This is a genomic window from Leifsonia sp. 2MCAF36, assembly GCF_052115525.1.
Lineage (GTDB): Bacteria > Actinomycetota > Actinomycetes > Actinomycetales > Microbacteriaceae > Leifsonia.
The window spans coordinates 112,875-170,545 of the sequence record NZ_JBFRGV010000008.1; the positions used below are offsets into that span (position 1 = coordinate 112,875).

At 67.2% G+C, this 57,671-nt stretch carries 49 protein-coding genes and 1 tRNA gene (1 of these 50 only partly in view); 28 read left to right on the forward strand and 22 right to left on the reverse strand.

All coding sequences use genetic code 11. The features are described 5' to 3' along the window. Window positions 1-56 precede the first annotated feature (56 nt). Window positions 57-1,322 carry a peptidoglycan DD-metalloendopeptidase family protein gene (locus tag AB4079_RS13525; protein ID WP_441787825.1) on the forward strand — a complete coding sequence of 422 codons (1,266 nt, stop codon included), beginning with the start codon at window positions 57-59 and terminating at the stop codon, window positions 1,320-1,322. Further along, window positions 1,315-2,625 carry an NlpC/P60 family protein gene (locus AB4079_RS13530; RefSeq protein WP_441787826.1) on the forward strand — a complete coding sequence of 437 codons (1,311 nt, stop codon included), beginning with the start codon at window positions 1,315-1,317 and terminating at the stop codon, window positions 2,623-2,625. The genes AB4079_RS13525 and AB4079_RS13530 overlap by 8 nt, the downstream gene beginning before the upstream one ends. Window positions 2,626-2,717: 92 nt before the next feature. On the opposite strand, the gene AB4079_RS13535 is transcribed toward AB4079_RS13530, so the two are convergent. After that, complete coding sequence (locus AB4079_RS13535; protein WP_441787827.1) at window positions 2,718-3,209, reverse strand: inorganic diphosphatase; 492 nt, start codon at window positions 3,207-3,209, stop codon at window positions 2,718-2,720. 44 nt (window positions 3,210-3,253) lie between these two features. On the opposite strand from AB4079_RS13535, the gene tilS reads away from it, so the two are divergent. The 15 genes from tilS (at window position 3,254) to cls (ending at window position 16,944) form a co-directional block, all read left to right on the forward strand. After that, complete coding sequence (gene tilS, locus AB4079_RS13540) at window positions 3,254-4,327, forward strand: tRNA lysidine(34) synthetase TilS (protein ID WP_441787828.1); 1,074 nt, start codon at window positions 3,254-3,256, stop codon at window positions 4,325-4,327. Window positions 4,328-4,347: 20 nt separating this feature from the next. Continuing rightward, on the forward strand, window positions 4,348-4,899 hold the full coding sequence (gene hpt, locus AB4079_RS13545; protein WP_441787829.1) for a hypoxanthine phosphoribosyltransferase: 552 nt from the start codon (window positions 4,348-4,350) through the stop codon (window positions 4,897-4,899). Between the two features lie 76 nt (window positions 4,900-4,975). Continuing rightward, entirely contained in the window at window positions 4,976-6,979 is a 2,004-nt protein-coding gene (gene ftsH / locus AB4079_RS13550; RefSeq protein WP_441787830.1) for an ATP-dependent zinc metalloprotease FtsH, read from the forward strand. A 13-nt stretch (window positions 6,980-6,992) separates the two neighbouring features. Next, window positions 6,993-7,571 carry a GTP cyclohydrolase I FolE gene (gene folE / locus AB4079_RS13555; protein WP_441787831.1) on the forward strand — a complete coding sequence of 193 codons (579 nt, stop codon included), beginning with the start codon at window positions 6,993-6,995 and terminating at the stop codon, window positions 7,569-7,571. Beyond that, complete coding sequence (gene folP / locus AB4079_RS13560; RefSeq protein WP_441787832.1) at window positions 7,568-8,371, forward strand: dihydropteroate synthase; 804 nt, start codon at window positions 7,568-7,570, stop codon at window positions 8,369-8,371. Before folE ends, folP begins: the two co-directional genes overlap by 4 nt. Next, the gene (gene folB, locus AB4079_RS13565; protein ID WP_441787833.1) at window positions 8,364-8,747 is read left to right on the forward strand and encodes a dihydroneopterin aldolase; all 384 of its coding nucleotides are present in this window, start codon (window positions 8,364-8,366) and stop codon (window positions 8,745-8,747) included. The genes folP and folB overlap by 8 nt, the downstream gene beginning before the upstream one ends. Then, entirely contained in the window at window positions 8,744-9,286 is a 543-nt protein-coding gene (folK, locus tag AB4079_RS13570; protein ID WP_441787834.1) for a 2-amino-4-hydroxy-6-hydroxymethyldihydropteridine diphosphokinase, read from the forward strand. Before folB ends, folK begins: the two co-directional genes overlap by 4 nt. Further along, window positions 9,283-9,762, forward strand: a complete 480-nt coding sequence (locus AB4079_RS13575) for a DUF3180 domain-containing protein (RefSeq protein ID WP_441787835.1) — start codon at window positions 9,283-9,285, stop codon at window positions 9,760-9,762. Before folK ends, AB4079_RS13575 begins: the two co-directional genes overlap by 4 nt. After that, window positions 9,746-10,231 (forward strand): PH domain-containing protein, encoded by a 486-nt coding sequence (locus AB4079_RS13580; protein ID WP_441787836.1) that lies wholly within the window; start codon window positions 9,746-9,748, stop codon window positions 10,229-10,231. Before AB4079_RS13575 ends, AB4079_RS13580 begins: the two co-directional genes overlap by 17 nt. Continuing rightward, window positions 10,228-11,874, forward strand: coding sequence for a PH domain-containing protein (locus AB4079_RS13585; RefSeq protein WP_441787837.1), 1,647 nt, complete (start codon window positions 10,228-10,230; stop codon window positions 11,872-11,874). The genes AB4079_RS13580 and AB4079_RS13585 overlap by 4 nt, the downstream gene beginning before the upstream one ends. After that, entirely contained in the window at window positions 11,874-12,698 is an 825-nt protein-coding gene (locus AB4079_RS13590) for a Rossmann-like and DUF2520 domain-containing protein (protein ID WP_441787838.1), read from the forward strand. Before AB4079_RS13585 ends, AB4079_RS13590 begins: the two co-directional genes overlap by 1 nt. 38 nt (window positions 12,699-12,736) lie before the next feature. Further along, entirely contained in the window at window positions 12,737-13,609 is an 873-nt protein-coding gene (panC, locus tag AB4079_RS13595) for a pantoate--beta-alanine ligase (protein ID WP_441787839.1), read from the forward strand. Window positions 13,610-13,650: 41 nt separating this feature from the next. Next, the gene (lysS, locus tag AB4079_RS13600) at window positions 13,651-15,180 is read left to right on the forward strand and encodes a lysine--tRNA ligase (protein ID WP_441787944.1); all 1,530 of its coding nucleotides are present in this window, start codon (window positions 13,651-13,653) and stop codon (window positions 15,178-15,180) included. Between the two features lie 42 nt (window positions 15,181-15,222). Then, the gene (locus tag AB4079_RS13605; protein WP_441787840.1) at window positions 15,223-15,396 is read left to right on the forward strand and encodes a hypothetical protein; all 174 of its coding nucleotides are present in this window, start codon (window positions 15,223-15,225) and stop codon (window positions 15,394-15,396) included. 84 nt (window positions 15,397-15,480) lie between these two features. Further along, window positions 15,481-16,944 (forward strand): cardiolipin synthase, encoded by a 1,464-nt coding sequence (gene cls / locus AB4079_RS13610; RefSeq protein WP_441787841.1) that lies wholly within the window; start codon window positions 15,481-15,483, stop codon window positions 16,942-16,944. A gap of 16 nt (window positions 16,945-16,960) precedes the next feature. On the opposite strand, the gene AB4079_RS13615 is transcribed toward cls, so the two are convergent. The 3 genes from AB4079_RS13615 to AB4079_RS13625 form a co-directional block, all read right to left on the reverse strand. Beyond that, window positions 16,961-17,374, reverse strand: coding sequence for a type II toxin-antitoxin system VapC family toxin (locus AB4079_RS13615; RefSeq protein ID WP_441787842.1), 414 nt, complete (start codon window positions 17,372-17,374; stop codon window positions 16,961-16,963). Further along, complete coding sequence (locus AB4079_RS13620) at window positions 17,371-17,652, reverse strand: FitA-like ribbon-helix-helix domain-containing protein (protein ID WP_441787843.1); 282 nt, start codon at window positions 17,650-17,652, stop codon at window positions 17,371-17,373. The genes AB4079_RS13615 and AB4079_RS13620 overlap by 4 nt, the downstream gene beginning before the upstream one ends. 144 nt (window positions 17,653-17,796) lie before the next feature. Next, a complete protein-coding gene (locus AB4079_RS13625; protein ID WP_441787844.1) occupies window positions 17,797-18,771 on the reverse strand; it encodes a pirin family protein in 975 nt (324 codons plus the stop codon). Between the two features lie 57 nt (window positions 18,772-18,828). On the opposite strand from AB4079_RS13625, the gene AB4079_RS13630 reads away from it, so the two are divergent. The 4 genes from AB4079_RS13630 to AB4079_RS13645 all read left to right on the forward strand — a co-directional run bounded on the left by AB4079_RS13630 (window position 18,829) and on the right by AB4079_RS13645 (window position 23,341). Further along, window positions 18,829-19,251, forward strand: coding sequence for a hypothetical protein (locus tag AB4079_RS13630; RefSeq protein ID WP_441787845.1), 423 nt, complete (start codon window positions 18,829-18,831; stop codon window positions 19,249-19,251). Window positions 19,252-19,382: 131 nt separating this feature from the next. Then, a complete protein-coding gene (locus tag AB4079_RS13635; protein ID WP_441787846.1) occupies window positions 19,383-21,905 on the forward strand; it encodes an ATP-dependent Clp protease ATP-binding subunit in 2,523 nt (840 codons plus the stop codon). A 221-nt stretch (window positions 21,906-22,126) separates the two neighbouring features. Then, the gene (locus tag AB4079_RS13640) at window positions 22,127-22,645 is read left to right on the forward strand and encodes an amino-acid N-acetyltransferase (protein ID WP_441787847.1); all 519 of its coding nucleotides are present in this window, start codon (window positions 22,127-22,129) and stop codon (window positions 22,643-22,645) included. 63 nt (window positions 22,646-22,708) lie between these two features. Then, a complete protein-coding gene (locus AB4079_RS13645) occupies window positions 22,709-23,341 on the forward strand; it encodes a hypothetical protein (RefSeq protein ID WP_441787848.1) in 633 nt (210 codons plus the stop codon). Here the strand turns inward: AB4079_RS13645 and AB4079_RS13650 are convergent. Together AB4079_RS13650 and radA are read right to left on the reverse strand one after the other, a co-directional pair. After that, window positions 23,328-23,681, reverse strand: coding sequence for a YciI family protein (locus AB4079_RS13650; protein WP_441787849.1), 354 nt, complete (start codon window positions 23,679-23,681; stop codon window positions 23,328-23,330). The genes AB4079_RS13645 and AB4079_RS13650 overlap by 14 nt on opposite strands. Window positions 23,682-23,783: 102 nt before the next feature. Next, window positions 23,784-25,145, reverse strand: coding sequence for a DNA repair protein RadA (radA, locus tag AB4079_RS13655; RefSeq protein WP_441787850.1), 1,362 nt, complete (start codon window positions 25,143-25,145; stop codon window positions 23,784-23,786). A 139-nt stretch (window positions 25,146-25,284) separates the two neighbouring features. Between radA and AB4079_RS13660 the strand changes: the two genes are divergently transcribed. Beyond that, the gene (locus AB4079_RS13660) at window positions 25,285-26,211 is read left to right on the forward strand and encodes an alpha/beta fold hydrolase (protein ID WP_441787851.1); all 927 of its coding nucleotides are present in this window, start codon (window positions 25,285-25,287) and stop codon (window positions 26,209-26,211) included. On the opposite strand, the gene AB4079_RS13665 is transcribed toward AB4079_RS13660, so the two are convergent. Next, a complete protein-coding gene (locus AB4079_RS13665; RefSeq protein WP_441787852.1) occupies window positions 26,201-26,992 on the reverse strand; it encodes an SGNH/GDSL hydrolase family protein in 792 nt (263 codons plus the stop codon). The genes AB4079_RS13660 and AB4079_RS13665 overlap by 11 nt on opposite strands. An 87-nt stretch (window positions 26,993-27,079) precedes the next feature. On the opposite strand from AB4079_RS13665, the gene AB4079_RS13670 reads away from it, so the two are divergent. Beyond that, window positions 27,080-27,169 (forward strand) — tRNA-Ser (locus AB4079_RS13670). A gap of 150 nt (window positions 27,170-27,319) precedes the next feature. Here AB4079_RS13670 and AB4079_RS13675 read toward each other — a convergent pair. The 6 genes from AB4079_RS13675 to AB4079_RS13700 form a co-directional block, all read right to left on the reverse strand. Then, on the reverse strand, window positions 27,320-28,069 hold the full coding sequence (locus AB4079_RS13675) for an NYN domain-containing protein (protein WP_441787853.1): 750 nt from the start codon (window positions 28,067-28,069) through the stop codon (window positions 27,320-27,322). A 388-nt stretch (window positions 28,070-28,457) separates the two neighbouring features. Next, a complete protein-coding gene (locus AB4079_RS13680) occupies window positions 28,458-31,265 on the reverse strand; it encodes a hypothetical protein (protein ID WP_441787854.1) in 2,808 nt (935 codons plus the stop codon). Between the two features lie 128 nt (window positions 31,266-31,393). Further along, window positions 31,394-32,437, reverse strand: coding sequence for a hypothetical protein (locus tag AB4079_RS13685; RefSeq protein ID WP_441787855.1), 1,044 nt, complete (start codon window positions 32,435-32,437; stop codon window positions 31,394-31,396). Between the two features lie 3 nt (window positions 32,438-32,440). Further along, window positions 32,441-33,334, reverse strand: a complete 894-nt coding sequence (locus tag AB4079_RS13690) for a carbohydrate ABC transporter permease (protein WP_441787856.1) — start codon at window positions 33,332-33,334, stop codon at window positions 32,441-32,443. A gap of 2 nt (window positions 33,335-33,336) precedes the next feature. Further along, on the reverse strand, window positions 33,337-34,272 hold the full coding sequence (locus AB4079_RS13695; RefSeq protein WP_441787857.1) for a carbohydrate ABC transporter permease: 936 nt from the start codon (window positions 34,270-34,272) through the stop codon (window positions 33,337-33,339). A 17-nt stretch (window positions 34,273-34,289) separates the two neighbouring features. After that, window positions 34,290-35,579: an ABC transporter substrate-binding protein gene (locus AB4079_RS13700; RefSeq protein WP_441787858.1), complete on the reverse strand. Its 1,290-nt coding sequence runs from the start codon at window positions 35,577-35,579 to the stop codon at window positions 34,290-34,292. Between the two features lie 135 nt (window positions 35,580-35,714). On the opposite strand from AB4079_RS13700, the gene AB4079_RS13705 reads away from it, so the two are divergent. Continuing rightward, window positions 35,715-36,746 carry a LacI family DNA-binding transcriptional regulator gene (locus AB4079_RS13705; RefSeq protein ID WP_441787859.1) on the forward strand — a complete coding sequence of 344 codons (1,032 nt, stop codon included), beginning with the start codon at window positions 35,715-35,717 and terminating at the stop codon, window positions 36,744-36,746. Between the two features lie 72 nt (window positions 36,747-36,818). On the opposite strand, the gene AB4079_RS13710 is transcribed toward AB4079_RS13705, so the two are convergent. Beyond that, complete coding sequence (locus AB4079_RS13710) at window positions 36,819-39,635, reverse strand: discoidin domain-containing protein (protein WP_441787860.1); 2,817 nt, start codon at window positions 39,633-39,635, stop codon at window positions 36,819-36,821. Window positions 39,636-40,115: 480 nt separating this feature from the next. On the opposite strand from AB4079_RS13710, the gene AB4079_RS13715 reads away from it, so the two are divergent. Beyond that, on the forward strand, window positions 40,116-43,790 hold the full coding sequence (locus tag AB4079_RS13715; protein WP_441787861.1) for a family 78 glycoside hydrolase catalytic domain: 3,675 nt from the start codon (window positions 40,116-40,118) through the stop codon (window positions 43,788-43,790). 410 nt (window positions 43,791-44,200) lie between these two features. Here the strand turns inward: AB4079_RS13715 and AB4079_RS13720 are convergent, their stop codons facing one another. Then, window positions 44,201-45,067, reverse strand: a complete 867-nt coding sequence (locus AB4079_RS13720; RefSeq protein WP_441787862.1) for an SDR family oxidoreductase — start codon at window positions 45,065-45,067, stop codon at window positions 44,201-44,203. Window positions 45,068-45,159: 92 nt separating this feature from the next. On the opposite strand from AB4079_RS13720, the gene AB4079_RS13725 reads away from it, so the two are divergent. Continuing rightward, window positions 45,160-45,552: a winged helix-turn-helix transcriptional regulator gene (locus AB4079_RS13725; RefSeq protein WP_441787863.1), complete on the forward strand. Its 393-nt coding sequence runs from the start codon at window positions 45,160-45,162 to the stop codon at window positions 45,550-45,552. Between the two features lie 177 nt (window positions 45,553-45,729). On the opposite strand, the gene AB4079_RS13730 is transcribed toward AB4079_RS13725, so the two are convergent. The 3 genes from AB4079_RS13730 to AB4079_RS13740 form a co-directional block, all read right to left on the reverse strand. Then, a complete protein-coding gene (locus AB4079_RS13730) occupies window positions 45,730-45,885 on the reverse strand; it encodes a hypothetical protein (protein WP_441787864.1) in 156 nt (51 codons plus the stop codon). A gap of 348 nt (window positions 45,886-46,233) precedes the next feature. Next, window positions 46,234-47,547 (reverse strand): MFS transporter, encoded by a 1,314-nt coding sequence (locus tag AB4079_RS13735; RefSeq protein ID WP_441787865.1) that lies wholly within the window; start codon window positions 47,545-47,547, stop codon window positions 46,234-46,236. Between the two features lie 130 nt (window positions 47,548-47,677). Beyond that, window positions 47,678-48,049: a hypothetical protein gene (locus AB4079_RS13740; RefSeq protein ID WP_441787866.1), complete on the reverse strand. Its 372-nt coding sequence runs from the start codon at window positions 48,047-48,049 to the stop codon at window positions 47,678-47,680. Window positions 48,050-48,182: 133 nt separating this feature from the next. Here AB4079_RS13740 and AB4079_RS13745 point away from each other — a divergent pair, with 133 nt between their 5' ends. Beyond that, the gene (locus AB4079_RS13745) at window positions 48,183-49,853 is read left to right on the forward strand and encodes an alpha-amylase family protein (protein WP_441787867.1); all 1,671 of its coding nucleotides are present in this window, start codon (window positions 48,183-48,185) and stop codon (window positions 49,851-49,853) included. A gap of 150 nt (window positions 49,854-50,003) precedes the next feature. Next, window positions 50,004-53,564 (forward strand): GH32 C-terminal domain-containing protein, encoded by a 3,561-nt coding sequence (locus AB4079_RS13750; RefSeq protein ID WP_441787868.1) that lies wholly within the window; start codon window positions 50,004-50,006, stop codon window positions 53,562-53,564. A 45-nt stretch (window positions 53,565-53,609) separates the two neighbouring features. Here the strand turns inward: AB4079_RS13750 and AB4079_RS13755 are convergent, their stop codons facing one another. From AB4079_RS13755 to AB4079_RS13770, 4 genes are all read right to left on the reverse strand, one after another. Next, the gene (locus tag AB4079_RS13755) at window positions 53,610-54,500 is read right to left on the reverse strand and encodes a hypothetical protein (RefSeq protein WP_441787869.1); all 891 of its coding nucleotides are present in this window, start codon (window positions 54,498-54,500) and stop codon (window positions 53,610-53,612) included. 108 nt (window positions 54,501-54,608) lie between these two features. Continuing rightward, on the reverse strand, window positions 54,609-54,986 hold the full coding sequence (locus AB4079_RS13760) for a TetR/AcrR family transcriptional regulator (RefSeq protein ID WP_441787870.1): 378 nt from the start codon (window positions 54,984-54,986) through the stop codon (window positions 54,609-54,611). Next, window positions 54,970-56,688 (reverse strand): endo-1,4-beta-xylanase, encoded by a 1,719-nt coding sequence (locus AB4079_RS13765; RefSeq protein WP_441787871.1) that lies wholly within the window; start codon window positions 56,686-56,688, stop codon window positions 54,970-54,972. Before AB4079_RS13765 ends, AB4079_RS13760 begins: the two co-directional genes overlap by 17 nt. A gap of 160 nt (window positions 56,689-56,848) precedes the next feature. Next, window positions 56,849-57,671, reverse strand: partial view of a LacI family DNA-binding transcriptional regulator gene (locus AB4079_RS13770; protein ID WP_441787872.1) — the 3' portion only. 206 nt of this gene lie beyond the right edge of the window; the window shows 823 of its 1,029 coding nt (coding positions 207-1,029); its start codon lies beyond the right edge, outside the window; the stop codon is at window positions 56,849-56,851.

Consider the following 57,671-nt stretch of genomic DNA (forward strand, 5'->3'; position numbering starts at 1 on the left):
TGTGTGACCACAGTGGATGCGGAAGCGAGCGGGTCGATAACACTATGAGACGCCAGATGAGCAGCCGAACGGCACCCCCGACCACCTCCCCGAGCGGTTCCCGCCGCCGGGCGGTCCGTGCAGCCCTGGCCGGTCTGATCGTCGCCGCCGTCGCGGTGGTCGGAGCCGTCTCAGCCCCGGCGTACGCCGACAACTACCCGTCCTGGCAGGACGTCCAGAACGCCAAAGCCAACGAGGCCGCCGCCAGCGCGCAGGTGAACCGCATCAACGACCTCATCTCCCAACTCCAGGGCGAGGTCGCCGACACGCAGGCCGAAGCGGTGAAGCGCGGTCAGGAACTCGAGGCCGCGCAGGCCGCCCTCGATATGGCCACGATCAAGGCCCAGGACCTGGAGTCGCAGGCGGCGCAGAGTCAGAAGAAAGCGGACGACGCGAGTGCCCAGGCGGGCAAGCTGGCCGCCCAGTTGTACCGCACAGGTGGCCGCAATCTGACCGCCAATCTGTTCCTGAGTGGGAACGGAGCTTCCTCCGCCAGCCCCGACAAGCTGCTCTCCGGGCTCGGCAGCATGTCGAAGCTGGTCGAGCAGTCCAACAAGGTCTACACCGACGCCAAGACCGCGCAGAACACGGCCAAGTCGCTGTCCGCGCAGGCGGCCGTTGCGAAGGCGGAGCGCGAGAGGCTGCGAGTCGCGGCCGAGGCCGCAATGCAGGCTGCAATCGCCGCGGCGAAGGCCGCCCAGGACAAGCTGGCCGAACAACAGCAGCAGATCGTGGTCATGCAGGCGCAGCTCGCCGCACTCCACGACAGCACCACGAAGACCGTCGCCGGCTATGAGGCCGGTGTCGCGGCAGCAGCCGCCGCAGCCGCTGCGCGAGGCTCCGGAGGCCTGCCCGGCGGGTACGTCGGCCCACAGGGGTGGGCGGTCCCCGCCACAGGTCCGATCACGGACGGTTTCGGCGCTCGGCCATCACCCGGAGGCGTCGGCAGCACCTACCACCTCGGCATCGACATCGGTGCGTCGTGCAACTCGCCCATCTACGCGGCCCACGAGGGCAATGTCATCTACGCAGGCCCGAACGGCACCTACGGCAACTTCGTCCTGCTCGACAATGGGGATTCCGTCAAGACCGGTTACGCGCACATCCGCGACGGCGGCATCCTCGTCGGCATCGGTCAGCACGTGGGCGCCGGTCAGCCGATCGCTCGCGTCGGCACCACGGGCGCCTCGACCGGCTGCCACCTCCACTTCGAGGTGCGCATCAACGACACGAAGATCGACGGCATCCCCTTCATGAGAGATCGGCAGGCACCCCTTGGCTAGCGACAACGTGAAGAGCAGCCGGGTCCGTCCCGGTCTCGCCATCGGCGCCGGTGTGATGGGCGCGGTCACCGCATCCATCGGCATCGTCAGCCCCGCCCAGGCGGTCGACTACCCATCGTGGAACGACGTTCAGCAGGCCAAGAACAACGTGGCCAGCCAGCAGGCGATGATCGACAACATCACGACGCTGATCACCGGTCTGCAGGCGAACGTGGATGCGGCGCGCGTGGCATCGGAGAAGGCGGCCGAGGCGTACTTCCAGGCGAAGAACGCGCTCGAAGCGGCGACCGCAAAGGCCGACGACCTCCAGAAGCAGGCCGCCGCAGCAGCCGACAAGGCGAAGACCTCGAAGATGCGCGCCGGCCTACTCGCCTCCCACCTGGCGAAGTCCGGCGGCGGAGACGTGACGACGAACCTCATGCTGAAGGGCGGAGGCTCCGGAGCAGAGGCGGACAAGCTCCTCTTCCAACTCGGCACCATGAGCAAGCTGACCGAGCAGTCGAAGGCGGTCTACGACCAGGCCACGAAGGACAAGAACACCGCGGACGCGCTCACCGCGCAGGCGAAAGCGGCGAAGGCGGAGCGCGTCACGCTCGCCGACCAGGCGGACAAGGCGCTGGCGGCCGCTCAGGATGCGCAGGCCGGCGCCCAGTCGGCGCTCGCCGCCCAGCAGCAGAAGTCCACCGAGCTGGTGGCGCAGCTGGCGACGCTCAAGAACACGTCGGCACAGACCGAGGCGGCATATCTGCAGGGCGAGCAGATCAGGGCAGCGCAGGAGGCGGCACGCAAGGCGGCGGAAGCGGCGGCCGCGGCTGCCGCGGCTGAGGCGCAACGCCAGGCGGCGGCGGCCGCCGCGGCATCCCGTCCCGCGGCGTCCTCGGGTTCATCGTCAGGCGGAGGCTACTCCGCCCCAGCCGCGCCGAACGGGAACGTCGTCGACACCGCGATCTCCTATGCTCGTGCCCAGCTCGGCAAGCCCTACATCTTCGGCGGCGAGGGTCCGGTCGGCTACGATTGCTCGGGGCTGACAATGAAGGCGTACGCGTACGCCGGTGTCTACATCGGCTCGCACTCCGTCAACGACCAGTACTTCCGTGCGGCGAACCACGGCCAGCTGGTCTCCTACGGCGCAAAGCAGGCCGGCGACCTGATCTTCTGGGGCGACGGACCGGGCGATTTCTACCACGTGGGCATCTACATCGGCGGCGGCAAGATGATCGCCGCTCCGACCGAGGGCGACGTCGTCAAGATCCAGTCGGTCTGGGGCTCCCCGTGGCGCCTCGTCGCCCGCCCCAGCGCCTAACCCCCCACCGTCGAGTACACAAAAAGTGCACGCCATCCAGCTGGATGGCGTGCACTTTTCGTGTACTCGACGGCGGGGCCGACGTGGCCGGGTCAGTGGCCCTCGGCGGCGAGCTTCGCGATGGCCTTCTGGATGAGGCCGTCGGCCTCGGCGGCGTCGCCCCAGCCCTCGATGTTGACGAACTTGCCCGGCTCGAGGTCCTTGTAGCGGGCGAAGAAGTGCTCGATCTCCTTGCGGGTCTGCTCCGGGATGTCGTTCACGTCCTGGATGTGCTGCCAGCGCGGGTCCTTGTACGGCACCGCGATGACCTTCGCGTCGCCGCCGGCCTCGTCGCTCATGTTGAGCACGCCCACCGGGCGCACCTTCACTCCGACGCCCGGGAAGAGCGGGTACTCGAGCAGTACCAGCGCGTCCAGCGGGTCGCCGTCGTCGCCGAGCGTGTTCTCGAAGAAGCCGTAGTCCGTCGGGTAGACGAAGCTGGTGAACAGCACCCGGTCGAGGTACACGCGACCGGTCTCGTGGTCCACCTCGTACTTGTTGCGGCTCCCCTTGGGGATCTCGATGACGACGTCGTATTCGGCCATGCCGTGCTCCTTTGTGGGTCGTGATTCGGCACTAACGTTACTAGGTGCCCCTCACCGGTTCCGAAGGCCCCCAGCGCCGCCCGCGGCTGACCCCGGCCATCGCGGACGCCCGCCGGGCGGTCCGATCGGCCCTCGCGACCGCCTCGGCCCTCCCGGCGCTGGACCCGCACGACGACCACGGCCCGGCCCGCCCCGCCCCGCTCACCGCGGGCGCCCTCGTGCTGGTCGGGCTGAGCGGGGGAGCGGACTCCCTCGCCCTGGCGGCTGCCACCGCGTTCGAGGCACCGCGTGCCGGTCTCCGCGCAGGCGCCGTGATCGTCGACCACGGCCTGCAGCCCGGTTCGGATGCGGTCGCCGACCGCGCCGCGCAGCAGGCGTCGGCGCTCGGTCTCGACCCCGTGCTGGTCGAACGTGTGGAGGTCACAGGTGTCGGCGGTCCGGAGGCTGCCGCCCGCGCCGCCCGGCACGCCGCCTTCGACCGCGCGTCGGCCGAGACGGGCGCCGAGCGCATCCTGCTCGCCCACACCCTCGACGACCAGGCGGAGACGGTGCTGCTCGGCCTCGCACGCGGCTCCGGCCCGTCGAGCCTGCAGGGGATGCTGCCCGACACCGGCCGCCTGCTGCGGCCGTTCCTGGGCATTCGTCGCGCCGAGACGCGCGCGTTCTGCGCGGACAGCGGGCTGGAGCCGTGGGACGACCCGCACAACGTCGACCCCTCCTACACCCGCGTACGGGTGCGAAACGCCGTCCTCCCGGTGCTCGAGCGGGAGCTCGGTCCCGGCGTCGCCGAGGCGCTCGCCCGTACCGCCGAGCAGCTGCGGGAGGACGACGAGGCGCTCGACGGCCTCGCCCTCGAATGGGCGCAAGAACTGGTCGGTCAAGCCGACGACGGCGCCGTCGCACTCGACGTCCGCGGCCTCGCCGCCGACCCGGCCGCCCTGCGGCAGCGGATCATCCGGCTGGTCGTCTCCGCGGAGTTCGGCGTCTCGCTGACCCGCGCCCACACCCTCGCGGTCGCCGCCCTGATCACCGACTGGCACGGCCAGGGAGCGGTCGATCTGCCAGGCGTTAGAGTGGTCAGGCAGAACGGGCTGCTCATGTTCCACCCCACCACGTAAGTAAGGACAGCGCCTCCCTCATGGAACTCACGGACGTCGAGAACGACCTGACCGAGATTCTGATCACCGAGGAGCAGATCCGCTCCCGCATCGCCGACCTGGCCCGCGAGGTGGAGCGGGACTACGCCGGCCAAGACGTCCTGCTGATCGGTGTCCTGAAGGGCGCCGTCATGGTGATGGCCGACCTCTCCCGCGAGTTGCGCATCCCGGTCACGATGGACTGGATGGCCGTCAGCTCCTACGGCAGCGGCACGCAGTCGAGCGGCGTCGTCCGCATCCTCAAAGACCTGGACACCGACCTCAGCGACAAGACGGTCCTCATCGTCGAAGACATCATCGACTCCGGCCTGACCCTCTCGTGGCTGCTCTCCAACTTGAAGAGCCGCGGACCGGCCTCCATCGAGATTTTCACCCTGCTGCGGAAACCCGATGCGGCTCGCGTCGAGATCGACGTCAAGTACGTCGGTTTCGACATCCCGAACCAGTTCGTCGTGGGCTACGGACTCGACTACGACGAGCGCTACCGCACCCTTCGCGGTGTCGGGATTCTGGCCCCCGCCGTCTACAGCTGACCACCGCGGGCATGGAGAGTGCCCAGAGCGAACACGCAGGCGGCCCACAGCGCCCAGGCGGTACTGTGGTCGCACCATGAACGTCAAGAAGATCTTCCGCGGCCCGATTCTGTACGTGGTGCTCGCGATCATCGCGGTGTGGATCGGCTCCAGCCTGATCACCATGTCCGGCTTCAAGAGTGTGTCCACCCAGAAGGGCCTGGAGTACCTGTCGCAAGACAAGGTGTCGAGCGCGAAGATCGTCGACGGTGAGAACCGCGTCGACCTGACGTTGAAGGAGGCGGACGGCACTCTGGGCGACCAGGTGCAGTTCTACTACGTCACCCCGCGCGGCCAGGATGTGGTGAAGGCCGTCGATGACGCCAACCTTCCCAAGGGCTACGACGACGAGGTGCCGCAGCCGAACTGGTTCGTCAACATCCTCGGCTTCCTCATCCCGGCGCTGCTCATCGGCGTGTTCTTCTGGATCATGATCTCGGGCATGCAGGGCGGCGGCAACAAGGTCATGCAGTTCGGCAAGTCGCGGGCGAAGCTCGTCACGAAGGAGACCCCGAAGGTCACTTTCGACGACGTCGCGGGCTCGGACGAGGCGATCGAGGAGCTCGAGGAGATCAAAGACTTCCTCAAGGAGCCGGCCAAGTTCCAGGCGGTCGGCGCGCGGATCCCGAAGGGCGTGCTGCTGTACGGCCCTCCCGGAACCGGCAAGACGCTGCTCGCCCGCGCGGTCGCGGGTGAGGCGGGCGTTCCGTTCTACGCGATCTCCGGCTCGGACTTCGTCGAGATGTTCGTCGGCGTCGGCGCGAGCCGCGTCCGCGACCTGTTCCAGCAGGCGAAGGAGAACTCGCCCGCCATCATCTTCATCGACGAGATCGACGCCGTCGGTCGTCACCGTGGAGCCGGGCTCGGCGGCGGTCACGACGAGCGCGAGCAGACGCTGAACCAGCTCCTGGTGGAGATGGATGGCTTCGACCCGAAGACCAATGTCATCCTGATCGCGGCGACCAACCGTCCCGACATCCTCGACCCCGCGCTGCTGCGTCCGGGCCGGTTCGACCGCCAGATCGGTGTGGATGCACCCGACATGCTCGGCCGCAAGAAGATCCTCCAGGTGCACGGCCGCGGCAAGCCGCTGGCGGCATCCGTCGACCTCGAGGTGCTCGCCCGCAAGACGCCGGGCTTCACCGGCGCCGACCTGGCGAACGTCCTCAACGAGGCCGCATTGCTGACCGCGCGCTCGAACGCGCAGCTGATCGACAACCGCGCCCTCGACGAGGCCGTGGACCGCGTCATCGCGGGTCCGCAGAAGCGCACCCGGGTCATGAAAGACCAGGACAAGCTGATGACGGCGTACCACGAGGGCGGCCACGCTCTCGCCGCCGCCGCGATGCGTCACACCGACCCGGTGACCAAGATCACCATCCTGCCGCGCGGCCGCGCCCTCGGTTACACGATGGTGATGCCCCTGGAAGACAAGTACTCGATCACCCGGAACGAATTGCTCGACCAGCTCGCCTACGCCATGGGCGGCCGCGTCGCTGAGGAGATCGTGTTCCATGACCCGTCCACCGGTGCATCCAACGACATCGAGAAGGCGACCTCCATCGCCCGCAAGATGGTCACCGAGTACGGCATGAGCTCCGACATCGGCTCGGTCAAGCTGGGCCAGGCGAACGGCGAGATGTTCCTCGGGCGCGACATGGGCCACCAGCGCGACTACTCCGAGCGGATCGCCGAACGCGTCGACGCCGAGGTGCGCGAGCTCATCGAGAAGGCGCACGACGAGGCGTGGGAGGTGCTGAACGAGAACCGCGCGGTCCTCGACCGGCTCGCCGCCCAGCTGCTCGAGCACGAGACCCTCGACCACAACCAGATCGCCGAGATCTTCGCCGACGTGAAAAAGCTGCCGGAGCGCCCGCAGTGGCTGTCCAGCGACAAGCGGCCGATCTCGGACGTTCCGCCCATTCCGTTCCCGAAGGCCCCGATCGACGCGGGCGCAGTGGATGGCGGGGTCGACTCCGAGCCGCCCACGGCAAAGCCGAAGCGCGCTCCCGCGATCAAGCCGCGGCCGGCCACCGCCTAGGGCCGCCGCGCGCATGACCGGCATCGATCGTCCGCGCATCGAAGCGGCCGTCGTCGAGATCCTCGCCGCCATCGGCGAGGATCCGTCGCGTCCGGGTCTTACGAGCACGCCGTCGCGGGTGGCGGACTCCTACGCCGAGTTCTTCGCGGGCCTCGGTCGGGATGCCGTCGCCGACCTCGGCGAGCCGGTGCCTCTCGAGGGGGACAGGCAGGCGGAGACCGTCCTGCTGCGCGACATCGCGTTCCGTTCCGTCTGCGAGCACCACCTGCTGCCGTTCACCGGCGTCGCGCATGTCGCGTACCTGCCCGGCGACACGGTGATCGGGCTGGGCCGCATCCCGCGCGTCATCGAGACGCTCGCGGCGCGGCCGCAGATCCAGGAGCGGCTGACCGAGCAGATCGCCGACACCATCGAGGAGGGCGCCGCCGCGCGCGGTGTGCTCGTCGTGCTCGACGCCTCCCACGCCTGCGTGACGACGCGCGGTCCGCGGCAGACCGGCAGTACGACGGTGACCGTCGCCGCCCGCGGCGCGTACGCCGACGCAACCGCCCGCGCCGAGCTCATGGCGCTGATCGGACGCGGCGCCGAGTGACGCTCATCATGGGCGTCCTCAATGTGACGCCGGACTCGTTCAGCGACGGCGGCCTCTGGCTCGAACCGGAGGCGGCGATCGAGCACGGGCTCGACCTGATCGCGCAGGGCGCCGACCTGGTGGATGTGGGCGGCGAGTCCACCCGCCCGGGCGCTGTCCGCGTCGACCCGGTCGAGGAACAGAGCCGGGTGGTCCCCGTCATCCGGGAACTCGCTGCCCAGGGCGTGACGGTGAGCGTGGACACGCTGAACGCCTCAACCGCACGCGCTGCGGTCGAAGCCGGGGCGGCGATCATCAACGACGTCTCGGGCGGCCTTGCGGACCCCGGGATGCCGGATGCGGTGCTCGACTCGGGGGCGCACTACGTCGTCATGCACTGGCGCGGCAGACTGGACGCGGCCGATTCGCGGGCCGTCTACCAGCACACCGTGGCCGAGGTCCGGGCGGAGCTGTCGGCCCGGGTCGACGACCTGGTGCGGCGCGGGGTGGACCCGGCCAAGCTCATCCTGGACCCCGGCCTCGGGTTCTCGAAGAACGCTCGGCACAACTGGCAGGTTCTCGCCGGGCTGCACGAGATCGAGACACTGGGCTACCCGGTGCTCATCGGGGCGTCCCGCAAGCGGTTCCTCGGCGCGCTGCTGCCGGAGGGCGCGCCCGCCGAGGACCGCGACGCACCCACCGCGGTGATCTCGGCGCTCGCAGCGCAGGCCGGGGTTTGGGCCGTCCGGGTTCACGACGTGCCGTCGACACGGATCGCCCTCGACGTGGTTCGGTCGTGGCAAGCTGGACGAGATGAGTAGCATCCACGCGCGGCCGGCCGACTCGATCGTCCTGACGGGGTTGCGCGTGCGCGCGAACCACGGCGTCTTCGACTTCGAGCGGGCGGAGGGTCAAGACTTCGTCGTCGACGTGACCGCATGGCTCGACCTGTCGACGGCGGCGTCGAGCGACGACCTGGGCGCGACCGTGCACTACGGCGAGCTGGCCGAGGAGGTGGTGGCCGCCGTGGAGCGCGACCCCGTCGACCTCATCGAGACGGTCGCCGAGCGTATTGCGGCGACCGTGCTGGTGCACGAGCCCGTCGACGTCGTCGAGGTGACCGTGCACAAGCCGCAGGCGCCGATCAGCGTGCCGTTCGGCGACGTCGCGGTCCGCATCACGAGGAGTCGACAGTGAACGCCGCCCCGATCGGCAAGCCGGTCCGGATGCGCGTCGGCGTGCCCGCCGTGCTCGCGTTCGGCAGCAACCTCGGCGACCGCGCCGCGACGATCCGTGCGGCGGTCGACGCGCTGCGCGACCAGCCGGGGATCGTCATCAGGTCGGTGTCCCGGCTGTACGAGACGCCCGCGCTGAAGCCCGATGGGATCGACGTCGAGGCGCCCGCCTACCTCAACGCGGTCGCCCTGGTGAGCACGCTTCTCGAGCCGCTCGCGCTGCTGGGTGCGGTCAACGCCGTGGAGGCTCAGCTGGGTCGTGTCCGCGAGGAGCATTGGGGCGACCGAACCATCGACATCGACATCGTCGACGTCGACGGGATGGTGTCGGACGACGACCCCCGGATCGTTCTCCCGCATCCGCGCGCCCACGAGCGCGCCTTCGTGCTCGTCCCCTGGCTCGACGTCGACCCGGATGCGCAGCTCGCCGGCCACGGACCCGTCGCCGAACTCGCTGCTCGCGCCACCGACCCGGTCCAGCTGTGGGAGGGTTGCTCGTGAATCGCACCCGCCCCACCTCGATCATCGGCTTGGCCGTCGCCGGCCTCGTCATCGGCTTCCTGGCCGAACTCGCGACCTCCAGCATGGGCGCGGCAATCTTCGTGCCGCCTCTCACCCTGCCGATCACCCTCGTGGCGGTGGCGATAATCGTCGTGGCGTTCGCGGTGCCGATCCGCCGGGCGGTCCGCGGGCACAGCGTGCGACGTATCGACCCGTTCCAGGCCACGCGCATCGTGGTGCTGGCGAAGGCGTGCAGCCTCAGCGGCGCGCTGCTCGTCGGCGCCGGGGTCGGTGTCGGCGCCTACCTGCTGACCAGGGATGTGCTGCCCAGCGGCAACGCCATCCTCTTGACCGCGCTGGCGACGGCCGGAGCGGTGATCCTTCTCGTGGCGGGACTGATCGCGGAGCTGTTCTGCACCCTCCCACCCGGCGACGACGATGAGCGCACGGAGAACGTCCATGTCCCGACGGATTGACCTCAGCGTCGGCGAGTGGCAGCGCGTCTCGCCCAAGTACGTGGTCGTGGTCATCGCGAGCACCGTGATCACCGGACTCGTGCTGTCCGCCGCGAGCGTCTTCCTCTGGCTGGTCGGCGGCTGGAGCTTCGGCTGGGTCGTGCTCGCGGCCGTCGTCGTTGTGACCATCACCGCACTGGTGATCGCACCGCGCCGGGCGCGGTCCATCGGGTACCGGCTCCGTGACGACGACCTGCTGTTCCGTCGCGGGATCATGTTCCAGCGGTTCGTCTCCGTCCCTTACGGCCGGATGCAGCTGATCGACATCAACCGGGGACCGGTGAGCCGGATGCTCGGGCTGGCCGACCTCAAGTTCGTCACAGCTGCCGCCTCCACCGGCGTCATGGTTCCGGGGTTGCCGGAGCCGGTGGCGGCGGAACTGCGCGACCGGCTCGTCGAGCTGGCGGAGAGCAGGCGGGCGGGGCTGTGAGCGCGCCGCAGGCCCGCGGGCCGGAGTCCGCACCGGTTCTGTCGCGGGCGGAGCGCGCGGCGGAGCGGTACACCGACGGCGAGTGGCACCGACTGCATCCGGCGACCCCGTTGCTGCGCGGCGGCATCGTCTTCATCGCGGTGTTCGGGTTCGTGCTTTCCAACCTGCGAGAGCGCCTGATCAGCTTCTTCGTCGGCGCGCCGGACTACGGTGGCGACCCGCTCGACGCGATCTACAATCACGGCTGGGAGGGCTGGGCGCTGCTCGGCGTCGCCGTGGTCCTCCTGCTCTGCCTCGGCGCTTTCTACCTCTCGTGGCGGATGCACAGCTTCCGGATCACGGGCGACGCGGTGGAGGTGCGCAGCGGCATCCTGTTCCGCACGCAGCGGAAGGCCCGGCTGGACCGCATCCAGGGCGTCAACGTCGTGCGCCCGGTGATCGCCCGGCTCGTCGGGGCGGCGAAGCTCGACATCTCGGTCGCCGGTCACGACGCGAACGTTCAGCTCGCCTACCTGGGTTCGACGCTGGCGGACGGGCTGCGCGGGGATGTGCTGCGGCTCGCGTCGGGGGTGCGCGCGGCGGAGGCGGCAGCGACCGGCTTGGCAGGTGCCGGCATCCCCGCGGCGGGTGCTGCCGCCGCGGGTTCCCGGGTGGCGGGCGTGGGCGACCTGGTCGGCCGGCGCGTCACCGAATTCCTGGCGCCCGAGCTCGACCCGAACGCCGCGCCGCCCGAATCAGTGGTGAAGATCCCGCCGCTGCGGCTGTTCGGTTCGCTCCTGCTGAGCGGGTTCACCGTGTTCGTCGTCGTGGTCGTCGCGTTCCTCATCTGGGGCGCCTCGAGCGGAGCTCTCTGGCTGCTCATCGTGGTGCTGCCGGGGCTGATCGGCTCGGCGAGCTTCTACATCAACCGGTTCACGAAGTCGCTCCGCTACTCCATCGCGGGCACAGCGGACGGAGTCCGCGTCGGCTTCGGACTGCTGACCACCAGCAACGAGACCTTGCCGCCCGGGCGCATCCACGCCGTCGAGGTGCTGCAGCCCCTGCTGTGGCGGCCGTTCGGGTGGTGGCAGATCCGGATCGACACGGCCGGGCATTCGCGCGAGAAGGGCGCGGCCGGACAGCCGAACACCACGATGCTCCCGGTCGGCGACGCCGCGGACGTGTCGCGGGTGCTGTCGCTCGTGCTCCCCGGGTTCGCGACCGAGGCGCACCGCGGGCTCATCGAGTCGGGGATGGTTTCGGCCGGACGTGACGACTTCACCGGAAGCCCCCGACGCGCCGTCTGGATCCGCCCGATCTCGTGGCAGCGCACCGGGTTTCGCCTCGTCGACGACGCCATCCTGCTGCGTCGGGGCTTCGTCTGGCGGAGCCTCGCGATCGTCCCGCTCGCCCGACTGCAGAGCCTGGAACTGCAGCAGGGGCCTCTGGATGCAGCGCTCGGGCTCGCCGAAGCACGGTTCCACACCGTGTCGGGGCCGGTCCGGCCGCGCCTCGCCGCCATCGACGCGGAGAACGGGGTGCGGCTGTTCGAGGAGGTGTCGGCGCGGGCGGTGGCGGCTGCCGCCGTCGACCGCAGCCATCGCTGGGGCCTTCCGTCGGATGCTGCTGCTGCCGAGCCGCCCGAGATCGAGGAGGAACACTGATGCTCCCGTCCGCCCGTCCCCCGTCGCAGCGTTCCGGGCGCCTGGGCCTCGGCATCGTGGGTGCTGGCCGCGTCGGACCGGTGCTCGGGCTTGCGCTCGCCGGCGCCGGTCATGCGATCGTCGGTATCTCAGCGGTCTCCGAGTCGAGTCGTGAGCGCGCGCAGGGGATGCTGCCGCACGTCCCCATCCTCGACGTGCCCACGGTGGTGGAGCGGAGCGAGCTCGTCATTCTCGCCGTTCCGGACGCCGAACTGCCGACGCTCGTCGCCGGGCTCGCGGCGACTGGAACGTGGCAGCCCGGGCAGATCGTGCTGCACACGGCGCCGGGGTTCGGGATCGACGTTCTCGGGCCTGCGGCGTCAGCCGGCGCGATCCCGCTCGCTGTGCACCCGGCGCTGGAGTTCACCGGCACGAGCCTCGATCTCACCCGGCTGGCCGAAAGCTATTTCGCGGTGACCGCTCCGGCCCCCGTGCTCCCGATCGCGCAAGCGTTGGTGGTGGAGATGGGTGGCGAGCCTGTCGTCGTGGCCGAGGAGGACCGGCCGGCCTATGCGGAGGCGATCGCGACGGCGACGTCGTTCTCGCGCTCGATCGTCGAGCAGTCCACCGGTCTGCTGCAGAGCATCGGGGTCGACAACCCTGGCTCCTTCCTCAGCTCGCTCATCCGCTCGGCCGTGGACAACGCGCTCACCCGGGCCGGTGCGCCGACCCGGTTGGGTGTCGAAGAAGTGCTGGACGCTCTGAAGGACGGGCAAGGCGAAGGGCACCCGGGGGATGGCACCCCCGGCGACGACGGGCGCGGCTGGTTCCTGCGCGGCGAGTAGCCTTGTTCCGGCCGGTGCCACCGGCCGGAGGGGTGCGCATGCCAGAGATCATCACTACCATCGCCGACGTGCGAGCCCGGGTCGCGAACGCCCGTCGCGTCGCGCGGCAGGACGGCCCGGCGGACGCCCCGGTGGGCCGAGTCGTGCTGGTGCCCACGATGGGAGCGCTGCACGACGGCCACCTGCGTCTGGTGTCGAACGCGCGTGACCTCGGTGGCTTCGTCGTGGTGTCGATCTTCGTGAACCCGCTGCAGTTCGGCCCGGGGGAGGACTTGGACCGCTACCCGCGCACCTTGGACTCCGACGTCGCGGCGCTGGACGGCCTCGCGGACGTCGTCTTCGCACCGACGGCCGCCGAGATGTACCCGAACGGCCCCTCGCAGACGCGCGTGGTGGCCGGTGAAGCCGGCAGCCACTTCGAGGGCGCCTCGCGTCCCGGCCACTTCGATGGCGTGCTGACGGTCGTCAGCAAGCTCTTCAACATCGTGCAGCCGGATGTCGCCGTTTTCGGCCAGAAGGATGCCCAGCAGGTTCACCTCATCGGCCGGATGGTCGACGACCTGAATCTCCCCGTCGCCATCGCGGTGGTCGACACGGTGCGCGAGGAGGACGGTCTCGCGCTCTCCAGCCGCAACCGCTACCTCCAGGAGGATGACAGGCTCGCCGCCGTCACCCTCTCGCATGCGCTCGCCGCGGCAGCCGACGCGGCACCGGATGGTGTCGGCGCAGCGCTGGAGGCCGCGCACGCACGCGTGGAGGCCGAGCCTGCGGTTAAGCTTGACTATCTCGCGATCGTCGAACCGGATTCCTTCCGCGAGGCGTCGCGTGATCACCACGGTCCCGCCCTGATGCTGATCGCGGCGCGGGTCGGCACGACCCGGCTGATCGACAACAAGCGCCTCACGACGTGACCTGGGCGACCACCACCGCCACCTCGAACGGAAAGACAGCGATGACCGACGCGCAGACCACCGCGGCCGACTTGGGCGACGACCAGCTCGGCGAGGACGACGTCAGCGAGCAGAAGGCCGTCCGCCTGAGCAAGCGTGACCGCTTGCTGGCCGAGGCGGAGAGTGCCGCCGGCGGCGCCTACCCGGTGCAGGTCCCGATCACCACGACCATCCCGGCGGTCCGGGCGACGTGGGGGCATCTGCAGCCGGACGAGGTCTCCGGCGAGGTCGTCGGTATCGCGGGACGCGTCGTCCATCTGCGGAACACCGGAAAGCTGTGCTTCGCGGTCCTGCAGTCGGGCGACGGTTCGCGCATCCAGGTCATGGTGTCCTTGGCTGCCGTCGGCGAGGAGTCGCTGGTCGCGTGGAAGGAGCTCGTCGACCTCGGCGACCACGTCTTCGTCTCCGGCGAGGTCATCTCCAGCCGCCGCGGCGAGCTGTCGGTGATGGCGCAGGAGTGGCGGATCGCGGCGAAGGCACTGCTTCCCCTGCCGAACCTGCACAACGAACTGAGCGAGGAGACCCGCGTCCGCGCCCGCTACCTCGACCTGATCGCGCGCGAGCAGGCCCGCAAGACCGTACTGGACCGTGCGGCGGCGGTCGCCAGCCTCCGCCGGACCTTCGGCGAGCGCGAGTTCGTCGAGGTCGAGACCCCGATGCTGCAGGTCATGCACGGCGGCGCCTCGGCTCGTCCGTTCGTCACCCACTCGAACGCCTTCGACACCGACCTGTACCTGCGCATCGCGCCGGAGCTGTACCTGAAGCGCGCCGTCGTCGGCGGCATCGACCGGGTGTTCGAGATCAACCGGAACTTCCGCAACGAGGGTGCCGACTCGACGCACTCGCCGGAGTTCGCGATGCTCGAGGCCTACGAGGCGTACGGCGACTACAACTCCATCGCCGATCTCACCCAGAAGCTGATCCAGGATGCCGCCGTCGCGATCTCCGGCTCGCACGTGGTGACGTGGGCGGACGGCACCGAGTACGACCTGAGCGGCGAGTGGGACCGCATCCGGATGTATGACAGCCTGTCGGAGGCGATCGGCGAGGAGATCACGCCGGAGACCCCGATCGAACGGCTCCGTGAGCTGGCCGCGCTGGCCGGCATCGAGATCGAGCACCCGCTCGCCGGCAAGTATGTCGAGGAGCTGTGGGAGCACTACGTCAAGACGGACCTCGTGCGACCCACGTTCGTGATGGACTTCCCGGTCGACACCAGCCCGCTGGTGCGTGCGCACCGCTCCCGTGACGGCGTCGTCGAGAAGTGGGACCTGTACACGCGCGGCTTCGAGCTGGCGACCGGGTACTCCGAGCTGGTCGACCCCGTCGTGCAGCGCGAGCGGTTCGTCGAGCAGGCGAAGCTGGCCGCCGCCGGCGACAACGAGGCCATGCGTCTCGACGAGGAATTCCTGCGGGCGCTGGAATTCGGCATGCCGCCGACGGGCGGCATGGGCATGGGCATCGACCGCCTGCTGATGGCACTCACCGGCCTGGGCATCCGCGAGACCATCCTGTTCCCGCTGGTGAAGTAGCGTGGCTCGCCTCCCAGGCGCGCGCGTTAGCATGGTCGCGTTATGAACGACGTCATCAGCGGTATCGTCTGGGCTCTCGCGCCGACCGTTCTGGTCGGTCTGCTCTTCTGGGCGATCATGCGCGCGATCGTGCGCGCCGACCGTAACGAGCGCAAGGCGTACACCCGGCTGGAGGCCGAGGAGCGAGCGCGCCGCGGACTCGCGCCGAAGCCCTGACCTGCCGACGCTCACGTCGTCCGATACGGTATCCCTGAGGACGCCGCCGCCGCGTTCCGCTGCGACCACCGGAGGGACGTGTACATGGACACGGGGTTCTGGCTCTCGCTGTCCATCGTTCTTGCTTTCCTCGTCGACTTCGTCATCCGTGTTCTGGCGGTCATCATCGTTCCGCGGAACCGCAAGCCCACGTCGGCGACCGCCTGGCTGCTCGCGATCTTCCTGATCCCGTACATCGGCATCCTGTTCTTCCTGCTGATCGGCAGCTACAAGCTCCCGAAGGGTCGGCGACAGAAGCAGGACGAGATCAACCGCTTCATCATCGAGAGCACCGAGGGCATCGAGAGGGTGCGGCGCGATCACCCGTGGCCGCCGTGGCTCGAAGGAGTGGTCGAACTCAACCGCAAGCTGGGCGCGATGCCGCTCGTCGGCGGCAACCGGGCTTCGCTGATCGGCGACTACCAGGGTTCGCTGGACGCCATGGCGGACGAGATCCGCGCGGCTCGCCGGTATGTGCACATCGAGTTCTACATCTTGACGCTCGACAGGACCACGGCGCCCCTGTTCGACGAGCTCGAGCAGGCGGTGAAGCGCGGGGTGACGGTCCGTGTCCTCCTCGACCACATCGCCTCGCTGCGGACGCCCGACTACAAGCGGACCAAGAAGCGCCTCACGGCGATGGGTGCCAAATGGCACCTGATGCTTCCGGTCCAGCCGTTCCGCGGCAAGTACCAGCGACCGGACCTTCGCAACCATCGCAAGCTGCTCATCGTCGACGGCCGCGTCGGGTTCATGGGGTCGCAGAACATCATCGACCGCAGCTACAACAAGAAGTCGAACATCCGGCGCGGGCTGAAGTGGAAAGAACTCATCGTCCGCGTCGAGGGCCCGGTCGTGGCCGGTCTGAACGCGATCTTCATCACCGACTGGTACAGCGAGACCGACGAGCTGCTGCGCCGCGAGCGAGAACCGATCACCGACGACGTCGACGAGAACGAGCTGGACGCCCAGGTCGTACCCTCGGGCCCGGGGTTCGCCGGCGAGAACAACCTCCGGCTCTTCCTCGCCTTGTTGTATTACGCGCAGGAGCGCATCGTGATCACGTCGCCGTACTTCGTGCCGGACGAGTCGATGCTCATGGCCGTCACGTCCGCTGTGCAGCGGGGTATTGCGGTGGAGCTGTTCGTCTCCGAGGTGGGGGACCAGGCGCTCGTGTACCACGCGCAACGCTCGTACTACGAGGCTCTGCTGCGCGCCGGCGTACGCATCTGGATGTACAAGGCTCCGTACATTCTTCATGCGAAGCACTTCACCATCGACGACGACGTCGCAGTCATCGGTTCCAGCAACATGGACATGCGCTCCTTCCAGTTGAACATGGAGGTTTCGTTGATGGTCCGCGGCCAGTCCTTCGTCGAAGAGATGCGCAAGGTCGAGGACGGCTACCGCAAGGACAGCCGTGAGCTCACGCTCGACGAATGGATGAAGCAGCCCCTGCGTTCCACCGTCCTCGACAACCTGGCTCGCCTCACCTCCGCGCTCCAGTGACGAAGCCGCAGGCGCTTCAGGCGGCCTGCAGCTCGCTCACTCGCCGAACCTCGCACCAGCGAGCCGCCACAGAGGCGAGCCGTTCGTCCGCCGTCAGCAAGGGAACCTCCAAGAGGTGGGCGAGCGCCACATACATGGCATCGTAGGCACTCAGGTTGTGGCGCCACCTCCACGCCTCTGCCCACAACGGTTCGTGTTCCATCCGCATGATGTCGAGCTGATAGAAGGCGAGTATCACCTGTTCACGATCCTGAGCGGGCTCCGGAATCAGGATCGCATGTCGGCGCATGGCGCTGAGGAACTCCGGATCGAGCAGATGGGGAGCCACGAGGATGCATTCGGCGAGCTCCGGATTGTCTTCGAACGCAACCAGGCCCTGTTTCGTAAGCAGTTCGACCACCGCGCTGCAATCGACGACCGCCGCCTTCATCGGCTGTCCCGGTCTTCCCGGATGCCCTGGACGACCTCTTCGGTCGTGATGTCGAGCAGAGGCCGTCGCCGGTCGGTGTTCGCAGTCAGCAGCCTCGTCGTGACGTTGTGCGACCCCTTCACTTCGCTCCAGCGCTCCTCGATGCGCAGCTTCTCGGCCAGGCGGGTGAGCTCTCTTCGCAAATACTCGGAATACGACAGCCCTTTGGCTGCTGCCGCCCCCTTGAGGCGCTCGTTGACGGCCGGGTCCAGATCTCTTACTTGCACGGTGACTCCCATAGGTCGAGGCTAATACGGGGCGCATGCAGATGCAACCGATTTGCATGCACGTGACCTCTATTCTGATCCACTGGGGGCACGCGAGAAGAGGGCTCGTCGAATCGGTGCAGAACCTGTCCAGGATCCGGCTTGTGGACGAAGGTGTCAGCCGCGGGGACGCAGCCGGACCGTCGGCAGTTCCGGTGCCGGGAGCGCGGAACCGTCGTAGCCGTCGACCGTGCCGAACCGTCCCTCCGGATCGTCCCCGGCGATGACCTCGCTCTGCCAGGCCGCCCGGAAGGCGACCACGTCTTCGTGGCTGCGCCCGATGAAGTTCCACCACATGACGATCTGCTCGCCGAGCGGCTCGCCGCCCAGGAGCACCAGGCGAGCGTCGGACTCTGCGCGCAGCGACACCGTGCTCCGCCCGGGCGCAAGGTAGCCCAGGTGCGAGACCGGCACGGCGACGTCCTCGATCACCACATCGCCCGTATCGACGAGGACGCCGTGCTCGAAAGACTCGTCCAGCGGCACCTCGACCGTCGTTCCCGCCGGCAGTGCGATTTCGGCCCCGATCAGGGGCGAGAACACCGTCGCAGCCGTCCCGCTTCCGGCCAGTGCTCCGACGAACGTTCGCACGGTCGCAGCGCCGAAGCGTGCCGGCACGGGGGCGTGGTGCTCGAAGAACGGAGCGACGTCGCGGAAGGCCGCAGGCAGCGCCACCCAGAGCTGCACGCCGTGCAGCCGGACGGTGCCGGGCGTCGAGACCTCCAAATGGCTGATCCCGTGTCCCGCCGTCATCAGATTCAGCTCGCCGGGGCGCACCGGCGCATGCGTGCCGACACTGTCCCGGTGTTCGATCTCGCCCTCGAACAGCCAGCTGACGGTTTGCAGGCCGGTGTGCGGGTGCGGCGGCACGCGCATCCCACCGGTCGTCGAAAGGTCGTCAGGTCCATAGTGGTCGATGAAGCACCAGGCGCCGATCAGAGAGCGGCGACGCTGCGGGAGCGTGCGACGCACGGTCATCGCTCGGGGACCGCCCAGCGGAACATCCCTCGGCTCGAGGATCTCCACCCGGGTATCGGTGAGCACGCTGGTCTCCGCCACCAGCTCGGCGGGGTCGCGCTCCAGGTTGCTCATAGCGGCATCCTAGGCTTCTGCGGCGACCCTGCAGCCTGGGTTTCCTAGAATGGTGCTGTGCCCCTGACCCGCCCCCGCGCCCTCTCCGCCGTCGCCGCGCTGGCGGCCGTCGCGGTGCTCACCGGATGCGGCACCCAGCCGAGCAGGCCGCTCGAGGACTACTCCGGTGAACCCAAGGGGATCGAGGCCCCGGCCAGCAGCGCGGGCGGCGCCTCCTGGGCGGCGTGGCTGGAGGACGGCTCACAGTTGGCCATCGTGCTCTACGGCAGCTCGACGTGCCCGCCGAAGGTGCAGAATGTGACGGCCACCGACGAGCGCACCATCCGGGCTACCCTCGCCCCGGCCCCCGGCGGTATCTGCACGCACGACTTCGTCGCCCACACCACGGTTTTCGGCACGCCGGACCACGTCGCCAAGACCGGACAGGTCAAGGTCGTGCTGCCCGACACCACGCTCACGCTGCCCTCCCGGCAAGGCTGACGACAGCACAATCCGCCCGCCGGCGCCGGCCGCGTCACGCCCATGGCGAACAGGCCCACGAAGGCGGGGAAGCGGTGGTTACTCTCTTTGTATCGACGCCGAACCTGCAACGGTGTCGCCGAGGAGTAGACATGTTCGAGAGATTCACCGACCGCGCCCGCCGGGTCGTCGTTTTGGCCCAGGAAGAGGCCAAGATGCTCAACCACAACTACATCGGGACGGAGCACATCCTGCTCGGCCTGATCCACGAGGGTGAGGGCGTCGCTGCCAAGGCGCTCGAGTCGCTCGGCATCTCGCTGGACGCCGTCCGCGAGCAGGTCCAGGACATCATCGGCCAGGGCCAGCAGCAGCCGACCGGGCACATCCCGTTCACCCCGCGCGCCAAGAAGGTCCTGGAGCTCAGCCTCCGCGAAGCGCTGCAGCTCGGCCACAACTACATCGGCACCGAGCACATCCTGCTCGGGCTCATCCGCGAGGGCGAGGGCGTCGCAGCTCAGGTGCTCGTGAAGCTGGGAGCCGACCTCAACCGCGTCCGCCAGCAGGTGATCCAGCTTCTCTCCGGTTACCAGGGCAAGGAGCAGGTCCAGGTCGGCGGCAACGATCAGACCACCGCGCAGGCCGGTAGCCAGATCCTCGACCAGTTCGGCCGCAACCTGACGCAGGCCGCCCGCGACAACAAGCTCGACCCGGTGATCGGGCGCGAGAAAGAGATCGAGCGCGTGATGCAGATCCTGTCGCGCCGCTCCAAGAACAACCCGGTGCTGATCGGTGAGCCCGGCGTCGGCAAGACCGCCGTCGTCGAGGGGCTCGCGCAGGCGATCGTCCGCGGCGATGTTCCGGAGACGCTGAAGGACAAGCAGCTCTACACGCTCGACCTGGGCTCGCTCATCGCCGGCTCCCGCTACCGCGGTGACTTCGAGGAGCGCCTGAAGAAGGTCACCAAGGAGATCCGCACCCGCGGCGACATCATCACCTTCATCGACGAGATCCACACCCTCGTCGGGGCGGGTGCCGCAGAGGGCGCGATCGACGCGGCCAGCATCCTGAAGCCGCTGCTCGCCCGGGGTGAGCTGCAGACCATCGGCGCGACCACGCTCGACGAGTACCGCAAGCACTTCGAGAAGGACGCCGCGCTCGAGCGCCGGTTCCAGCCGATCCAGGTGAACGAGCCGTCGCTGCCCCACACGATCAACATCCTCAAGGGGCTGCGCGACCGTTACGAGGCGCACCACAAGGTGTCCATCACCGATGGCGCGATCGTCTCGGCCGCGAACCTCGCCGACCGCTACATCCAGGACCGCTTCCTCCCGGACAAGGCCATCGACCTGATCGACGAGGCCGGCGCCCGCCTGCGCCTCTCGATCCTGTCGGCTCCGCCGGAGCTGCGCGAGTTCGACGACAAGATCGCCGGCGTGCGCTCCCAGAAGGAAGCAGCGATCGAGGACCAGGACTTCGAGAAGGCCGCGAGCCTGCGCGACGAGGAGAAGAACCTCCTCGGCGAGCGTCTCCGCCTCGAGAAGCAGTGGCGCTCGGGCGACGTGAAGACCACGGCCGAGGTGGATGAGGGACTCATCGCCGAGGTGCTGGCCCAGGCCACGGGCATCCCGGTGTTCAAGCTCACCGAGGAGGAGTCGGCCCGGCTCGTCTTCATGGAGAAGGCGCTTCACCAGCGCGTCATCGGTCAGGAGGAGGCCATCTCGGCGCTCTCCAAGACCATCCGTCGCACCCGTGCGGGGCTGAAGGACCCGAAGCGTCCGTCCGGCTCGTTCATCTTCGCCGGCCCCACCGGTGTCGGTAAGACCGAGTTGGCGAAGGCGCTCGCCGAGTTCCTGTTCGACGACGAGTCGGCGATGATCGCGCTCGACATGTCGGAGTACGGCGAGAAGCACACGGTCTCCCGCCTGTTCGGTGCCCCTCCCGGGTTCGTCGGCTTCGAGGAGGGCGGCCAGCTCACCGAGAAGGTCCGCCGCAAGCCGTTCAGCGTGGTCCTGTTCGACGAGATCGAGAAGGCGCACCCGGACATCTTCAACTCACTGCTCCAGATCCTGGAGGAGGGACGTCTGACGGATGGTCAGGGTCGCGTGGTCGACTTCAAGAACACCGTGATCATCATGACCACCAACCTCGGAACGAAGGACATCTCCGGCGGCCCCGTCGGGTTCGTGATCGAGGGTGACTCGCAGACCGGTTACGACCGGATGCGCGGCAAGGTCTACGAGGAGCTGAAGAAGAACTTCAAGCCCGAGTTCCTGAACCGTGTCGACGAGATCATCGTCTTCCCGCAGCTGGACAAGAGCGAGCTGCTGCAGATCGTCGACCTGTTCATCAAGCGGCTGTCGACGCGTCTGCTCGACCGCGACATGACCATCGAGCTGGCCGTACCGGCGAAGGAGCGGCTGATCGAGGTTGGGTTCGACCCGACGCTCGGCGCTCGTCCGCTGCGTCGCGCGGTCCAGCACGAGATCGAGGACCGCCTGAGCGAGAGGATCCTGCACGGCGAGCTGAACGCGGGCGACCACGTCCACGTCGACTTCGCCGACGGGGAGTTCGTCTTCACGACGACGGCCCGCCAGGAGCCGATCGGCGCCGGGATCAACGCGGCCGCCGCGATCGGCACGGGCCCGGCCACGCCGGACCTCGCCGCGAACGACTGAGCCTCAGCCTCACCAGAACTGCCGGTGCCCCATTCGGGCACCGGCAGTTCTGCGTTTCGGGGCGGCGGGACGCTGCCGCGCACCAGTACGACCCTCGAGCGTCGAGTCGTGAGTCGTTGCGGCTATCCCGCACCAGTTGCGACATCTTGTAGCTACTCGTCGCTCTCGCGCACGGGGGACCAGGGGCGGCGGGACGCTGCCCGCGCACTCGGTAGGGTGGAATGGTGAGCGACAGCGGACCAGGGTTCAGTATCCGTCGCGCGCGGACCGGTGACGTCCAGCGCATCCAGGAGCTCGTGGAGCCGCTCGTGCAGCGACGCATCCTGCTGGGCAAGGAGACCGTCACGTTCTACGAGGCGGTTCAGGAGTTCCGGGTGGCGGAGGACGCCGACGGCCGGCTTATCGGGTGCGGGGCGCTGCACGTGATGTGGAGCGACCTGGGGGAGGTGCGCACGCTTGCCGTCGAGAGCGAATGGCTCGGCAAGGGTGTCGGCCGTTCGCTGCTGGGTCGGTTGGAGGCGGACGCTCGGAAGCTCGGCCTGGATCGGCTGTTCTGCCTGACCTTCGAGGTCGACTTCTTCGCACGCAACGGCTTCGTCGACATGGGGTCTGAGACGGTCGACCCCCAGCTGTATGCGGAGCTGGTGCGCTCGCACGACGAGGGCGTCGCCGAGTTCTTGGACCTCGCGCGGGTGAAGCCGAACACGCTCGGCAACACGCGCATGCTGAAGCGTCTCTGAGCGCTCCCGTGGCGGCGGGCGCGCCTGCCGTTACAGCGGCGCGCCGCTGGTTATAGTGCGGGCATGTCGACGTTCAAGAACCCGGTCGGCCCTCAGCCCAGCAGCGTCTACTGGCGTCGCCGGCTCATCGTCCTCCTCGGCGCGGTCGCCGTCGTCGTGATCATCGTGCTGATCGTCGTGCGCCCGGGGGCGTCGAACGGCGAACCCGCTCCGAAGGCGGCTGCCGGTGCGTCGCACAGCGCCTCGCCGGTCGCGACGAGCATCCCGACCAGTAGTGCGTCCGCTTCCGGCCAACCGTGCAAGCCGGCTGACGTGAAGGTGGTGGCCGTCACTGACAAGGCCACGTATGCCGCCGGCGAGCTGCCGCAGCTTTCGGTCGCACTGACGAACACCGGGTCCGCATCGTGCACCATCGACGCCGGGACCGCCCAGCAGCAGTTCACCATCACCAGCGGTTCAGAGGTCTACTGGAAGTCGACGGACTGCCAGACCGACAAGGTGGATGCGGAGGTGCTGCTGCAGCCGGGCAAGACGATCTCGTCTCAGGCGCCGATCACGTGGGATCGCACGCGGTCGGACCCGTCCACCTGTCAGGCGAACCGGCCGCAGGTGCCCGCCGCTGGTGCCTCGTACCACCTGGAGACCAGCGTCTCGGGCATCAAGAGCTCGGAGACGAAGCAGATCATTCTGCAGTGACCTCGTTCCCGCGCGTGTAAGCGCCGACGATCTCCCGGACTTCGACTCCGGAGCCGTGCCGCATCGCCGGGTTCTGCCGGGCCAGGGCGAGCGCTGCCTCCTCGTCGGCGGCCTCGATGATGCCGATGCCGGCGATGATCTCTTTGCTCTCGGTGTATGGGCCGTCGGTGATGCCGTCGCGGCGCAGGGCCTTGGCGGCGTTCGGGGCCCCGAGCGCGTACGCGGCGGTGAGGGCGCCTGCGCGGATGAGGTCGGCCGAGTGCTGGTCGTGTTCCGCGAGCTCGGCGTCGTCGTGCGCTGCGGTGGTGTCGGAGTAGATGAAGATGGCGTACTGCGGCATGATCGGTCCTTCCGTGACGTGGGTGTCGTTAACAGGGCGTCGAACGGCGTCCGTCGGTTTCGACTCGATCCGAACGGCGACACGATAGGGACGCCGTCGAGATCAGAACGCTGCGTCGAGCTCGCGTTCGCGGTCGGTTTTGGCTGCTGCGAAGGCGAGGCGGAGCGCTTCGCGGATGGAGGCGCTCCGGTCGTCGACGCGTGTGGTGAACCCGAGGCGCGTGGCTTCCGCGGTGCGCTGCTTTCCGCTGACAACGGGTCGGATCTCGCCGGCCAGGCTGATCTCGCCGAAGGCGGCGAGCGTGTGCGGGATGGCCCGCTCGGTGGCGGCGGACGCGATCGCGAGGGCGATCGCCAGGTCGGCGCCCGGTTCGGCCAGTCGCACCCCGCCGACGGTGGAGACGTACACGTCTTTGTCGCCGAGCTTGATCCCGGCCCGGCGCTCGAGCACCGCGAGCAGCATCGCGACGCGGGACGAATCCACACCATTCGTGACGCGGCGCGGGTTGGGCGCCGTCGTACCGACGACCAGCGCCTGAACTTCGACGGGAAGCGGTCGCCGGCCCTCCATCGCCACGGTGACACAGGTGCCGGACACCGGGGTCGAGGTTCGACTCAGGAAGAGCCCGCTGGGGTCGGACACTTCGGCGATGCCGTCTCCGGCCATCTCGAAGCACCCGACCTCGTCCGTCGGTCCGAAGCGGTTCTTCAGCGCACGTACGAACCGCAGGGCGGTCTGCCGGTCGCCTTCGAACTGGCACACCACATCGACCAGGTGTTCGAGCAGTCTGGGGCCGGCGATCGACCCGTCCTTGGTGACGTGTCCCACGATCAGGATCGGCAGGTCCCGCTCCTTGGCGATGCGCACCAGCGCGCTGGCCACTTCGCGGACCTGGCTCGGCCCTCCGACGATGCCTTCGGCCGAACTGCTGGACACGGTCTGCACCGAGTCGATGATGACCAGCGTCGGTCTGACGGCGTCGATCTGAGCCACGATGGTGGCCAGGTCGGTCTCGGAGGCCAGGTAGAGCTCGTCGTGAACGGCTCCGGTGCGCTCGGCGCGCATCCTGACCTGGCTCACGGATTCTTCTGCGCTGACGTAGAGCACGCGATTGCGCGCGCGGGCCGCCCGGGACGCGACCTCGAGCAGCAGCGTCGACTTGCCGACTCCCGGTTCACCGCTCAGCAGGATGGCCGCGCCGGGAACGATGCCGCCGCCGAGAACCCGGTCGAACTCCCCGATGCCGCTCGGGCGCCGCGGCATGCTGTCGGCCTGGATGTCGACGATCGAGCGAGCTTCCCGACCGGCCGCGATGCTGACCGGCTTGAGCGCTCGGAGTACACCGGTGGGCTGGGCCGTCTCGGCGACCGTGCCCCAGGCCTCGCATTCTGGGCAACGGCCGACCCACTTGGCCGTGTTCCAGCCGCATTCGGAGCAGCGGTAGTTGATGGACGCCTTCGGCACGGCACCTCCTCGATCGGGGTCCACACTACGGGGAGCCACTGTCATCGCAGGGAGGATCGCGGCGACCTGTGGACATCCTGTCCCGACCGGTGGATGTGAGCACTTCTGTGCGTCGGTGGCCGAGTGCAGAATGGGCCGCATGGCTGATCTCACGTTCACGCTCCGTTCCGGTCGGGCCGTCGGGCTGTCCGTTTTCGGCGACCCCGACGCCGAGCGCATCGTGGTGTTCTGCCACGCCGCGCCCGGCTCCTCGGCCTTCGATCCCGACCCTGGCGCCTCCGCAGAGCGCAACGCCCACATCGTGGCGATCGATCGCCCGGGTTACGGTTCGAGCGACCCATGGCCGGCGGGCAGCTGGCCGAGCATCGTGCGCGCTGCCGACGACGTTGCCGAGTACATCCGCTCCATCCTGGTCACCGAGAGCGTCATCGGCGGCTCGCGTCCGCGCTCGGTCGGTGTCGCGGGATGGTCGGCGGGCGGACGGATTGCGCTCGCTGTGGCCGCCCGGCATCCGCAACTGGTCGACCGGGTCGCCATCGTGGGCACGCCGGCGCCCAACGAGGCCGTGCCGTGGATCGACCCGCAGCTGCAAGCGCTCTCCGATCAGCTGGGAGCGATGCCGCCTGACGAGGCGATGGCCCGTCTCGGCGCCATGCTGCAGCCGCAGGCCGATGCCGTCGACGCCGCCTCGGAGCCCGGCGAGGTCCCGTTGGACCTTCTGGGGGTCGGCGCCGCCGATGAGCAGGCGCTCGCCGGGCGGGGCGTGCACGACCGTCTGGGGCGGATGCTGAAGGAGGCGTTCCGCCAGGGGACACGTGGGGTGGCCGGCGACATCCTCAGCTACACCGCCCGGCCGTGGGGCTTCGATCTCGCCGATGTCGTCGCGAAGACGCTGGTCATCGCGGGCCAGGCGGACCCGCTCGCCGGCCACGCCCACGCCGCCTGGTATCAGCGGTCTCTGCCGGACGCGCGGTTGGAGATGGTGCCGGGTGTCGGCCACCTGGCCATCGTGCCGGTCTGGGGACGCATCCTCTCGCACCTGGCTCCCGCGGACGTCAGGCGCTGATCGCCTCGCGCTCTACGACCTCGCCGCGTCGCGGGTACAGTGCACGCGCCCGCGCGGTGACAGCCGGCAGGAACGCGGAAGCCCACACCCGGTAGCCGTGGTCGTTCGGGTGGAAGAGGTCTTCGGCGAACTGCGTGAAGACGCCGCGGAGGCCCTCGTGGCGCATGGTCTCGTGGAGCGGCGCGACCTGCAGCCCGCGCGCCGTCGCCTCCTCGCGCAGGATGCGGTTGCCCTCGGCGACGAGGCGCTCGTTCCAGGGCAGGAAGAAGTAGGGGAGGTCGCCCACGATGGCATGGTCCGGCAGGGCGGCGAAGACCGCGCGCAATCCGGACCGGAAGCGCTCGGGGTCGAAGGAGGCGATGTCGTTCGCACCGATGGAGACCGTCACGATGTCGGGCTGGAGCGAGTTGAAGCGGGGGAGCTGGTCGGCGACCGCGAGCGCGACCGTCGCCCCGGAGACGGACAGGTTGGCGACCCGCACCGTCCGCCCGGTGACCGCCCGCAGGTGGTCCGCGATCACGCCGACGTAGCTGTTCTTGGGCGCCGAGGCACCGATGCCCTGCGCTGCGCTGTCACCGATGGCCACGTACAGCAGCTCGCCCGGGTCTTTGGCCGCATCCCGCCACCACTTGGAGTGCACCGGCAGCAGCTCGTTCAGCCGAACGCGCCCCTCCGCCACTGCCACCCGCTTCGCCTGAACCCGCTGCCAGCCGACGCCCGCCAGAGCAGTCGTGGCCACGAGGCTCGCGGCCGCGACGACGATGCGACGGAGTGCTCCCATGCACGGAACAGTACCCCGGACCACCGACCCCGCCACGGGCTCCCACCCGATTGGAGAGGATCGCCGGAATCGCGTACGATGGTCCGCGGTACCGTGTCCGAGCGGCCGAAGGTGCAACTCTCGAAAAGTTGTGTGGGTGAAAGCCCACCGTGGGTTCAAATCCCACCGGTACCGCCATGTGCAAGCCCCCGCGATCCCAGCGTTTACCAGGGATCCGGGGGTTTTCCCTTTCCCAGAAGAGGCGATTTGCCTACAACCCACACTTTGCCCGTTACGTTGTTGCTGCCTCTTGGGGCAGCATCTGAGGGGTAGTTGCCTGTCGCGGCCTCACCTTGAGGGCTCTGCCTCCGCGGGTTTCCGGCGGTTCTGTACCTGATAACCCCCACCGCTGCGCGGCTCGACGATGAAGAGTTCCGTAGCGCGAATCAAATCCGAAAGCTTCGCGTAGCCCCAATTTCGAGAATCGAAGTCCGGCTGCTGCGCTCGCACTAGATGACCCACAGTGGCGAGGTTGGCCCAGAGGTCTTCACCAGCTGCCGTCGCCACAGCCGTACGCAATCCGGAAACGAGCTTCGTGTCGCCACGGAGACTCGCCGATGCCACGCGGGTGGGCGCGGCCTTGGAGTTGGGCACGTCGACCTCCTCGATCACGTCGAGGTAGGTGAACCGGTCGCATGCGTTGCGAAACGCTTCGGGCGTCTTGCGCTCACCGAACCCGTAGACGGTGACACCTTCCTCCCTGATTCGAGAGGCGAGTCGTGTGAAGTCGCTGTCCGAGGACACGATGCAGAATCCGGAGAATCGGCGTGTGTAGAGCAGATCCATCGCATCGATGATGAGTGCGCTGTCGGTCGCGTTCTTGCCGGCTGTGTTGGCGAATTGCTGGATCGGCTGGATGACGTGCTCGCTCGCGACGGGCTTCCAGCTCGCCAGGTTCGGCCTGGTCCAGTCGCCGTAGATGCGCTTTACCGACGCCGTCCCGAATCGAGCGACTTCGGCGAGAACTGCTCCAATTCTCGAGGGCGAGACGTTGTCCGCGTCAACGAGCACGGCAAGTAGGTCATTCGGCTGAGCCATTCGACAAGCATGGCATCTCAGGTTTGCTTGCGGCCGGAGCGGAGGACCGCAGCGCTGCTCGCGTCCAGCCGGTGTCGAATTCGACACCAGCGATCAGATTGACCGAGCTCTCGCTTCATGGAGAGCGGTAGAGACGGCGTCCAGGTCATCATCAAAGAGGTCGGCGTACACATCCAGCGTCATCGCGGCCGAGGCGTGGCCTGCTTTTCGGTGCACAGCTGTTCCAGCGGCTCGACGAGAAATTCCGGTTTCGACGACGTGCCTGGCGCAGCGCAATTCCTACCTGGCCTGACGACGATTCGGCAGGAGTTTCCTTCCCTCGGTCGAGAGAGCATCACGGTTCTCCTCGATTGGTGCCCGAGCCGGCGGCCTCGGACGTCGGACGAGCTTACGGATTCACGACGGCCCTGTCGACGCCGATCTCGGTACCGGAGGCGTGCTCCGCTCCCTTGCCTGCGACCGTGATCGTCAGCGTGTGGGTGCCAGGAGCCAACGTCGGCGATTGCCATATCAGCTGATTGCCTTGTCGCACCTTTCCGTAGAAGTCCGCCTCAACCGCAGGGGCGCCGTCGATGGAGATTTCGGCGATTCCCTGATTCGACGCACGCAGCCCATACAGGTCGACGCTCGTGCCGCGGAAGGCGAACGTCGCGGTGTCTCCAGGATTGGTCGACGAGGTCTCCGACGAGTGGAAGAGGCCAGGCCGGTTTATGCAGCCGGGACAGCTCACCCAGCCGCTTCCCGCGTAGTCGAATCGACCGAGTCCAGGCCCGGTGCTCTGGTCATCCACCGAGCTGGGCCCCGCCAGCCCCGGGATACTGTCGATCCGGTCGATTCCGACCCATCCGTTGCCGCCGTGCGAACCGGCGACGACGACCTTCAGTGTGTGCGGACCGGACGGCAGCACCGGGCTTTCCCACACGAGCCCGGAGGCTGCGCCGTTTCTCCCACCTGCGGTGGCGAACGACAGCGTTGCAGGAGATGACCCGTCGACGGTGAGGTCGGCTGCGCCGCCTGAACGGCTGAGCACGCCGTAGAGCTTGACCTGGGTTCCGGTGAAGTTCACCGTCGCTGTGGCACCTGCTCGGTTGCTCGCGCTCACGGTGCCACCGTAGGCGCTCGAGATGTCGTCAGGCGTGAATCCTTCGCAGCCCTTGCCCTTGTGGCTGGAGCCGCAGTGCTCCCAGTCAGTGCTTGTGTAGGCGATGCCGCCGTCGCCCTGCACCGAGTCGTCCACCGTGGCAACGTCGGCCAATGGTTTCACCGAGAGGTTCTGGAATTGGGTAGCGGCGTAGTTTCCCGAGAGGCCGACCATGCCAGACTGCCAGTCGCTATCCGTCACAGACGAGACCTGTTCACCATCGATGGATGCCGTGATGTCGTTGCCCGCGAACCCGAGAGCGAGAGTGTGCCATCCGGTGGATGCGCCGCCCAACTGGCCGGCCGAGAGCTGTTGCCACGTGCGGCCGCCGACGCCCTTGCCGACCGACCACGATCCATCAGCGGCGAGGGTCAGACCATATCCATTGGGTACAGAGGGCATGGCTGCACTCCCGGCGCGGCCCAGTATCTCGCCGGTGCCACCGGCTGGAATGTAGGTGTCCACGCTCGTCGTGTAGTTGCTCCAGTCGAGGTCGCCGACGATTCCGGCGGGCTGCTTCCAGGCTGCCCACGAGATCGCCGGTTGCGGTGAGACCTGCGCCAGACAGGTGCCGCTTCGACCCGCATGGCACGGACGCTCCTCGTACGCTCCCTCCATCTGGGAGAAGTACGGCGTCTGTCCGCTCGCTCCACCTGTCGCCAGACTGCTGGTGAATGGGAACGGGAAGGCGGAAGCGGCCGGTCCGGCAGCATCACCGTGGTGCTGGCCACTTGTCGTGGTGATGGAGACGGTCGAGTTGGCAGGGATGGTTACGGTGTATTGACCCTGACCATCGATGCGGAGGTCCGCTTGGCGCTCGAACGACTGGGTTGCGGTGGTCTGCCAGACGTGGAGCGGGCCTTTCTTGAGTCCACCTGTGGTCGACAACGTCACCGTGCGCGGCGCTGTCGTGCCGATGTTCTCGATCACAGTGCTCCAGTCGCCGCCACGCGGTGAACGGAGGGACACGTAGCTGCCCTGGTCCTGGTCGCTGTTGTCCAGGTACCCGCTCGAATCGTCCAGATAGTGCCAACCGGGCTGCGTGAACTGCGTCGTCTGCGCCATCGCCCAGATCGCGGACTGAACCGTGTATTCGCCCGACCACGGGGTGTTCGCTCGCATGAGGCCCGCATCGGAGATGCTGAGCCCCTCATAGTACGAAGTGATCAGGTTCCAGATCTCGTCGCCCGTGATGCGCCCCTGGATGTAGTTGTGATTCAGCTCGGCCGGGATCGACTTGAGCGCGCCGCCCGCACCCCATTCGGCCGACCACGGCCCTCCCTCTGAGACCCACAACGGCTTGTTCAGAGTTTGCGCTGTGTCAGAACTCGGGCCCGTCGAATAGTGATTGCCGAGAAGGCCGACCGCGTCGTTCAGTGCGGGATCGGCCGCCATAGCGTCGGCGATCGGCCATGCCCCGTGAGAGGCGGCTTCGTCCGATGCGATGATGCGCACTCGTGTATAACCGGCCTTGTCGAGCGCAGCACGGAACTGCTTGATCCACGCGGCGTCGTACGTGCGCTCGTTCCGCACGCCCATGTTGTCGATCGTCAGACCCTGGCTCTTCGCACATCCCAGCCAGTCCAGCATGTATTCGATGTTGTCGTCCGAATAGTATTCGCCATTACCGATCCAGCCAGGCGCCCCCCACGCCAGCGCACCGAGCTTGATGTTCGGATTGCGTCTGACTGCTTCCTTCATGAGCCACCACTCGTATCCCGCGTTGCAGTCCACGACGCCGCGTGCGTGTTCGTGGCTCGACTCGGACCCGTCCGTCGTATTCGTGTCGCCGCCGATCTCGACTTTCAGGAGCTGCAGCGACGCCCCGTAGTTCGGCTCGAAGAGATAGTCCAGAATCTGGTCGCGCTGGGCGACGGGATAGTCGAGCAGCAACCGTGAGGTCGCCCCGCCTCCGGAGACCGCACCGATACCGTCGAAGGTGCGTCCTCCGCTTGCGCCGTTGACCGTGATCTGCGCTGTGGCCGGCGGTGCGCTGGCCGCTTGTGCGGCGGGAGCGGCAATCAATGACGCCCCGAGCGTCAACGCTCCGAGCACCGCCATTCCTGCGCGTCGCCCGCGCGTCCTCGCATGAGTGAGAATCCGATTGTCGTCATCGTTCATCGTTCAATACCTCTCTGTATTGTTCGTATCGTTCGCGCCTGAACTCGGTGATCGCGCGTCGTCTACGACCGCCGGGACATGACGGGCCCGGTTGCGCGTGCGATTCCACGAAGTTCGGCCTGCTCATGGTTGCCAACTCGCAAGGGACGCTGAGGGCTCACGGCGCAGTAGTAGTGCTCGAGGCGACCATCCCATGAGATGACAGCGGGTTTGTGCGTGTGGGTGGAGTCGATGGAGCCGACCGGGCCGATGTCCAGGAGGATTTCGTCCGATTTCTCCCAATTGCGGAGGTCGCGGGAGGTGGCGTAGCCCTCGCGGGCGTGGCCGTCGGCGGCGAGGCCGAAATAGAACATGATCCAGAACTCGCCGTCGCGGAGTACGCAAGGGTCGGAGGCGAAGCGCTCGTCGAAGGAGCCAGGGGCGCCGGTCGTCAGTACCGCGTCCGGGGAGACGCGCTGCCAGTTGGTCAGGTCGCGCGACACTGCGAGCCCGGTCTGCTCGGCCCACGACGGGGGGACCGCGACGGACCCGAACTCGTCGTGGTCCTTGGCGTTGTAGAACACGTAGAAAAGGCCGTCGTGCTCGAGCAGCCACGACTTGTAGAGCCCGCCGCGCTCCCACGCACCTCCGTCGCCGGCCCGGAGGATGTCGCCGGTCTCCTCCCAGGTCTCGAGGTCCCGGCTGCGCAGGAAACCGATCGAACCGGGACCGGCTTCGTAGCCGGCGGCGGGATATGCGTGGTAGGTCGAGAGGTACCAACCGTCGAAGGTACGCAGAGCGCCGGGCGAGAAGAGGTCGTTGTCGCGGACGATGGAGGTCATGGCTGCGTTGTAGCGACGCAGCTCGCTGGCCGGGTCGCGCGGGAGGACGACATGGCCCGCCCCCCAGCCGGCCTCGCCCTTCCAGGTCAGCGCGGTCTGGTAGCCGGTCCCGTCCCAGCCCACGTAGGTCATCCCCTGGTGGCCGTCGACCGAGAACACGAACGGGCAGTCCACGGCGAGTGCGTCAAAGGCTCCGGCGCGGCGCGAGGGCCGCACCGCGAGCTCGTTCTCCCGAAGCGGGGTAGCGATGCGCTCGGTGGCGAAAGCAGGGTGGATGATCGTCATGGGTCACTTTCCCGTACCGGCGACGAGGCCGGACACGTAGTAGCGCTGAAGGATGATGAACAGGACCACGCACGGCAGCATGGTGACGGTGATCCCGGCTTGCAGGCCACCCCAGTCGATGGTGTTGAGCGGGCCGTTCTGCGCGTTGAGCAGCGCGATGGGCAGGGTGAAGCTGGGGTTGTTGTTCAGCAGCACGAGGGCGGCGAGGAACTCGTTCCAGGCGGCCAGGAAGGCGAACAGCGCGATCGTCACGACGCCGGGGGCGACCAGCCGGAGGACGACGCGGGGGAGGGCGGTGAACTTGGTGCAGCCGTCGAGCTCCGCGGCCTCCATGATCTCTTCGGGGACGCTCTCGAACGAGTTGCGCATCATGTACACCGCGAAGGGCAGTTGGAAGGTCGAGTAGATGAGCGCGAGACCGAACAGCGAGTTGGTCAGGTGCAGCCAGGTCATCACGGTGAAGAGCGAGACCAGGAGAGCCGGATAGGGCACCAGCAGCATCCCGACGGTCACGCCGAACAGGGCCTTCTTGCCGGGGAACCGGAAGCGTGCGAAGGCGTAGCCGGCGAACACCGCCGCGACCGTGGTGATCACGACGGTCATCAGGGTGACCGCGGTGGAGTTCAGCACGTAGCCGAGGAGGGACGAGCCGGAGCCGTCGAGCTTGGCGAAGTTGTCGAGCGAGAAGTGCGAAGGCCACCAGACCGGCGGCGACGAGTTCGCTTCGCTCGTCGGTTTGAAGGCGCCGATGGTCGTCCAGACGATGGGAAAGGCGAACAGGAGGGCCAGGACGAGGGCGAGGCCGACGCGGAACGGGTTGCGCGAGTGCTCGTCGGACGTGGCCCGGCGGCGGCCGCCGCGTGCGACGGATCGGCGATTCTGGGTGAGCACGGACATGGTCAGGCCTTTCCACGCTGTAGGCGCACCTGCACGAACGAGATCGCCGCCATGATGATCACGATCACGACGGCCACAGCCGCCGCGTATCCGCGCTGCAGGCTGACGAACGCCGCGTTATAGAGGTAGTAGACGACCGTGACGGTCGAGTTGTCGGGACCGCCCTTGGTCATCGCGAAGAACTGATCGAACGCCAGGAACGCCGTGGTGAGGTTGAGCAGCACCACCAGCGAGAGGGGCTTCGCGATGAGCGGAAGGGTGATGCGGACCAGCGTGGTCCATCCCCGGGCGCCGTCGATCCGGGCGGCCTCGTAGATCTCCGGCGGGATAGAGTCCATTCCGATGATCAGCACGAGCATCGCCAAGCCGGCGGTCTTCCACACCGTCATGACGACCACGATCGCCAGCGTCGAGCCGGTATTCGCGAACCAGTCGGTGCCGACGGGGACGATGCCGAGCGCGGCGCCGATGGCCGGCAGGACTCCGGTGCGCACGTTCGACATCGACAGCCACAGCAGGCCGGCCGGCGCGAACCCGATGGTCACCGGGGCGAAGAGCAGCGCCCGCACCGCCGTGCGGCCCCGGAACCGGGGTCGCACGAGCAGAGCGAGGCCGAGGGACACCGCCAGGCCGAGCACTGATGTCACGACCGTGTACAGCACCGTGAACAGTGCCGCTTGGCCGAACTTCGGATCGCTGAGCACGTGGCTGTAGTTGTCGATCCCCGCAGGCGCCGGCGTTCCGAACGTCGGCCACTGGAAGAACGACATGACGAGCGTGAGCCCGAACGGCAGCAGGAAGAACAGCGCGATGAGCAGAGCACTGGGTGCAGCGAGCAACCAGCCCAGCGTCGCCTCCCCGCGGGCGACCGCGCTCCTGCGGTTCGTTCGGCGACCTGCGACCCGGAGGGAGGGTGCGGTCGCGATGGCGTCGGCCATGGTCGGTGTCCCTTCGGTCACTTGGTGATCGCGTCGGCGGCTTTCTGGGCCGTCGCGGTCGCCACTTCGGGCGACACACCGTTGAACACCGCGGACTGGAACATCTCCAGCCACGGGCCCTGCGCGCTGGCGATCACGTCGTTGTAGTGCGTGGACACGTATGTCTGACCATGCTTGATGAGCTGGGCCGGAACCGTGAACTGGTCACCGAGGCTGCTCGGCACGGCCACGTCGGTGCGCGGCGACAGAGCCGGCAGCTTCAGGTAGACGTTGGAAGCGGTCGCCTTCGAGGTCAGCCAATCGATGAAGTCCCACGCCTCGTTCTTGTGCGAGGACTGCGTCGAGATCGCGGCGGCGTCGCCTCCCGAGAACGTGGCCGTCTGGCCGTCCTCCGGGCCCGGGATGGGGGCGAGACCGAACGAGAACGCGGGGTCCTTGCCCAGAGTGGCGGTGTTGACGCCGTTGCCGCCGCTGAAGTTGATGCCGACCTTTCCCGAGGCGAAGACCGAGAAGAACCCGTCGCCGGTGTCCGTCTTCGACGACGCGGGGATGTCCCCGTTCGCGTAAAGGGTGTGCAAGAAGCCGAGCGCTTTCTGGGTGGCCGGGTTGTCGAAGTCGAAGGAGCCGTCCTTCTTCACGACCTCCTGCTTCTGCGCCCAGATGGTCGGCGTGAAGTCGTAGGCGAGCGAACCGGCGGCATCACCCGAGATGTAAGCGCCGTGGATGCCGTCGCCGAGTTTCGTGATGGCGTCGGCGGCCTTGATGATCCCGTCCCACGTCGTCGGCGGCTTGTCCGGGTCGAGCCCGGCCTTGGTGAAGAGGTCCTTGTTGTACAGATACAGCGAGGTGTCGGTGACGTACGGGACGCCGTACACCTTGCCGTTGGCGCTTGACGCCTGAACGTGCGCCGGGGCCAGGTTGCCGTAGGCGCCCGACTTTTTGAGCAGGTCGGTCAGGTCGAGCGCGGAGCCGTTCTGCACGATCTGCGGCATGAACACGAGGTCGGCCGCAAGTACGTCGGGCAGGGAACCCGACTGCGATGCCTGTGCATACTTGGTGACGTACTGGTCGGCGGGCACGTGGGTGATCGCGACCTGGTTCTTGTGGGTCTGGTTGTACTTCTTGACCACCGCATCGGTGACCGCCTCGTTGCCGGGGCGGACCCAGAGGGTGAGTTTCGCGCCGTCGTCCTTCGCCGTGATACCGGCGGATCCGGTGCTGGCGGATGTGCCTCCGCTGCAGCCCGCGAGGGCGATGGCGACGGACGCCGTGGCCACCAGGGCCAGAGCCTTGACCGTGCTCTTCATACCTCAACTCCATTGTTGTCAGGGGCGGCGATGATGCCGCGAGGGTGTTCCGGAAGGCCAGTATTGCAAAGTTTGCGGAAAGTAGCAAAATTTTCTGACGTGGAAGAAAGTTTTCCGTTCTGCTATGGTCGGCGTGTGGAAAACAATCCGTCGACAGCGGCCCGTCGCATCACAGCGACCGAGGTCGCACAGCGCGCCGGCGTGTCAATCAGCACGGTCTCCAAAGCGCTCTCCGGGCGCGGCTCCGTGCGGCTCGACACACGACAGCGCATCCTCGAGGTCGCCGCCGACCTCGGCTACCGGGCGCCGCACACCGAGCCCGGCCCCGCCGCCTTCGCGCCCGGCCCCACGGGCGCCGTCGGCGTGATCATCGAGGATCAGTTCGGCCGCCTCACCGTGCCGGTGCTCCAGGGGGTGATCGAGCTCTTCGCCGAGCGCGACACCGCCCTGCTACTGGTCGACGGTCGCGGCGATCCCATCCGTGAGGCGCACTATGTCGACTCCTTCCTCCGCCGCGGCGTGGACGGCATCCTCGTCGTCGGCGCCGGCGTCTACCCGCGCGAGCCGCTGCGCGCGGCACCCGGGGTACCCGTCGTCTACGCGCTGTCCTGGTCGAGCGGGCCGGACGACGTGTCGATCTCGGTGGACGACGCCGAGGGCGCGCGCATGGCCGCCCGGCATCTCGTGTCGACCGGGCGCATGCGCCTGGCCTTCATCTCCGGTCCGCAGCGCGACACCGCATCGACAACCCGGCTGGCGAGCACCCAGGCCGTGCTCGCCGAGGCGGGAGGAGAGCTCGTGCACGAGCCGCTCTTCGGTCAGTGGACCGAGCGCTGGGGCCGCCAAGCCGTCGGCCAGCTGCTGCGCTCCGGCGCGCAGTTCGACGGCATCGTCTGCGGCAGCGACCAGATCGCCCGCGGTGCGCTCGAGGCGCTCCGCGAGGCGGAGGTTCGCGTGCCGCACGACGTCGCTGTCACGGGCTTCGACAACTGGGATGTCATGGTGGAGGCCAGCCGGCCGCCCCTGACGACCGTCGACATGAGCCTCGCCGAGGTGGGGCGCCACGCGGCTCGGACTCTCCTGGACGCGGTCGAGGATCCCGTTGCCCCGCGCCTTGAGCGGGTCGAGTGCCAGCTGGTGCCGCGAGAGTCGACCGCTCTCGATTGACCTGATCCCGCCGCAGGAGAAACGGCCGGCCCGCACTATGTGCGAACCGGCCGTTCCGTCATCCGGGAGGCCCTATTTCCCGAACACCTGGATCTCGGCGAACTGCATCTTGTAGGCGCCGGAGTCCTGCCGCAGGTTGGTGCCTGTGACCCGGACGAAGCGTGCGCTGCGCGGGGCGAGTGTGAAGCTCTGTCCCGCCGCGGTCTTCGGCTGCGCGTATCCGGTCTGCGTCACCCCGGCCGTCCACGTGACGCCGTCGGTCGACGTCTCGATCGTGAAGTCGATCGGGAAGCACGTCCCCGGGTCCTTCAGGTCGTAGTCACGCTGATCCAGTTCCACCGAACCGACCGTCTGAGCCGAGCCGAGGTCGACGGTGATCGCCTCGGTGTGGTTCTGCGCGATGTTGGCACTGCTCGACCAGCCCCACGTGTTGTCGGCGCTGAAGGCGTCGCCGTCGGTCACCTTGGCGACGCCCCAGTTGGCGTCCTCCTGGCTGCTCGTCGCCGTCGCGGTCTTGCCGAGGGCGAGATCGGTCGGCACGGTGTTCTGCCACACGTAGCCGTCGGAGTCGCCTCCGGCCAGCGTGACCGTGTGCCGCGAGTGCCCCGTGGCGTCGTAGGAGTACCGCACGACACCCATGGCGTCGGCAGTCGCGTGCGCCGTCCGGTTGCCGTCGCGCACGGTGTATTCCATGCCGGGGGTCTGGCCGGACCACTGCAGGGTGACCTGCTGCGGCGTGGTGGCAGAGTAGTCGACCACCTGCGTCAGTTCGTCGCGGTACGTGACGGTGAGCGCATCCTTCGCGTGGATCGTCCTGGTCACCGAGGTGCCGTTCATCGACGCCGGGATGTTGGGTGCGATGGTGACGCCGCCTGCCGTGGGCTGGATGCCGAGCACGTCCGAGAACAGACCGGTGGCTCCGTTCGCGTTCGACGGGAACCACGCCTCACCGGTGTGCGGGTTCAGCTGCCAGTCCATGAAGCTGTAACCGTTGAAGCCGTCCTTCGTGTACCGGGCGAGGGTGTTGTTCAGGTAGTCGAGCGACTGCGAGCGCTCGCCCACCAGGGCGGCCGCGCGCATGTACTCCTCGGTCATTAGAGGGTAGATCACGCCGTCCTCGAGGCCGGTCTGGAAGTGATCCCCTGTCCAATCCTCGACGTTCGCCTTCATCGGGATGAAGTTCTGCGGGATCATTCCGAGGTGGTTCTTGGCCACGAGGGTGTCGATGCCGGCGAGGATTGTCTTTGCGCGTGGGAGGTCCACCAGGCCGTAGGTGATCGCCTGCAGGTTGAGCTGCGTGTGGTACGTCGCTCCCTGGGCGGTGCCGTCGGGGCAGCGCCAGTAGGCGAACATCCCGGTGGCCGGGTCCCAGAGGCCGCCGTCGGCGGTGTTCTTGTTGAACGTCGCCTTCAGAGCGGCAGCGGTCTGCGCGTACGAGTCCGCCTTGGCGGTGTCGTGGAAGACGTCGCGCTCCAGTGCGGCCCATTTGTCCAGAGCGCCGTACATCAGCTCGTTGACGTAGCCGCTCTCGTACTTGACGTAGTAGGCGTCGTTCCACTCGCGCAAGCCGTGCTGCTTGGTGCAGTCGAGGGTGTCGTTGTGGAACATGCCGTCGGCGTTGGCGTACTGGTTGGTCAGCATGTAGCCGAGCGCTGACTCCACCGAGCCGCGCATACCTGCGAGCCAGGAGGTGTCACCGCCGTACTGGTACATGTCCGACACCGCCAGGGCGTAAGACGGGTCGGCATCGAAAAGCTGATTGGCGGTCCAGGTCTGGTCGCGGTGGAATGCGCGGCCCTTCATGTGGCCGTCGGAGCCTTGGGCGACATCCTTGAACCAGGTCAGCAGGTTCTGCTGGGAGGCGGTGGTCGCCGGGTCGTAGAGGCCGAGGACCGTGCGGTCGGCGTAGACCATGTCGTACGGTCCGACACCGGGGTAACGCAGGCCGACGGTGGACATCCCGTAGCCCTTGTCGATGATGCCGGAACGACCGAACTCGTTGATCAGCGAACTCAACGCGGTCGTGTCCTTCACGCCGTTCACCTGGCCGCCGAGACCCGCGTAAGCGTCGTAGTCGGCCGGAGCGAACCGGAAGGACGCGGTATCCTGCTGGTCCTGTGCCGTCGTGACCGGCGAGTAGATGACGGCGTTCGTCAGGTTCGACGAGTGGCCGCCGTAGATGAGCCCGGAGGCCGACGATCCGGCGGTGTAGGCCCACGTTCCGCTGGACTGCAGCTGGGTCTCCTGATAGGTGTTGCCGTCACCGGTGTAGGAGAACTCGCTGGCGATCGAACGCGGACTGCTGGTGCTCACCGCCAGCCCTTGCTTGCGGTCGTTGGAGAGGAAGACGAACTGTCCCTCCTCGACGCCGTAGCGGTCGTTGGGCTTCGACAGGAAGAAGTTGTTCGTTCCGGTGTAAGCGTTGCCGATCGGCAGGTCGCCGCCGTCCTCGGGGCGGCGGATGTCGTCCCACACCCGTGCCCAGCCCGTCTCCAGTTGGCCGTTGTGACGGATGCTCGTGTTCCCGGTCTCGAGCCAGTGGTAGCTGCGGGTCGAGGACACGTCGATTCCGTCGGGGCCGAGGGCGAAGGTCCACTTCTCCTCGATGTCCACGTCGCTGTTGGTCATCGAGAAGGACACGGTTGCCTTGTTGCCCGTGGTGGCCACGGTGCCGTCGCCGGTCGCCGTCCGGCTGTCGAGGGTGGATCCGTCGACATCGAGCTGTGCGGTGCTGTAGATGCCGGCGTTCAGCAGCTCGGTGTCCTCGTCCTTGAGCGAGGTGACGCGTGCACCTCCCGCGTACGAGAGCACCATGCTCATCGTGCCGTCGCGCAGGGTCACCGTCTTCGCCGTGGCATCCTTCGTGACGTGGCTGCCTCCGCCGCCCACGACACCAGCCGTGACAGGACCCTGCGCAGGCGCGGCTGTCGCCGTCCCCGCGCCGATGACTGCGGTCGCGGCCGCGAGCGCCGTTACGGCCAGGATTCCCCCTGCGGCCCTCGCGCGCCGGTTCGGTGAGCTCCCTCCGCCCCTCGTCCGCCGCCTGTGCTGTACCCGGTCGTCTGTATTCCGCCTCATTGCTGGCTCCCGTCTTTGCCCGGCTCTCGGTTGCTCCATCCTCGGAGTGATCGGCGCGGTCGAGCACACTATGGCAAAGATAGGAAATAGTTGTCAAAGATTTCCTGCATTTTCCTAAATCGCGAGAAAAGTGGTTGCTATTTCCCTCGTATGGATGGCATACTAGCCGTGAAACGATTCATATTGATTCTCAACGAGGAGAAGCCGTTCGTGACTGCGCTAAATGCCCCCCGGTTCGCTGGAACAAGAGGACCGACACCGCGCAAGTGGTTACCTTCCGTTGTCGCAGCCATGATGATTGCCGGCCTCGTCCTCGGCGGAAACGCCGGCGCCGACGCTGCAGAATCGACCCCGCTAACGGACCGTGCGCCTTCCGGGGTCAGCATCAACGGCTTGCGGATCGACAATCGCAGCGATGAGCCGCTGGGAGTCGATGACCCGACTCCGACGTTCAGCTGGAAGCTGACCGGTACCGGTGCTTCAGCGAGCCAGGCCGCATATGAGGTGCGCGCCACCGATGGTCCGGGCCGGGTGATTTGGGACTCCGGTCGGATCTCCGCGTCCACTCAGCGGGCTACGTACGCGGGCTCGTCGCTCACCTCGCGCATGGACGTGTCGTGGCGAGTGCGAGTTTGGGACGGCAGCGGCAAGAGCTCCGGGTGGAGTTTGCCGGCCACCTTCGAGATGGGTCTGCTGACGCCCTCCGACTGGGGGAATGCGAAGTGGATCCAGCTTCCGCCGCCCCCACTGAACCGCGGGGTGACCGTCGATGTCGGCCCGCAAAGTGCGCGTTACGTTCGTCTCGACGTGACCAAACTCGGGTTGCCGCTCGTCGAAGCCTCCTATGGCGCTGTCTCGCGGCTCGCGCTTTCAGAGATGCAGGTATTGTCCCCGGACGGGACAAACATCGCCCTGGGGCACAGTGTGTCCGCCTACGACCAGTTCGCATGCCCGGGCTGCGGCACAAAGCTGCTGACCGATGGCAAGATCATCAGCCCCGGCTATATGAGTCGGCAGTCGACAACCCAGGATGTCAGCCCGTCCAAGTGGGTGCAGATCGACCTCGGGACGGTCCAGAGCTTCGACCGCATTGTGCTCTTTCCGCGTACCGACGCGCGTACGCCGGACGGCCAGATCCCGGAATTCCCCGTCGACTTCACGATTCGCGCTTCGGCGGCCTCGTCCTCTCTGACTTCTGCGGACATGGTCAAGACGGTTACGGCCGAACCGACCCCGCAAGGCCCAGACCGGAGCAACCCCCTGCCGATCTTCGCGAAGCCCTTCACCGCGGCAAAACGCGTCGCCAACGCGCGGCTTTACGTCGCGGGCTTCGGAGCATACGACGCGACGGTGAACGGCAAACCGGTGACTGACACCGTTCTGAACCCAGGCGTCACCAACCCGCTGCGTTCGGCCGAATACGGAGCCTACGACGTCACCAAGCTCCTTCAGAGGGGCGACAACACTGTCGGCGTAGCACTCGGCAACGGGCAGACCGATGTCTATCCGCAGACCAACGGGGAGTCCGGGCGCACCGACGTTTACACGAAATTCAACTCGACCCCGATTCCCACCGGCGCCCTCACAGCGTCGGTGGCGGTCGGCGACACGACGGTCAAGCTCTCCAGCGTCGGCGGTTACTCGGTGGGAGACACGGTGAATGTCGACACGGGTGACGGCGGGACACGACTGGAGTCACGAAGGGTGACGGAGGTCGGCACTGCCTCGCTGACCGTGTCGTCCGCATTCCAGCAGAACCATTCCTCCGGCGCTGTCGTGCTCGGCTCGGGCTCGCCCACGGTCGGCGAAATGACTGTGTCGCCCCGCATGATCGCGCGCCTGGAGCTGACCTATAGCGACGGCAGCAGCGCCACGATCAGCACGGACCCGACGTGGCGCGTGAAGCACGGCCCGACAATCACCGACAACTGGTACGCCGGGACCGACTATGACGCGCGCGCGGCCCAGCCCGGCTGGAACAGCCCTGGCGCTGATCTCTCGGACACCACGGGCTGGGAGAACGCCTCGATCACTTCGCCGCCGTCGCTGGACACGAAACTCGTCTGGCGTTCAGCGCCTCCGGTACGGGTGCAGAAGACGTTCACACCAGTGACGATCAAGCACGTCGGCGATGGCTCGTGGTCCTTCGACCTCGGACAGAACTTCGCGGGCATGCCCCAGTTGCACCTCCCGGGGGGCGCTGTTCCCGCAGGCACGGTCATCCGCCTGACACCCGGTGAGACAGCGAGCGGAGATGGCTCGGTGAGCACCGCGTCCGCGGGTTCCGCGACGGGCATCCTCGACACGTACACGACGTCTGGCGACGCGGCCGGTGAGACGTTCGCCCCGCAATTCATGTATCACGGGTTCCAGTACGTGCAGGTGACCGGGCTGCCGGCCGACTTCACTCCGGATAAGAACACTCTCGTGGGCCTCCAAACGAACGCTGACGTGCCCTCGGGCGGCGATGTGACCACCAGCGACGCGCTGATCAATCAGATCCACTCGATGGCGGAGTACTCGATCCGCTCCAACATGCAGTCCATCTTCACCGACTGCCCCACCCGCGAGAAGCTCGGCTGGCTCGCCGACATGATTCAGTCGATGGGCGCGATCCGTTCGGATTTCGACGTCTCCGCCTTGCTGCGCGGAACCGAGCAGAACATGCTCGAGTCGCAGCAGCCCAGCGGGCTCATCCCGGGAACGGCGCCCGAGTTCCCGAACTTCGGCGGCGGCTACCGTGATGACGTCAACTGGGGCGGCGCGTTCGTCCTGACACCGTACGAGCTCTGGAAGAGCTACGGCGACACCCAGACAATGCGCCAGTACTACAAGCCGATGCAGGACTACGTCGCCTACGTGCAAGCGCAAATCTCCAACGGCCTACTGGTCAGCGGGCTAGGCGACTGGATCGCCGGCGACACGACAACGCCGAAGGATGCCACGGGCACGTACGGCCTCTACATGATCGCCTCAGACATGGCGCAGATGGCCACCGAACTCGGCCACGACGACGATGCTTCCGCCTACCGCAACCTGGCCTCCCAATTGGCGGACTCCTTCAATGCCGCCTTCTTCAACCCGAGAACCGGGTCGTACACCAACGCCGGATCGGGCGGCACCACGGGATCCCAGACCCTCGACGCCCTGCCATTGGTGATGGGGATCGTCCCGGCTGCCGCGAAGCAGTCGGTGCTCGACGACCTGGAGGCACGCATCTACGCCTACCACCCCGGTGCGAACGGCACCGGCCCGCACATGTCCGGCGGCGAGGTCGGGCTCCAGCCGACCTATGAGGTGCTCATGGAGAACGGTCGGAGCAAGGTGCTCTGGGACGTGCTGCAGGAGCCGTCAGCGCCGAGCTACGCCAACTTCGTCTCGGCGGGCCGAACGACGATCCCCGAATCCTGGGACATGGCCGGCTCGCAGAATCACATGATCCTGCTGCAGGTCGACGAATGGTTCAGCGCCGGCCTGGCCGGTATCCAGCAAGCGACGGACTCCACGGGCTTCGACAAAATCGTCATCAAGCCCCAGCCCGTCGGAACACTTACCCACGTCGCCGGCAACCGCCAGACCCCTCACGGCGCAATCACCAGCGAGTGGACGAAAAGCGCGGATGGGTCGCTCAAGCTGGATGTCGCGGTCCCGGCCAACACCTCCGCCGAAGTCTGGGTGCCGACCCTCGGCAAGGGCGTCAGCGCCCCCACCGGGGCCACCTTCGTCCGCGACGAAACGTCCGGTGACAACACCTACGCCGTGTACTCGGTCAAGCCCGGCAGTTACCGCTTCATCGGCGGCGTCAGCAGCCTCACATCGCGCGTGGCCCCCTCAACCACCGGCATTCCCCGTGTCGGCCAGACCCTGACGGCGCACGATGGCAGCTGGTCCCCCCAGCCGACGGCGCTGGCCTACCAATGGCTGCGCAACGGTGAACCCATCAAGGGCGCCCTCTCCCGGCCATAGTCGGAGGCCACCCAGTTTCAGTACGTCGCGACCACCAATCAGCTCGGTCGCCAACAATGTCCTGCCGCACCGCGAACCACCATCAGCTACGAAAGCAGTGAACACGCCGGTCTCTTGCCGACTGTCGGCGCGCGCCGGGCTTCAGGGGCCGTGGGGCGAGACCTCCGAAGGGGGCGATCGCGGTCCTGCCTGGAGCACGGGATCGCGCGGAAGATGTTCTATGCGATCCGCAAGAGAGCGTTGTCAGGGGGGCAGGCTGCAGCCCAGCCTGGGATGCGAGGTAGTGAATGAAGCTGCGGACGCCGGGGCCTTCGTGGGCTGCCGCCGCCGAATCCCTACCGCTCTCACAGCGACCTCCACCGCCCCGCCGGCACGGACAGGCGCAGCGGCGCCGGCGGGGTGGTGGGCGCTCAGGCCGCCGCTTCGCGTGCCTGCTCGAGGGTCTCCGCCAGGGTCGTCGTCGGCCGACCGATGAGCTCGCGCAGCGTCGAGGTGGCGTCGGCCAGCTCGCCGTCACGGATGTTGCCGTCGAGCGTCACGACGAAGCCAACGGTGCCCTCGTCGAGGCCCGCGCCGGTCAGGATGCTGCCGTGTTCCTCCGGGGTCACAGAGCGGTAGACGACGTCGCGGCTCAGCAGGTCGCTGGCGACCTCGGCCAGCTCGGGGAACGTCCACGCGGTGTCACCGCTCAGCTCGTAGACGGCGCCCTCGTGGCCCGGGGTGACGAGCACGGTGGCGGTGGCTTCGGCGTAGTCGGCCCGTGCGGCGCTCGCGACGCGACCGTCGCCAGCGCTTCCCACGATCTCACCGGTCGCCGCCGCCGTCTCGAGCGTGCCGAGGTAGTTCTCGTTGTACCAGTTGTTCCGCAGCACGGTGACCGTCAGACCGGAGTCGGCGAGAAGCCGCTCGGTCTCGGCGTGCTCCGGAGCGAGCACGAGCGTGCTTTCTGTCGCCTTCGCCGCGCTCGTGTAGACCAGTCGGCCGACGCCCACGCGGGTGGCCGCCTCAATCGCGTTGCGGTGCTGCGGCACGCGCTGGCCGACCTCGGAGCTGGAGACCAGCAGCAGGACGTCGGCGCCGCGGAAGGCGTCGTCGAGGGTCTCCGGTCGCTCGAAGTCGATGACCCGGGTCTCGACACCCAGCGCGCGGAGTGCGGCGAGACGGTCGGCGTTTCGCCCCAGGGCGCGGATGTCGGAGGCGGGGACGCCGCGCTGCAGAAGCGAGTCGATGACGAGCTTGCCGAGGTGGCCGGTGGCTCCGGTGATGACGATGGTCATGGTGGGTTCCTTTCGGTTGTCACTGGCGGCAACTCGCCATTCCACGTGAAACTTCCCGACGGAAGGTACCCACTTTCTGGTAAGTTACTTACATGGACACCGGTTTTCAGTCGCTGAACGGGTACGGCTTCACCGATGGGGTGCTGCCGTCGGCGTGTCCCAGCCGGATCGTGCTCAACCACGTGACGAGCACCTGGGGTGTGTTGATCCTCGTCGCGCTGTCGCAGAGCGACCTGCGCTGGGGCGAACTACGCCGGACCGTTCAGGGCATCAGCGAGAAGATGCTCGCGCAGACCCTCCGCACGCTCGAGAAAGACGGCTTCGTCCTGCGCACGGCCCAGCCCACCATCCCGCCCCGCGTCGACTACAGCCTCACCGAGCGGGGCCGGGACGTCACCGGCCACCTGCTACCGCTGATGTCGTGGATCACGGACAACGCCGACGACATCCTGAGCACCCAACCGGCGGCGTTGCCTGCCGTTTGAAGCGAGGGAATTCAGCTGACCCCGTCAGTCGATGCACGCACGTCTTCCGGGGTCGCAGCGCCGACGGAAGGCGCTGCGCCCACACGGGAACACGCGCCCGTGAAGGTCGGCCGACCATAGATGCCCCTCGACTTCAAAAACGATCGTGATGTTCCTCTATCAGCAGCACCCAAGATGTCAGTTGAAGATCGCCCACTCGGCCCGGTCGAGGATCATCGGCTGGCCCTGCGCGATGACCTGCCAGGTGTTCTCGTCGCGGCCGGCGTACTCGACCACGAGGGTCGTGTACGTCCAGTCGCCGGCGACGCGGTTCCAGCGGACGAGCGAGATCATCTGCCCACTTCGCAGATACGGGACAGGCGCCAATTCGTCGGCGTGTGGTTCGTGCTCTACTGCTGCATGGATGGCCACGATGTTTGCCTCCCGAGGTTGTCGACACGCCCCGGACGCCAGTGCGCTGGAAGCGCCGAGTCCGAACAGTGTCCCTCGCGATGGCTAGCTTGGCAAGACTTAAGGCGGCTGATCTTTCAGGTTCCCTCGGGTCAAAATGAAACTCGCGCGCGGTGGGGGTGGGTCCCCAGCCACCCCGTGCGCCGCGCGGGATCTGATCATCGCGCGCGAGCGTCGCGGGCTGTCAGGACTCAGGCTCCGCGGCGGCCCGATCAGTCCGAGAACGGAGCTTCACAATGGCCGCGGCCCAGCCGCATCCGGGTCGGCTGCCGCTCCAGCCCCCGGCTTGACCGGCGCCGCGTCCGACTGCACCGTACTGGTATCAGCCGGGTCCTTCTGGCGCCGGCTGGCGAACAGGAATGGGATGCCGATCAGCTCGACTGCTCCGCCGATGACGAGCGACGTGCCGTAACCCCAGAGGTCGGCCGCGCGCCCGAGCGCAGGCTGGATGAAGACCCCGCCGAGGCTGCCGAACAGCGAATCGAATGACAGGACGGTCGCACGCTGCTTCGACGGGATCATGTCGTTCAGGTAGGCCTGACGAACCGGCCCGGCCACCGCGAACACGAAACCCCAGATCACCAGGAAGGCGACCGCGAGCCAGAAGAGGCTGGTCACCCCCAGCGCCACGAGAATCAGGATGCTCGCCAGTGATGCCCCGATCACTGTCGTGGTGCGCTTCGCGAACAGCCTCCGGATGCGCGGGGCGAGCACACCGCCCGCGACCTGCGCCAACGACAGGATGGCTGCGGCGAGCCCGGCGATCGAGTACGCGGTCTTGTCTCCGTAGAGCTCCAGCAGATATGGCTGCAGGGCGTAGAAGGCGTAGATGCCGACGCCGGAGGCGAACGGCGCCGACAGGATCACCCAGCGCACCGACCGTTTGCGCAGCCCGTGATCGATCGATTGCTTCAGCACGTTCCTGGTCGCCGCGACCGGCCCCATCGAGTGGTCGGGCGTGAAGCCGAGGTCTTTCATCACGATGGCGGCGAACACCAGCATGACGATCAGCACCCCGGCTCTCAGCAGGAACGGCACGCCCAGATTGGTCGCCTGAGCGATGATCCCGCCGAGAACCGATCCGGCGAACATCGAGATCCCCGTGACGACCAGGCCGCGCCCGAACACGGCCTCCAGACTCCCGGAATACTTTGCGAATGCCAGCGCGTCGACGAGCCAGGCGTCCACCGCGCCGGAGAAGAACGTGAAGCCCAGGCCGAGCAGTGCCGACACGATCGCCCACCAGACGAACGGGGCGTGCCAGAGCCACAGCATCCAGTACAGGCCGGTGGTCACCGACAGGGTGATCGTTCCCAGCAGGTACGACGCCTTCCGTCCGACCGTGTCGGCGACGACGCCCGTCGGGATCTCGAAGATCACCATGCCGGCGGTGAAGAACGCGTTCGCGGCGAATGCCTCGAAGTTCGAGAGCCCTGCGTCGAGCAGGAAGAGCGTGTTGATGCCCCAGATGAACGACGCGGCAAGCGTGTTGCCGAGCATCAAGGTGAGGTAGACGCGCTGCACGCGGCGAGCCGCGGGATTCATGACCCGCGACCGAACGGTTCATTTCGGCTCGTCACCCAGGCATCATGGACCCGATCAGGTGGGCATGGCTACGACCGATGCGGACGCATCGACGGATTGCGCTGATTGGGGATGTTGGAGCCAGCGCCCGTCAGGAAGATCCCCGCCGCCACCACGAGACTTCCGGGTACGGGTAGGGCGAGTCGGGCACAAACCAGACGATCAGCAGCGTCGCGAGGATCGCCGACCCGACGACGCCGAGGGCGATGAAGGTCACCCAGTACGGCCGCAGCGAGACGGCGATGATCACCAGGACGAGTGGGATGCAGCCGACCACGAGGAGCCCACCGAGCATGAACATCCGCGCCACGAAGTTCCACTGAGTGAGGAGGTAGGCGTCGGCCGCCGCCATGAGCGCCAGCATGAGGGCGGCGATCGCAACGAGAATGTTCGCCGCGATGGTGTTTCGCCGGTAGCGGGTCACCGCCTTCGCGACGGTGACGCCGCGCTCCGATACCGACATCCGATCCCCCAGTCGTCGATGAAGGCTACCGCGTGAGTTGGCCTACCAAGATAGACCACCGACAACACCTGCCGATAGCGTGAACACGGAGCGGGGCGTCCGGACCGACGGGAGATGCGGCGGTGGAGAAGCGATGAAGGTCAGCGATACCAGCGACTTGTGGTGGAAGAGCGCCGTCATCTACTGCCTCGATGTCGAGGTTTTCATGGATGGCGACGGCGACGGGATCGGAGATCTCGGCGGTCTCGCGAGCCGGCTCGACTACCTGGCGGAGCTTGGCGTCACGTGCCTGTGGCTGATGCCGTTCTACCCGTCGCCCGACCGGGACGACGGCTACGACATCTCGGACTTTCTGGGTGTGGATCGGCGGCTCGGGGATCTCGGGGATTTTGTGGAAGTGATCCGGATCGCCGAGGATCGCGGGATGCGCGTCATCGTGGACCTCGTCGTCAATCACACCTCCGACAAGCATCCCTGGTTCAAGGCCGCGCGCGCGAGCCGCAACTCGCCGTTCCGGGACTTCTACGTGTGGCGCGATGAACCGCCCGAACGTCAGCCCGAACCGGTCTTCCCCGATCAGGAGACCAGTGACTGGCAATACGACGAGAAGGCCGGTCAGTACTACCAGCACGTGTTCTACCGCCAGCAGCCAGACCTCAACATCACGAACGAGCGGGTGCGCGATGAGATCGCCAAGGTCGTCGGGTTCTGGGTGCAGTTGGGGGTGTCCGGATTCCGGGTGGATGCCGTGCCGTTCCTCCTGGACACGACCGGCATCGTCGACGGCAAGAAGCTCCTGCCGGACCCGCACGCTTACCTTCGCCACCTGCGATCGTTCCTCGACCGGAGATCGGGGCAGGCGATCCTCCTGGGCGAAGTGAACCTCGACCGAAAGCAGCAGAACACCTTCTTCGGCGGCAGCGAAGGCAACGAACTCACGATGCAGTTCGACTTCATCAGCATGCAGAAGCTGTACCTGTCGCTGGCCCGCGGCGACGCACGCCCCCTGGAGAAAGCGCTCCTGAGCCGCCCCAAGGGCTCGCCGGACATCCAATGGGCGAACTTCGTGCGCAATCACGACGAACTCACCCTCGACAAGCTCACCGAGAAGGAACGCGCCGAAGTGTTCGCCGCCTTCGGTCCAGAAAAACGGATGCAGGTCTACGACCGCGGCCTGGTGCGCAGACTTCCCCCCATGCTCCAGGGCGATCCACGCAGAATCCGCATGGTTTACAGCCTGATGTTCTCCCTCCCGGGGACACCCGTGCTCTTCTACGGAGAAGAAATCGGGATGGGCGAAAATCTCGACGTCGGCGGCCGGATGTCCGTTCGCACCCCGATGCAATGGAACGCCGACCGGAATGGCGGCTTCTCGACCGCACCGACCGCGAAGCTTCGCAACGCCGTTACGCCGGGCGGATTCGGGCCTGAGCACGTCAACGTCGCCCAACAGCGACGGGATCCGGACTCGCTGCTCGCTTTTGTGCGCACCCTCATTCGCCACTACCGCAACGGAAGCGAGTTCGGTTGGGGCGCGTTCGACGTTCTGGAGCAGCCCGACAAGGCGGTCTTGGCGCACACCCTCACGATGGGTGACCGAGTGATCATCGCAGTGCACAATTTTGCGTCCGAACCGCGGGAGGTGCAGCTCCCACTGCCCGTCGCCCACGAGGACCGCAGACTCACCGACGTGTTCACCGACGCACACGTACCCCTCGAGGGCAACACGCTCACCGTGTCGCTCGACGGTTACGGGTACCGCTGGTTGCGACTCACCGCACGGGACGACACCGGCCTGTACTAGTCGTGCCGGTGGATGAGTCCCCGCCGAGCTTGACAACGGTGTCGAGAGACGTGGGCTCCTAGCGCGACCGAGAATTCATTGCGGACAGCGTATGAACCGTGGTAGCTTCTCGCCTACGACAACGTTGTCATACCCGAAGGGCGTCCTATCGTGAAAAGGCAAAGGGGCCACTGGCCGACCTGGCTCGCGTCCGGCATCATCGCTACGGCGCTCATCGCCAACCAAATGGCCCCCGCCGCGGCCGCGAGTTCGGACGCTGGCCCAGCTCCCGAGGCGAGCCAGCTGTACCGGCCGCAGGTCCACTACACCCCCGCCACGAACTGGATGAACGATCCGAATGGGATGGTGTACTACAAGGGCGTCTACCACCTCTTCTACCAGTTCAACCCGTCTGGAAACACGTGGGGGAACATGAGCTGGGGACATGCCACGAGCACCGACCTCGTGCACTGGACCGAGCAACCGCTTGCGATCCCCAATGACTCCGTCGAGGACATCTTCTCGGGCAGTGTGGTGGCGGATACCGACAACACCTCCGGTTTCGGCACGCCCGGCAACCCGCCGCTCGTTGCCATCTTCACCAGCGCATACAAGTCCGGACCCGACAACGGCCTTCAGGCGCAGTCCCTGGCGTACAGCCTTGATCAGGGTCAGACCTGGACGAAATACTCCGGGAATCCCGTTCTGAACCGGAACTCCGGCAACTTCCGCGATCCGAAGGTCTTCTGGTACTCCGGACCATCGGGGTCGTATTGGGTGATGACCGCGGTCGAGGCGACGCAGCACCAAGTGGTGCTCTACAAGAGCGCTGACCTCAGGTCGTGGACCCATCTCAGTGATTTCGGTCCCGCGAACGCGACCGGGGGCGTGTGGGAGACTCCAGACCTCTTCCCGCTCAACCTCGACGGGGACCCCGGCAAGGCCGAATGGGTCCTCACCGTGGGAATCAACCCCGGCGCTGTGGCCGGGGGCTCCGGCGAGCAATACTTCGTGGGCGATTTCGACGGCACCACCTTCACCTCGCACGACACGGTTGACGACTCCGCGTTGCCCGACGGTTCGACGTTCGCAGGTTTCAACGGATCCAACTTCGACGGTTGGACATCGACCGGTACCGCTTTCGGCTCGGGTCCGGCCTCAGGCGCCGTTGACGGCCAGCAAGCGGTGACAGGGTTCAACGGGAGTGGGTTCGCCAACAGCTTCCACGGCCAGGACGCAACGACCGGAACCTTGTCCTCGCCCACGTTCACCATCGGCAACGACTACATCAACTTCCTCGTCGGCGGCGGCAACCACCCGCATGTCGACGGCGTGCAACCCGGGAACGATGCCCCAGCCGGGAGCGAACTGCTCTTCAACGGGTTCGAATACCCGGACGGCCAATCGATCACGGACCACGGGTGGACGCTCACAGGAGACTTCACCCCTTCGCTCAACCCCAGCACGGGAGGCGGCACGGGATACCTCGGCCAGAAGGAGCTGAACTCTTTCCTCGGCGGCCCTAACGGCGACGCGAACCAGGGGACGATGACATCGCCGTCGTTCACCATCGACAAGCGCTACCTGAGCATGCTGCTCAGCGGAGGCAACCGGACCCCCGACACGGGACAGACTCTCGGCGTGGAGCTGCTCGTCGGCGGAACGGTCGTCGAGTCGGCGGCAGGCAAGAACGACGGCGACCTCAACTGGCAGAGCTGGGACCTCAGCGCCTACCAGGGACAGCAAGCCCAGCTTCGCGTGAACGACCAGGCGACAGGAGGCTGGGGGTCGATCGCCGTGGACAACGTCGTTCTGGCTGATACCCCGGCACAGCCGCACGGCAGCACGGAGACCGCCGTCGACCTCATCGTCAACGGCCAGGTCGTTCGTACCGCGACGGGATCCAACGCCGAGAACCTCGACTGGGCGTCCTGGAACGTGAGCGACCTGATCGGGCAGCAGGCCACGATCGAACTCGTGGACGACAACACCACAGGTTGGGGGCACGTGAACGCGGACCAGTTCATGTTCTCTGACAGTGCGAAACTGCCCCGTTTGCAAAGCTACAACTGGGTCGACTGGGGCCGCGATTTCTACGCGGCGAACAGCTTCAACAGCGTTGCGTCCGGCGAGCGGGTGATGATCGGCTGGATGAACAACTGGGACTACGGCAACGACATCCCGACGACACCATGGCGAAGCGCCATGTCCCTCCCGCGAGACGTCCAGCTGAAGACCGTCGGCGGCCAGCCGAGGCTCGTCCTGACCCCCGTTCAACAGCTCGACGCGCTCGGTCTGAGCAGCCAGGTGTACACGGCTGCACCTTCCGGAGTGCCAGAAGGCACGACGCCGCTCCCGTCGGCAGCGAATGCCGACGTGGCGAGGATCGACGCCACGATTTCGCAGGGCACGGCTACGCAGTTCGGACTCGTTGTGCGACGTTCGAGCGACGGCTCCGAGGGAACCCCCGTCGTCTACGACACGACGACAGGAAAGCTTGCCGTCGACCGGCGGTCGTCCGGCAACGTCGGGTTCAATCCTGCGTTCCCGTCGGTGGATGCCGCTCCCGTCTCGCTCGTGAACGGACGAATTCATCTGCAGATCTATCTGGACAAGTCCTCAGTCGAAGTGTTCGCGCAAGGCGGCATCCGCGCGATCACCGACCAGGTCTTCCCCAGCGACTCGAGCAGCGGAATCGCCCTCTATGCGGCAGGTGGAACCGCCCAGCTCGACAGCGCGACGGTCACCCCGTTGCAGGATGCGATGTGGGGCGGCAGCCAGAGCATCGCCTTCGCTGCCATCCCCGATCGCACCCTCGGCGATGCGGACTTCCCCGTGAGCGCCATTGCGTCCTCCGGCCTGCCGGTGTCGTTGACCGCAAGCGGCGCTTGCACTGTCAGCGGCAGCCTCGTACACCTGACCGGCGCCGGCACCTGCTCGGTGACCGCGGCGCAGACCGGCGACCGCGACTACGCCGCCGCCAGCTCGGTCACCCAGACGTTCTCCGTCGCGCCCGGCACGGCGACCCTCTCGGCACCGGCGGTCTCCGCACCGTGGGGGACCGCGGCCACACTGGCGGTCCGGGTGACGTCCGCGGTGGCAGCCGTCAGTGGCCAGGTCCAGCTCACCGAAGGGAGCACCGATCGAGGAACCGCGGCCGTGACCAACGGGCAGGCGACATTCACCCTCCCCGTCGGTCTGTCCGCCGGAACCCACGCGTTGACCGCCACCTACCTCGGCAACAGCAACCTGGCCCCGGCGAGCACCTCGGTCACCGTCACCGTCCTGCTCCCGGCCACCTGGAACAAGGCGACCGCGTATGCCGCGGGTGCGACGGTCAGCTACAACGGCCTGGTGTACACCGCAGCATGGGCGACGAAAGCCGAGGTGCCCGGCAGCAACGTCTACGGGGCATGGCAACAGCTCGCAATGACCGAAGCCGGAAAACCCGTGTGGACCGCCTCCCGGATCTTCCAAGCCGGCGATCAGGCCGTCTACCAGGGCAAGGTCTTCCAGGCCGCCTGGTCGAGCCGAAATGATACGCCCGGATCCGCGACCGGCCCGTGGCAGGAGATCGCGACAGCACCCGACGGGACCGCCATCTGGACGCCGACCCGCATCTTCAATGCCGGCGACGTCGTCCTGTACAACGGGCAGAAGTACACCGCCCGCTGGAACAGCCGGAATCAGGCGCCCGGCATCGCGAGCGGTCCCTGGGCACCGACCCGGTAAGTCAGCGGACCACGACGGCGGAAGGCTGGCGCTTTCGCGCCGCATTCACGTCGCGGACTTGCGGATCGCCTCGGCAGTTCGTTCAGGATCCCGACCATGCAGCCATTCTTGGAAAGCCGCGATTGTGAGGGCCGCCCCGAATGCTGCAAGCAGACCGGCGATGAAGAGCCCTTCATTTTCCTGATTCACCCGGGCGCGGTTGGTGCCCACTACTTCGTCAGCATTCAGGGTGGCCTGCCCCTGCGGTCCGAGGATCGGAAGTGGCTGACTCCAAGCGGGAAGATCGAGGGCGCTGCCAATGGTGTCCGGCTGATGCGATCCCCAGTCGTAGTTCGTCGAATGCGCCAGGATGAATTGAGATTGAAAGTTCATCGGCGGCTGCGCTGTGATGTGGCTTGCCGTCACTTGGTATTGGAGCTCCGGGAGGTCGACGATCGCGGTAGTGCCATCGCTGAAGACCCCGAGACCCACGTCTTGGACGTCGACTCTCACGTGGAACGTGGCGAACTCATTTCGAAAGTCCGTGGCCAGCTTCGCCGAATACGTCATGCTGTACAGCGGGCTGGTCTTGGTGCCGAGTTGCAAGCACTGGAGCCGCGGGCAGCTGGTCGGCCTCGAGCCGTTCGGTAACTCAACCTGGACGTCTACCTGAGCGCCCTTGGTATGGATCTCTTGGACAGCTGCCGAATCGAGACCCGCTGTGTCGCCGTCGATGTCGATCCGGCTGTGGTGGGCTTCCCTGAGAGGAGTCACGGAGAGCCTCAGATCCTCCAGAGGGAATGGGGTGGTGACACCGAGAATGATCGGCGCGGGCGCAGCGGGCAGAGTAGTGCTCGGGAACAGTCGCACCGCGCCGAAGAAGGCGGCCGCAGCCAATGCCAGCAGGATGAGCGGGACCAGTCGACGTACGCCAACCGTTCTCGATGTGTGTGACATCTCGGTCTCCGTTGTTCCTCGGACGCATCGCCAGCGGACAGCCCGGAGCCAGTTTAGTGATTGAAGCTCACTTCTGGCATTCGAAGTTCGACAGCCACTGACGGACGGTCAGGCTGGTCGCGGCCCCGTCCTTCCACTCGGCGAACAGCGCCAGAAGGGTCCGCGCGCGACCTCATCGTTGTCGGCGACCTCGGAGGCGAAGGAGCCGAGGGCGCAGCCGTAGGCGCCGTGGCGCAGCGCATTGTTCTGCACCAGCGCATCCCGCCAGCGTCTCAGTCCAGCCATCGACGAGACGCGGCCGAGCGCATTCTGCTCGCGCTCGATGACCCGCTCGCCCATGAGCTCGATGACCGCGCGGACGACCTCATCCTTGTTGGCGAAGTGGCGGTACAGCTGCGACTTGCTGACTCCACTGGCCGCGAGGACGTCATCGAGGGTCGTCGCGCCGACGCCGCGGACGTACATCAGGTCAGCCGCAGCCGTCACGATCCGCTCGCGCGTCTATGCGCCGCGCGCAGTCAGGCGCGTGGCGGTCGTCTCGGCGGTCACGGATACCCCCTCGTGGTACGTCTGAGAGGGGCTTGCTTGCTCCGATCGTCCCAGTCGTCACTCGGGTTCGTGGGCCGCCGAGCAGGGCGTCGCCGGGCACCAGCGTCCGCTGGCGGTAGGTGTACGTGCCGTTGGGCTTGCCGTTGAAGACGGTCACGACGTGCTGCGGGACTGCCGCGTCGGCGTCGAGCACCTTGGTGGAGACCAGGGCGTTGTTCTCGTAGAGGCGGTAGACGCTTCCAGGGGTCCCGTTCCGCAGGTTCATGGCGACCGAGTAGTGGCCGTGTCGGAGCCCCTTGTTCCACCCGCTGGAGTTCGTGAGGGTGCCCTGGCTCGGCGGCGCAGTCGCATGGTCCGCCGGGACCACGAGGATCGTCTTCGACGTCTGGGTCGCCACGCCGACATTGTTGACGGCCTTCACGGTCAGGGTGCGCTCGCCGGAGGCGCCGGCGAGCGACACGCTTCCCGTCGCGGGCACCGTCTTGCCGTTGAACGTGACGGTGAGACTGGCCACACCGCTTTCGGGGTCGTCCGCGCTGATCGCGAGATCAAGACCGTCGGCCGCGTTTACGACATCCGCGGGCAGGCCGGACAGCTGTGGGCCTGTGCTGTCGGAGACGAAGTTGTGCAGAGCGTCGTGGACAGCGAAGTACGCGGGCTTGGGGTCGATGTCGTCATCGAACATCAACGGTTTTGCACCGGGCAGCCAGGTGTAGGCGTGCTCGTCGGTGAAGCCCCACGTGTTGATGTCCTTCACGCCGGCCTTGAGCGCTTCAGAGACGATGTCACCGTAGATCTGCGCCTGGCTGACGGGATCGTAGGTGTGCACATCCAGTTCGGTGATGGCAACGTCCAGACCGAGCGCTTTGTACGACTTGACCAGGTTCGTGATCACGCCCGGGTCCGGGCCGACGAAGGTCTCATGCATCTCGAGACCCACGCCGCTGATGGGAACATGCCGGGCGACGAGACCGGAGACGAGGTTGTAGAGCTCCTGCGCCTTGTCCGGGTACGACTCCACGAGCGACTCGTTGATGAACAGCTTGGCGTGCGGGTTGGCCGCATGAGCGATGCGGAAGGCGTCAGCGACGTAGTCCGGGCCGAGGACGTTGTAGAAGAAGTTGTGCTCCAGACCCGTGCCTCCCTCGATGGAGAACGGTTCGGTGACCACGTCCCACCGGTCCACCTTGCCCGCGTAGCGCTGAAGGAGGGCATTGAAGTGGGTGGTCATCGCAGCCTTGAGCTGCCCCGGGTCGGTGATCTGTTCCAGCCACGGCGGGTTGCAGCAGCCGGAGATCAGGCCGTGGCCCTTCATCTTCATGTTGTGCTGTTGTGCGAAGTCCACGAGCTTGTCCAGCCGGGAGAAGTCGAAGACTCCCTGCTGTGGTTCGTTGAACTGCCACTTGAGTTCGTTCTCCGGCGACAGGCTGTTGAACTGGTCGCCCAGCACCTGTGCGAACTTGGGCTCGTCGAGGTAGTCCGGGTTGATGGCACCGGAGCCGATGATGATGCCTTGCTGAGCGGCCTCCTGCCGCAGGGTCGTGGTGGAGTCGGCGGCCGCCGGCTGGGTTGCAACGAGTGGCAACGTCAGCCCGATGGCTACTGTTGCGAGCGCCGAGATGGCGCGAAGCGCTTTCATCGGTTCGTGTCTCACTTTCGTCGTTGATGCATGATGCACGGGTGGGATGCCCGCGGCGGGGGCCGAGGGCGAGATCAAGATGACATGACGACACCCACTCACGCCGATAAGTGCGCAAAAAACCGCCGAACCGGAGGAGCGAGAGGGGCAGTGCCGCCAGCTATGCGGATGCTTCGATGTGCGTGGAGCCGCGCACGATGAGCTGAGACGGCACTTCGATGCGTTCGGCAGGCACGGGCACGCCCCGCGCGGAGTCGGCGATCAGATTGACCGCAGTCGCCGCTGCCTCACGGAGCGGATATTTGAGCGTCGTGAGGGGTGGAGACAGGAGGCGCGAGGTGGGCTCGTCGTCGAAACCGACGACATGTACGTCGGCGGGAATCGCCTTCCCCGCTTGCGCGGCCGCGTAGTAGACGCCAGTAGCCATCGCGTCGTTCGAGGCGAAGATCCCGATGGGCTCGGTGGTCGCTTTCAAGAGGGGCAGGACGGCTTGCGTCGCGTGCCAGTGCGACCAGGGGATCTGAAGGATCTCGACGGGTGCTTCTGGTCTGAAGGTATTAATGGCTTCGACGAAGCCGTCCATTCGCGCACGTCCGAAGCGGTACTGCGGCGTGCCCACGAGACCATAAAAACGCGTCGCGCTCGTCCCAGCCAGATGCTCGCCCGCGTCGAACCCGCCCTGGCGGTCGTCCGTCCCGACGGTCGGGACCGCTTCGCTGGTGTCCGACCGTGGGTCCAGCAAGACGATCGGAATCCGCGAGCGGGCTAGCAAGCGGAGCTCTTCGGATGTCGGTCGGATCTGGCAGATGATGGCGCCGGCGACTCCGCGCGACTGCGTGCGCCGGACCCAGTCGGCGTTCTCGTCATCCCGCTCAGTGGTCAGGAGGATGTCGAACCCCAGCGCCGAGGCCGCCTTCCAGGCGCCGGCGATGACTTGGGCGGTCCACGGGTTGTCGAAGTACAGGAAGGTCAAGTCGATGAGT

Coding starts and splice junctions, on each gene's coding strand:
- AB4079_RS13740 (WP_441787866.1), bottom strand. CDS start 48,049: ATGTCGGTATCGGAGCGCGGCGTCACCGTCGCGAAGGCGGTGACCCGC.
- AB4079_RS13695 (WP_441787857.1), bottom strand. CDS start 34,272: ATGGCCGACGCCATCGCGACCGCACCCTCCCTCCGGGTCGCAGGTCGC.
- AB4079_RS13755 (WP_441787869.1), bottom strand. CDS start 54,500: ATGTCACACACATCGAGAACGGTTGGCGTACGTCGACTGGTCCCGCTC.
- AB4079_RS13525 (WP_441787825.1), top strand. CDS start 57: ATGAGCAGCCGAACGGCACCCCCGACCACCTCCCCGAGCGGTTCCCGC.
- AB4079_RS13535 (WP_441787827.1), bottom strand. CDS start 3,209: ATGGCCGAATACGACGTCGTCATCGAGATCCCCAAGGGGAGCCGCAAC.
- AB4079_RS13690 (WP_441787856.1), bottom strand. CDS start 33,334: ATGTCCGTGCTCACCCAGAATCGCCGATCCGTCGCACGCGGCGGCCGC.
- AB4079_RS13580 (WP_441787836.1), top strand. CDS start 9,746: ATGTCCCGACGGATTGACCTCAGCGTCGGCGAGTGGCAGCGCGTCTCG.
- AB4079_RS13640 (WP_441787847.1), top strand. CDS start 22,127: ATGGTGAGCGACAGCGGACCAGGGTTCAGTATCCGTCGCGCGCGGACC.
- AB4079_RS13715 (WP_441787861.1), top strand. CDS start 40,116: ATGATGATTGCCGGCCTCGTCCTCGGCGGAAACGCCGGCGCCGACGCT.
- AB4079_RS13605 (WP_441787840.1), top strand. CDS start 15,223: ATGAACGACGTCATCAGCGGTATCGTCTGGGCTCTCGCGCCGACCGTT.
- AB4079_RS13685 (WP_441787855.1), bottom strand. CDS start 32,437: ATGACGATCATCCACCCTGCTTTCGCCACCGAGCGCATCGCTACCCCG.
- AB4079_RS13625 (WP_441787844.1), bottom strand. CDS start 18,771: ATGAGCAACCTGGAGCGCGACCCCGCCGAGCTGGTGGCGGAGACCAGC.
- AB4079_RS13645 (WP_441787848.1), top strand. CDS start 22,709: ATGTCGACGTTCAAGAACCCGGTCGGCCCTCAGCCCAGCAGCGTCTAC.
- AB4079_RS13590 (WP_441787838.1), top strand. CDS start 11,874: ATGCTCCCGTCCGCCCGTCCCCCGTCGCAGCGTTCCGGGCGCCTGGGC.
- cls (WP_441787841.1), top strand. CDS start 15,481: ATGGACACGGGGTTCTGGCTCTCGCTGTCCATCGTTCTTGCTTTCCTC.
- lysS (WP_441787944.1), top strand. CDS start 13,651: ATGACCGACGCGCAGACCACCGCGGCCGACTTGGGCGACGACCAGCTC.
- folB (WP_441787833.1), top strand. CDS start 8,364: ATGAGTAGCATCCACGCGCGGCCGGCCGACTCGATCGTCCTGACGGGG.
- AB4079_RS13745 (WP_441787867.1), top strand. CDS start 48,183: ATGAAGGTCAGCGATACCAGCGACTTGTGGTGGAAGAGCGCCGTCATC.
- folE (WP_441787831.1), top strand. CDS start 6,993: ATGACCGGCATCGATCGTCCGCGCATCGAAGCGGCCGTCGTCGAGATC.
- AB4079_RS13725 (WP_441787863.1), top strand. CDS start 45,160: ATGGACACCGGTTTTCAGTCGCTGAACGGGTACGGCTTCACCGATGGG.
- AB4079_RS13720 (WP_441787862.1), bottom strand. CDS start 45,067: ATGACCATCGTCATCACCGGAGCCACCGGCCACCTCGGCAAGCTCGTC.
- AB4079_RS13735 (WP_441787865.1), bottom strand. CDS start 47,547: ATGAATCCCGCGGCTCGCCGCGTGCAGCGCGTCTACCTCACCTTGATG.
- AB4079_RS13615 (WP_441787842.1), bottom strand. CDS start 17,374: ATGAAGGCGGCGGTCGTCGATTGCAGCGCGGTGGTCGAACTGCTTACG.
- AB4079_RS13660 (WP_441787851.1), top strand. CDS start 25,285: ATGGCTGATCTCACGTTCACGCTCCGTTCCGGTCGGGCCGTCGGGCTG.
- hpt (WP_441787829.1), top strand. CDS start 4,348: ATGGAACTCACGGACGTCGAGAACGACCTGACCGAGATTCTGATCACC.
- AB4079_RS13635 (WP_441787846.1), top strand. CDS start 19,383: ATGTTCGAGAGATTCACCGACCGCGCCCGCCGGGTCGTCGTTTTGGCC.
- panC (WP_441787839.1), top strand. CDS start 12,737: ATGCCAGAGATCATCACTACCATCGCCGACGTGCGAGCCCGGGTCGCG.
- AB4079_RS13650 (WP_441787849.1), bottom strand. CDS start 23,681: ATGCCGCAGTACGCCATCTTCATCTACTCCGACACCACCGCAGCGCAC.
- AB4079_RS13675 (WP_441787853.1), bottom strand. CDS start 28,069: ATGGCTCAGCCGAATGACCTACTTGCCGTGCTCGTTGACGCGGACAAC.
- AB4079_RS13700 (WP_441787858.1), bottom strand. CDS start 35,579: ATGAAGAGCACGGTCAAGGCTCTGGCCCTGGTGGCCACGGCGTCCGTC.
- AB4079_RS13665 (WP_441787852.1), bottom strand. CDS start 26,992: ATGGGAGCACTCCGTCGCATCGTCGTCGCGGCCGCGAGCCTCGTGGCC.
- AB4079_RS13765 (WP_441787871.1), bottom strand. CDS start 56,688: ATGAAAGCGCTTCGCGCCATCTCGGCGCTCGCAACAGTAGCCATCGGG.
- AB4079_RS13730 (WP_441787864.1), bottom strand. CDS start 45,885: ATGATCTCGCTCGTCCGCTGGAACCGCGTCGCCGGCGACTGGACGTAC.
- AB4079_RS13620 (WP_441787843.1), bottom strand. CDS start 17,652: ATGGGAGTCACCGTGCAAGTAAGAGATCTGGACCCGGCCGTCAACGAG.
- ftsH (WP_441787830.1), top strand. CDS start 4,976: ATGAACGTCAAGAAGATCTTCCGCGGCCCGATTCTGTACGTGGTGCTC.